This is a genomic window from Murimonas intestini (assembly GCF_024622195.1).
Taxonomy (GTDB): Bacteria; Bacillota; Clostridia; order Lachnospirales; family Lachnospiraceae; genus Murimonas; species Murimonas intestini.
The window spans coordinates 57,672-113,900 of sequence record NZ_JANKBI010000015.1 but is presented as its reverse complement, the minus strand read 5'-3'; the positions used below and the strand labels follow the sequence as shown (position 1 = coordinate 113,900).

67 protein-coding genes, 6 tRNA genes and 1 pseudogene (2 of these 74 running past the window's edge) are annotated in these 56,229 nt (G+C 43.8%); 6 read left to right on the top strand and 68 right to left on the bottom strand.

The annotated features are described in order from the left end of the window. The 12 genes from NSB28_RS18745 to NSB28_RS18690 form a co-directional block, all read right to left on the bottom strand. Positions 1 to 933, bottom strand: the 5' portion of a protein-coding gene (locus NSB28_RS18745) for an ABC transporter substrate-binding protein (protein ID WP_109748127.1). Its footprint begins 99 nt before the window's first position; only the first 933 of its 1,032 coding nucleotides appear in the window; its start codon is at positions 931 to 933; the stop codon falls past the left edge of the window. Between the two features lie 6 nt (positions 934 to 939). Then, entirely contained in the window at positions 940 to 2,340 is a 1,401-nt protein-coding gene (locus NSB28_RS18740; protein WP_109748126.1) for a uracil-xanthine permease family protein, read from the bottom strand. Positions 2,341 to 2,425: 85 nt separating this feature from the next. Further along, complete coding sequence (locus tag NSB28_RS18735; RefSeq protein ID WP_109748125.1) at positions 2,426 to 3,835, bottom strand: L,D-transpeptidase family protein; 1,410 nt, start codon at positions 3,833 to 3,835, stop codon at positions 2,426 to 2,428. A 222-nt stretch (positions 3,836 to 4,057) separates the two neighbouring features. Beyond that, on the bottom strand, positions 4,058 to 5,098 hold the full coding sequence (locus NSB28_RS18730) for a galactose ABC transporter substrate-binding protein (RefSeq protein WP_109748124.1): 1,041 nt from the start codon (positions 5,096 to 5,098) through the stop codon (positions 4,058 to 4,060). 36 nt (positions 5,099 to 5,134) lie between these two features. Further along, positions 5,135 to 6,109 (bottom strand): substrate-binding domain-containing protein, encoded by a 975-nt coding sequence (locus tag NSB28_RS18725; RefSeq protein WP_109748123.1) that lies wholly within the window; start codon positions 6,107 to 6,109, stop codon positions 5,135 to 5,137. A gap of 44 nt (positions 6,110 to 6,153) precedes the next feature. Next, positions 6,154 to 8,001, bottom strand: a complete 1,848-nt coding sequence (locus tag NSB28_RS18720) for a cache domain-containing protein (protein ID WP_109748122.1) — start codon at positions 7,999 to 8,001, stop codon at positions 6,154 to 6,156. Continuing rightward, positions 7,991 to 9,601: a response regulator gene (locus NSB28_RS18715; RefSeq protein WP_109748121.1), complete on the bottom strand. Its 1,611-nt coding sequence runs from the start codon at positions 9,599 to 9,601 to the stop codon at positions 7,991 to 7,993. The genes NSB28_RS18720 and NSB28_RS18715 overlap by 11 nt, the downstream gene beginning before the upstream one ends. Before the next feature lie 190 nt (positions 9,602 to 9,791). Next, complete coding sequence (locus NSB28_RS18710) at positions 9,792 to 11,447, bottom strand: galactose/methyl galactoside ABC transporter permease MglC (RefSeq protein WP_109748161.1); 1,656 nt, start codon at positions 11,445 to 11,447, stop codon at positions 9,792 to 9,794. 18 nt (positions 11,448 to 11,465) lie between these two features. Then, positions 11,466 to 12,974, bottom strand: coding sequence for a sugar ABC transporter ATP-binding protein (locus tag NSB28_RS18705; RefSeq protein WP_109748120.1), 1,509 nt, complete (start codon positions 12,972 to 12,974; stop codon positions 11,466 to 11,468). A gap of 152 nt (positions 12,975 to 13,126) precedes the next feature. Then, entirely contained in the window at positions 13,127 to 14,425 is a 1,299-nt protein-coding gene (locus NSB28_RS18700; RefSeq protein ID WP_109748119.1) for a substrate-binding domain-containing protein, read from the bottom strand. 468 nt (positions 14,426 to 14,893) lie between these two features. Continuing rightward, positions 14,894 to 15,148, bottom strand: a complete 255-nt coding sequence (locus NSB28_RS18695) for a hypothetical protein (protein ID WP_109748118.1) — start codon at positions 15,146 to 15,148, stop codon at positions 14,894 to 14,896. Between the two features lie 45 nt (positions 15,149 to 15,193). After that, positions 15,194 to 15,664 (bottom strand): hypothetical protein, encoded by a 471-nt coding sequence (locus tag NSB28_RS18690; RefSeq protein WP_109748117.1) that lies wholly within the window; start codon positions 15,662 to 15,664, stop codon positions 15,194 to 15,196. Between the two features lie 177 nt (positions 15,665 to 15,841). On the opposite strand from NSB28_RS18690, the gene NSB28_RS18685 reads away from it, so the two are divergent. From NSB28_RS18685 to NSB28_RS18675, 3 genes are all read left to right on the top strand, one after another. After that, positions 15,842 to 16,021, top strand: a complete 180-nt coding sequence (locus NSB28_RS18685) for an AbrB/MazE/SpoVT family DNA-binding domain-containing protein (protein WP_109748116.1) — start codon at positions 15,842 to 15,844, stop codon at positions 16,019 to 16,021. A gap of 87 nt (positions 16,022 to 16,108) precedes the next feature. Then, positions 16,109 to 16,258 (top strand): hypothetical protein, encoded by a 150-nt coding sequence (locus NSB28_RS18680; protein ID WP_257497862.1) that lies wholly within the window; start codon positions 16,109 to 16,111, stop codon positions 16,256 to 16,258. A 97-nt stretch (positions 16,259 to 16,355) separates the two neighbouring features. Beyond that, on the top strand, positions 16,356 to 16,874 hold the full coding sequence (locus NSB28_RS18675) for a hypothetical protein (protein WP_109748115.1): 519 nt from the start codon (positions 16,356 to 16,358) through the stop codon (positions 16,872 to 16,874). A 319-nt stretch (positions 16,875 to 17,193) separates the two neighbouring features. Here NSB28_RS18675 and NSB28_RS18670 read toward each other — a convergent pair whose 3' ends face one another. The 48 genes from NSB28_RS18670 to NSB28_RS18435 all read right to left on the bottom strand — a co-directional run bounded on the left by NSB28_RS18670 (position 17,194) and on the right by NSB28_RS18435 (position 50,270). After that, positions 17,194 to 18,189 (bottom strand): N-acetylmuramoyl-L-alanine amidase, encoded by a 996-nt coding sequence (locus NSB28_RS18670; RefSeq protein WP_257497863.1) that lies wholly within the window; start codon positions 18,187 to 18,189, stop codon positions 17,194 to 17,196. After that, on the bottom strand, positions 18,190 to 18,402 hold the full coding sequence (locus tag NSB28_RS18665; protein WP_109748114.1) for a holin: 213 nt from the start codon (positions 18,400 to 18,402) through the stop codon (positions 18,190 to 18,192). 18 nt (positions 18,403 to 18,420) lie between these two features. Continuing rightward, entirely contained in the window at positions 18,421 to 18,735 is a 315-nt protein-coding gene (locus NSB28_RS18660; protein ID WP_109748160.1) for a hypothetical protein, read from the bottom strand. 719 nt (positions 18,736 to 19,454) lie between these two features. Next, the gene (locus tag NSB28_RS18655; RefSeq protein WP_109748113.1) at positions 19,455 to 20,798 is read right to left on the bottom strand and encodes a hypothetical protein; all 1,344 of its coding nucleotides are present in this window, start codon (positions 20,796 to 20,798) and stop codon (positions 19,455 to 19,457) included. A gap of 10 nt (positions 20,799 to 20,808) precedes the next feature. Next, complete coding sequence (locus tag NSB28_RS18650) at positions 20,809 to 21,006, bottom strand: hypothetical protein (RefSeq protein ID WP_257497865.1); 198 nt, start codon at positions 21,004 to 21,006, stop codon at positions 20,809 to 20,811. Beyond that, complete coding sequence (locus NSB28_RS18645) at positions 20,963 to 23,710, bottom strand: phage tail spike protein (RefSeq protein ID WP_109748112.1); 2,748 nt, start codon at positions 23,708 to 23,710, stop codon at positions 20,963 to 20,965. The genes NSB28_RS18650 and NSB28_RS18645 overlap by 44 nt, the downstream gene beginning before the upstream one ends. After that, on the bottom strand, positions 23,707 to 24,402 hold the full coding sequence (locus NSB28_RS18640) for a distal tail protein Dit (RefSeq protein ID WP_109748111.1): 696 nt from the start codon (positions 24,400 to 24,402) through the stop codon (positions 23,707 to 23,709). The genes NSB28_RS18645 and NSB28_RS18640 overlap by 4 nt, the downstream gene beginning before the upstream one ends. Then, positions 24,383 to 28,420 (bottom strand): phage tail tape measure protein, encoded by a 4,038-nt coding sequence (locus NSB28_RS18635; protein WP_109748110.1) that lies wholly within the window; start codon positions 28,418 to 28,420, stop codon positions 24,383 to 24,385. Before NSB28_RS18635 ends, NSB28_RS18640 begins: the two co-directional genes overlap by 20 nt. 95 nt (positions 28,421 to 28,515) lie before the next feature. Continuing rightward, on the bottom strand, positions 28,516 to 28,722 hold the full coding sequence (locus NSB28_RS18630) for a hypothetical protein (protein ID WP_109748109.1): 207 nt from the start codon (positions 28,720 to 28,722) through the stop codon (positions 28,516 to 28,518). A 258-nt stretch (positions 28,723 to 28,980) separates the two neighbouring features. After that, a complete protein-coding gene (locus NSB28_RS18625; protein WP_109748108.1) occupies positions 28,981 to 29,400 on the bottom strand; it encodes a hypothetical protein in 420 nt (139 codons plus the stop codon). Positions 29,401 to 29,412: 12 nt separating this feature from the next. Further along, complete coding sequence (locus NSB28_RS18620; protein ID WP_109748107.1) at positions 29,413 to 29,982, bottom strand: major tail protein; 570 nt, start codon at positions 29,980 to 29,982, stop codon at positions 29,413 to 29,415. Between the two features lie 15 nt (positions 29,983 to 29,997). Beyond that, positions 29,998 to 30,504, bottom strand: coding sequence for an HK97-gp10 family putative phage morphogenesis protein (locus tag NSB28_RS18615; protein ID WP_257497866.1), 507 nt, complete (start codon positions 30,502 to 30,504; stop codon positions 29,998 to 30,000). A 1-nt stretch (position 30,505) separates the two neighbouring features. Beyond that, entirely contained in the window at positions 30,506 to 30,823 is a 318-nt protein-coding gene (locus tag NSB28_RS18610; protein ID WP_109748105.1) for a hypothetical protein, read from the bottom strand. Continuing rightward, positions 30,798 to 31,148 (bottom strand): head-tail adaptor protein, encoded by a 351-nt coding sequence (locus NSB28_RS18605; RefSeq protein ID WP_109748104.1) that lies wholly within the window; start codon positions 31,146 to 31,148, stop codon positions 30,798 to 30,800. Before NSB28_RS18605 ends, NSB28_RS18610 begins: the two co-directional genes overlap by 26 nt. Beyond that, positions 31,145 to 31,420, bottom strand: a complete 276-nt coding sequence (locus NSB28_RS18600; RefSeq protein WP_109748103.1) for a hypothetical protein — start codon at positions 31,418 to 31,420, stop codon at positions 31,145 to 31,147. The genes NSB28_RS18605 and NSB28_RS18600 overlap by 4 nt, the downstream gene beginning before the upstream one ends. Positions 31,421 to 31,431: 11 nt before the next feature. Beyond that, complete coding sequence (locus NSB28_RS18595; protein WP_257497867.1) at positions 31,432 to 32,838, bottom strand: phage major capsid protein; 1,407 nt, start codon at positions 32,836 to 32,838, stop codon at positions 31,432 to 31,434. Further along, on the bottom strand, positions 32,828 to 33,415 hold the full coding sequence (locus NSB28_RS18590; protein WP_109748101.1) for an HK97 family phage prohead protease: 588 nt from the start codon (positions 33,413 to 33,415) through the stop codon (positions 32,828 to 32,830). The genes NSB28_RS18595 and NSB28_RS18590 overlap by 11 nt, the downstream gene beginning before the upstream one ends. Then, complete coding sequence (locus NSB28_RS18585; protein WP_109748100.1) at positions 33,415 to 34,602, bottom strand: phage portal protein; 1,188 nt, start codon at positions 34,600 to 34,602, stop codon at positions 33,415 to 33,417. The genes NSB28_RS18590 and NSB28_RS18585 overlap by 1 nt, the downstream gene beginning before the upstream one ends. An 8-nt stretch (positions 34,603 to 34,610) precedes the next feature. Beyond that, positions 34,611 to 36,353, bottom strand: a complete 1,743-nt coding sequence (locus NSB28_RS18580; RefSeq protein WP_330665402.1) for a terminase large subunit — start codon at positions 36,351 to 36,353, stop codon at positions 34,611 to 34,613. After that, positions 36,343 to 36,753: a P27 family phage terminase small subunit gene (locus NSB28_RS18575; RefSeq protein ID WP_109748099.1), complete on the bottom strand. Its 411-nt coding sequence runs from the start codon at positions 36,751 to 36,753 to the stop codon at positions 36,343 to 36,345. The genes NSB28_RS18580 and NSB28_RS18575 overlap by 11 nt, the downstream gene beginning before the upstream one ends. Before the next feature lie 74 nt (positions 36,754 to 36,827). Further along, positions 36,828 to 37,139, bottom strand: a complete 312-nt coding sequence (locus tag NSB28_RS18570; RefSeq protein WP_109748098.1) for an HNH endonuclease — start codon at positions 37,137 to 37,139, stop codon at positions 36,828 to 36,830. Positions 37,140 to 37,246: 107 nt separating this feature from the next. Continuing rightward, positions 37,247 to 37,675, bottom strand: coding sequence for a hypothetical protein (locus NSB28_RS18565; protein ID WP_257497868.1), 429 nt, complete (start codon positions 37,673 to 37,675; stop codon positions 37,247 to 37,249). A gap of 53 nt (positions 37,676 to 37,728) precedes the next feature. Beyond that, positions 37,729 to 38,730, bottom strand: coding sequence for a tyrosine-type recombinase/integrase (locus tag NSB28_RS18560; RefSeq protein ID WP_257497869.1), 1,002 nt, complete (start codon positions 38,728 to 38,730; stop codon positions 37,729 to 37,731). Between the two features lie 139 nt (positions 38,731 to 38,869). Continuing rightward, entirely contained in the window at positions 38,870 to 39,115 is a 246-nt protein-coding gene (locus tag NSB28_RS18555) for a hypothetical protein (protein WP_257497870.1), read from the bottom strand. Continuing rightward, positions 39,072 to 39,257: a hypothetical protein gene (locus NSB28_RS18550; protein ID WP_109748095.1), complete on the bottom strand. Its 186-nt coding sequence runs from the start codon at positions 39,255 to 39,257 to the stop codon at positions 39,072 to 39,074. Before NSB28_RS18550 ends, NSB28_RS18555 begins: the two co-directional genes overlap by 44 nt. Positions 39,258 to 39,306: 49 nt before the next feature. After that, complete coding sequence (locus tag NSB28_RS18545) at positions 39,307 to 39,474, bottom strand: ribbon-helix-helix protein, CopG family (RefSeq protein ID WP_257497871.1); 168 nt, start codon at positions 39,472 to 39,474, stop codon at positions 39,307 to 39,309. 62 nt (positions 39,475 to 39,536) lie between these two features. Beyond that, entirely contained in the window at positions 39,537 to 40,904 is a 1,368-nt protein-coding gene (locus NSB28_RS18540; RefSeq protein ID WP_109748094.1) for a DNA cytosine methyltransferase, read from the bottom strand. A gap of 55 nt (positions 40,905 to 40,959) precedes the next feature. Further along, the gene (locus NSB28_RS18535) at positions 40,960 to 41,145 is read right to left on the bottom strand and encodes a hypothetical protein (RefSeq protein ID WP_109748093.1); all 186 of its coding nucleotides are present in this window, start codon (positions 41,143 to 41,145) and stop codon (positions 40,960 to 40,962) included. Positions 41,146 to 41,170: 25 nt separating this feature from the next. Then, positions 41,171 to 41,371: a hypothetical protein gene (locus NSB28_RS18530; protein ID WP_109748092.1), complete on the bottom strand. Its 201-nt coding sequence runs from the start codon at positions 41,369 to 41,371 to the stop codon at positions 41,171 to 41,173. A gap of 250 nt (positions 41,372 to 41,621) precedes the next feature. Further along, positions 41,622 to 41,804, bottom strand: coding sequence for a hypothetical protein (locus NSB28_RS18525; protein WP_109748090.1), 183 nt, complete (start codon positions 41,802 to 41,804; stop codon positions 41,622 to 41,624). A gap of 31 nt (positions 41,805 to 41,835) precedes the next feature. Beyond that, entirely contained in the window at positions 41,836 to 42,072 is a 237-nt protein-coding gene (locus tag NSB28_RS18520; protein WP_109748089.1) for a toxin PIN, read from the bottom strand. 14 nt (positions 42,073 to 42,086) lie between these two features. Beyond that, the gene (locus NSB28_RS18515; RefSeq protein ID WP_257497872.1) at positions 42,087 to 42,257 is read right to left on the bottom strand and encodes a hypothetical protein; all 171 of its coding nucleotides are present in this window, start codon (positions 42,255 to 42,257) and stop codon (positions 42,087 to 42,089) included. A gap of 26 nt (positions 42,258 to 42,283) precedes the next feature. Further along, positions 42,284 to 42,496: a hypothetical protein gene (locus tag NSB28_RS18510; protein WP_257497873.1), complete on the bottom strand. Its 213-nt coding sequence runs from the start codon at positions 42,494 to 42,496 to the stop codon at positions 42,284 to 42,286. Between the two features lie 298 nt (positions 42,497 to 42,794). Further along, a complete protein-coding gene (locus NSB28_RS18505; RefSeq protein ID WP_257497874.1) occupies positions 42,795 to 42,950 on the bottom strand; it encodes a hypothetical protein in 156 nt (51 codons plus the stop codon). Between the two features lie 38 nt (positions 42,951 to 42,988). Continuing rightward, a complete protein-coding gene (locus tag NSB28_RS18500) occupies positions 42,989 to 43,912 on the bottom strand; it encodes a radical SAM protein (RefSeq protein ID WP_109748157.1) in 924 nt (307 codons plus the stop codon). Between the two features lie 303 nt (positions 43,913 to 44,215). After that, complete coding sequence (locus NSB28_RS18495) at positions 44,216 to 44,512, bottom strand: hypothetical protein (RefSeq protein WP_257497876.1); 297 nt, start codon at positions 44,510 to 44,512, stop codon at positions 44,216 to 44,218. Between the two features lie 143 nt (positions 44,513 to 44,655). Then, positions 44,656 to 44,991 (bottom strand): hypothetical protein, encoded by a 336-nt coding sequence (locus NSB28_RS18490; RefSeq protein ID WP_109748086.1) that lies wholly within the window; start codon positions 44,989 to 44,991, stop codon positions 44,656 to 44,658. 24 nt (positions 44,992 to 45,015) lie between these two features. Beyond that, positions 45,016 to 45,489, bottom strand: coding sequence for a hypothetical protein (locus NSB28_RS18485; protein ID WP_109748085.1), 474 nt, complete (start codon positions 45,487 to 45,489; stop codon positions 45,016 to 45,018). 134 nt (positions 45,490 to 45,623) lie between these two features. Next, positions 45,624 to 45,848 carry a hypothetical protein gene (locus NSB28_RS18480; RefSeq protein ID WP_257497877.1) on the bottom strand — a complete coding sequence of 75 codons (225 nt, stop codon included), beginning with the start codon at positions 45,846 to 45,848 and terminating at the stop codon, positions 45,624 to 45,626. Between the two features lie 39 nt (positions 45,849 to 45,887). Then, a complete protein-coding gene (locus tag NSB28_RS18475; protein WP_109748083.1) occupies positions 45,888 to 46,112 on the bottom strand; it encodes a hypothetical protein in 225 nt (74 codons plus the stop codon). After that, positions 46,093 to 46,566, bottom strand: coding sequence for an RNase H family protein (locus NSB28_RS18470; protein WP_257497878.1), 474 nt, complete (start codon positions 46,564 to 46,566; stop codon positions 46,093 to 46,095). The genes NSB28_RS18475 and NSB28_RS18470 overlap by 20 nt, the downstream gene beginning before the upstream one ends. A gap of 26 nt (positions 46,567 to 46,592) precedes the next feature. After that, on the bottom strand, positions 46,593 to 47,444 hold the full coding sequence (locus tag NSB28_RS18465) for a rolling circle replication-associated protein (RefSeq protein ID WP_109748081.1): 852 nt from the start codon (positions 47,442 to 47,444) through the stop codon (positions 46,593 to 46,595). A gap of 175 nt (positions 47,445 to 47,619) precedes the next feature. After that, the gene (locus NSB28_RS18460) at positions 47,620 to 48,066 is read right to left on the bottom strand and encodes a hypothetical protein (protein WP_109748080.1); all 447 of its coding nucleotides are present in this window, start codon (positions 48,064 to 48,066) and stop codon (positions 47,620 to 47,622) included. Beyond that, positions 48,063 to 48,245 carry a hypothetical protein gene (locus tag NSB28_RS18455; RefSeq protein ID WP_257497879.1) on the bottom strand — a complete coding sequence of 61 codons (183 nt, stop codon included), beginning with the start codon at positions 48,243 to 48,245 and terminating at the stop codon, positions 48,063 to 48,065. The genes NSB28_RS18460 and NSB28_RS18455 overlap by 4 nt, the downstream gene beginning before the upstream one ends. 628 nt (positions 48,246 to 48,873) lie before the next feature. Beyond that, a complete protein-coding gene (locus NSB28_RS18450) occupies positions 48,874 to 49,047 on the bottom strand; it encodes a hypothetical protein (protein ID WP_257497880.1) in 174 nt (57 codons plus the stop codon). Between the two features lie 278 nt (positions 49,048 to 49,325). Further along, complete coding sequence (locus tag NSB28_RS18445; protein ID WP_257497881.1) at positions 49,326 to 49,448, bottom strand: hypothetical protein; 123 nt, start codon at positions 49,446 to 49,448, stop codon at positions 49,326 to 49,328. A 307-nt stretch (positions 49,449 to 49,755) separates the two neighbouring features. Continuing rightward, a complete protein-coding gene (locus NSB28_RS18440; RefSeq protein ID WP_109748077.1) occupies positions 49,756 to 49,983 on the bottom strand; it encodes a hypothetical protein in 228 nt (75 codons plus the stop codon). A gap of 71 nt (positions 49,984 to 50,054) precedes the next feature. Next, on the bottom strand, positions 50,055 to 50,270 hold the full coding sequence (locus NSB28_RS18435; RefSeq protein ID WP_109748076.1) for a helix-turn-helix domain-containing protein: 216 nt from the start codon (positions 50,268 to 50,270) through the stop codon (positions 50,055 to 50,057). A gap of 169 nt (positions 50,271 to 50,439) precedes the next feature. Between NSB28_RS18435 and NSB28_RS18430 the strand changes: the two genes are divergently transcribed. From NSB28_RS18430 to NSB28_RS25160, 3 genes and pseudogenes are all read left to right on the top strand, one after another. Continuing rightward, entirely contained in the window at positions 50,440 to 50,790 is a 351-nt protein-coding gene (locus NSB28_RS18430; RefSeq protein WP_257497882.1) for a helix-turn-helix transcriptional regulator, read from the top strand. 141 nt (positions 50,791 to 50,931) lie between these two features. Next, positions 50,932 to 51,324 carry a hypothetical protein gene (locus NSB28_RS18425; protein WP_257497883.1) on the top strand — a complete coding sequence of 131 codons (393 nt, stop codon included), beginning with the start codon at positions 50,932 to 50,934 and terminating at the stop codon, positions 51,322 to 51,324. Positions 51,325 to 51,478: 154 nt separating this feature from the next. Beyond that, positions 51,479 to 52,459, top strand: a pseudogene (locus tag NSB28_RS25160) (recombinase family protein); the annotation flags it as partial. A gap of 526 nt (positions 52,460 to 52,985) precedes the next feature. Here the strand turns inward: NSB28_RS25160 and NSB28_RS18420 are convergent. The 8 genes from NSB28_RS18420 to NSB28_RS18385 all read right to left on the bottom strand — a co-directional run. Further along, positions 52,986 to 53,071: transfer RNA gene (locus NSB28_RS18420), tRNA-Leu, on the bottom strand. Between the two features lie 23 nt (positions 53,072 to 53,094). Beyond that, positions 53,095 to 53,167: transfer RNA gene (locus NSB28_RS18415), tRNA-Val, on the bottom strand. Between the two features lie 41 nt (positions 53,168 to 53,208). Further along, positions 53,209 to 53,282 (bottom strand) — tRNA-Asp (locus NSB28_RS18410). Positions 53,283 to 53,304: 22 nt separating this feature from the next. Continuing rightward, a tRNA-Ile gene (locus NSB28_RS18405) sits at positions 53,305 to 53,378 on the bottom strand. A gap of 5 nt (positions 53,379 to 53,383) precedes the next feature. Then, positions 53,384 to 53,456 (bottom strand) — tRNA-Thr (locus NSB28_RS18400). Positions 53,457 to 53,482: 26 nt separating this feature from the next. Continuing rightward, positions 53,483 to 53,554: transfer RNA gene (locus NSB28_RS18395), tRNA-Glu, on the bottom strand. 101 nt (positions 53,555 to 53,655) lie between these two features. Then, positions 53,656 to 54,825, bottom strand: a complete 1,170-nt coding sequence (locus NSB28_RS18390) for a GGDEF domain-containing protein (protein ID WP_109748073.1) — start codon at positions 54,823 to 54,825, stop codon at positions 53,656 to 53,658. Between the two features lie 169 nt (positions 54,826 to 54,994). Then, positions 54,995 to 56,229 carry the final stretch of a GEVED domain-containing protein gene (locus NSB28_RS18385; protein WP_109748072.1) on the bottom strand. It continues 6,340 nt past the right edge of the window, so 1,235 of the gene's 7,575 nt are visible here — the last part of the coding sequence; its start codon lies off the right edge, out of view — the gene reads right to left on this strand; it ends in the stop codon at positions 54,995 to 54,997.

The window sequence follows — 56,229 nt, the reverse complement described above, 5'->3', positions numbered from 1 at the left end:
ATGGAGCTGGTATGTCAGCCACAAAACTCCCAGCACTGACGAAGGTGTGGGGTAATCCCAGGCTTCGATCTCAGACGGGAAGGTAAAGACTTTTCCGTCCTTTATAGCCTGCACTTCAGCCAGAGCCGTGTCTTTCTCAATGTCTTCAAGTGAATATTCGGCATAATTGACAGCAAAGATATATTCCGGATTCCAGGCGAGCACCTGTTCAGGTGATACCTCTTTCCAATATCCATCCTGAAGCTCCGCTGATACATTCCTGCCTCCGGCCGCCTCTATCATGTCATTCTGATACATCTTAGATGTACATGTTCTCAGATATCCCGAACCGGATGCCAGATATACTGACGGCCTCTCAAGGCCTTCTGTCAGTTTCCCGGCCTCTTCCATCTTGTCGTGATAATATGCCAGCAGCTGGTTCCCTCTCTCCTTATTGCCCGTCACTTCTGCCAGCAGAGCCACACAAGCCTCAAAATCCTCCTGTGTCTCAGGATCTACAATAAGGACGGGAATATCCAGCTCTTCAAACACTGCAGCGCTCTCCTGCAGCCTGGACGGCAGTATGACAAGATCCGGGTCAAGGGCCGCTGTCTCTTCCACGTTGATCCCCTTGCCTGACCCCACAGCCGGAAGGTCCAGCAGCTGAGGAGCCGCCAGCTTATAAAGCTCTCTTGTATCAGCCTTCATCTCTATTCCCTTCAGATCATCCTCACAGCCAAGGGCTATCAGAATAGCTGTAGAAATATAGTATGAGGAAACAAGGCGGCCGGCCGGAGCCTGAAGCGTCACTTCTCTTCCTGCCTGGTCTGTTACAGTTATGCCATTTTCTGGTGCTTCCGGCATTTTTACTGCGGCAGCTGCCTGCCCTGACATCATTGTTGTCAGGAGCACAGCTGCAATAAATAAACTGATTGCTTTTTTTAAATTCTTCATTCTCTCTTATGCCTCTTCTTTGTCTTTAGGCAGCACAATGTTCAGGACAATAGCAACGAGCGCTGCCGGAACAATGCCGGAGCCGCCGAATATCAGCTGGATGCTGTCAGGAAGCTGTGCCAGGACGCCCCCGTTAGATCCGATACCATATCCCAGGCCAAGGGCAACAGATACGATAGTTATGCTCCTTGCTGTCATAGGTTTCTTAGTTATCAGCTGGATACCGCTGACCACGATAGAGGAGAACATCATGACAGCCGCCCCGCCAAGAACACTCTGGGGCATGATGGATATCAATGCTGCCAGCTTCGGAAACAGTCCGCATAAGATAAGGAACACAGCCCCTGTAGCCAGTGCAAAACGGTTCACGATCTTTGTCATGGTTACAAGACCTACATTCTGGCTGAAGGAAGTATTAGGAAGTACGCCAAACACAGCTGCAAAGCTGGACCCGATACCGTCACAGACAACGCCGCCCGAGAGCTCCTTGTCTGTAGCTTCGCGTCCCATTCCACCTTCCATTACGCCTGATATGTCTCCCACAGTTTCTACAGCTGTCACGATGAACATGATCAGGACAGGAAGGACCGCCCTCAGATCAAAGACAGGCTTCACAGGAAGGATCTGCGGCAGCGAGAACCAGCTGGCCTGTGATACCTTGTCCCAGTTAAGGACCCATGCCTTTGTGTATTCAGCTCCCTGTGCATCCACTCCTGTTGTAGGCAGTATCAGCCCCATGACAGCCGCTGCCACATAGCCCACTATAATGCCGATCAGGATGGAGGATGCACTTGTCATCCCCTTAGTTCCGTGCTTCAGTATAACGATGACCAGCAGTACAATCCCGCCCAGTATAAGGTTTTCCACAGATCCGAAATCCTTCGCCGTATTTCCTCCGCCAAAGGAATTGACACCTACCGCGATCAGGGAAAGACCGATTGAAAGCACTACTGTTCCTGTAACGACTGCAGGGAAAAACTTTCTGAGAGGCTTGAGCAGGAATCCCAGAACCCCTTCAAAGATACCGCCGATCATAGAAGCGCACATAATGGCGCCATATGCCAGCACGCCTCCGCCCATAACCTGGGCCACGCTGTTGAACACACCGATAAAACCTGAGCTGGTTCCCATAATGATAGGCACCTTACCGCCGACAGGTCCTATGGCAAACAGCTGTACTAATGTGACAACACCTGCTATCCACATTGCATTCTGCAGAAGGGCTACCTGCATATCTGCAAATTCACTGCCCACGCCCATTCCGCAGGCCCCCGTAATAATAAGCAGCGGTGTCAGGTTGCCCACAAACATGGCAAGCACATGCTGCAGCCCCAGCGGGATAGCTTTTTTCAGGGGCAGCTTCCCATAAAAATCATACTCTGCTCCTTTGTTCTCTTGTTGATTCACTTTTCTCTCTCCTTTACGTTTTTTACGTAAAGAGTATACCTTATCTTAATGTTTTTGTACAGAAGGTCTTTACAAAATCCGACAATTATTCATATACCACCACAGGGTAACCCTTGTCTACATTGCGGAAGATAATTTCCGCCTGATCTGTGGGCGTATTGATGCAGCCGTGGGACCCATTCGTCAGATAGATATTCCCTCCGAAATAAGACCTGAAATGGCTGGCGTCATGGATACCCACATTTCCATTGAAGGGCAGCCAGTATGCAACAGGCTGTGCATAATCCTGTCCTCTTAGTATCTGTCCGTTTATTTTGGCGTCTATGGCCCAAACGCCTCCGGCAGGAGTGGCATTCCCTTTATTGGGGTCACCTGTCACTACAGGTGTATCCACCAGCTCCACGCCGTCCTTGTAGAACCACATGCGCTGCTGTGAAATGCACACCTCCACATAAGTCCCTCCGATATCATCAGCAGAACGGTCCATGGCAGTATACACGTAAGAGGGCTGAAGACTTCCGTTCATCCCCGCCGAGACAGCAGATATAAGCTCCTCCGTTGTCTTCTCCCTGTCTATGCACCAGCCGTAATCACCGCCCTCCAGGCGGATGGTGCTCCCGTCATGTGCGGTAAAATCTCTTGGCAGCCCAAAGGTATCTGTATCATATGCCATCTGTTTTACCCATTCCGCCGCTTTATCTTTATCCAGAAAATAATTCCCGTACAGATCCTTAGAGAGCATCTGCCTGATGATCCCCCTGTTCACCACCTTCTGCCTGTCTGTAAAATCATATGTGATCCTGGCCCTTGTAAGCTCATTGAGCTGGCGCACTTCCGACTGAAGCTGCTCATCGCTGCCAAGCACCGAAGGCGCCTCATACAGTCCCTCCTTATCCAGGTCCAGGACCGTCTCACCATGTCTGATGGCTGCTGCAGCAGCCTCCTTCAGCCTTTCAAATCTGACCATGTTTCCCTGTTCCTCCGGCCGTATCACAAAACCTGAATCAGTTTCCTCTATAGCAGCATCAGCCGGAGGTGTAACAAGCTTCCCGTCCATAAAAGGCATCCCTTCCAGCAGGGAATCCAGAATCCCCTCATTATAGTCCACAGGAAATGCAATGTGGTAATTCCTGTCCCCCATCATGGCAAATATCCAGGCCCAGGGCTTCTGATCCCACAGCACTTCCTCCGCCTGACTCATATCTATGTACGAGAGCGCCAGCTGATTGCCTGTTATCTGCCCCTCAATCCCGCCTCTGCCCCTTATGGTAAGCTTATAATTCAGCAGATTATTCATAAGTCCGCGCTCTGCCTCCTCAGCCGTCTTGTTTGAACAGCTGACTCCGTTTATGAAAGTCCCTATATAGAATCTCCCGCTGTAATAATACCCCACTCCGGCATATCCGCCGGCAAGTATACAGACACATCCCGCCACAGCACCGGCAATCACTGCCTTTCTGTTCCTACCCCGGAATCTCTCCCAAAATCTGCCCATATGCACTTTCACCTCATGCCTGAAACAACCTTATCCTTATGTACAGCATATGAGGCCATGCCCATTTTCTTTACTTTTTTAGATTTTATCTCCATATACAGAGAGAGGGGACCGGATGTGCGGATCCGGCCCCCAGTGAGAAAAAAGTGTATTACTACACCCTTCTTAATATTATCACTCATAAATGTATATTTCTATTGGTAAAATTTGTCAAAAACACAATTATTTTTCTTCATTAACATAGCTGCTTACATTATCACTCGTAATTTTAAAATAAGACATGTAAATATATTTATCATCTTCGAACTCGATATCTTCCATTCCCTCACCGGAAACAAGGGCAACCGCCAGCTTTGCCATAGCCCCCGCTTGTCCTTCCTTGTCATTATAGACAGTTCCGGCCAGTTCCGAGTCCATGACAGCCTTCAGTCCCACGTCTGTGCCGTCGATCCCGAAAAAAACAGGGAAATTTGCCTCCGTATACCCCAGCTTCTTATAGGCATCAATTGCACCCAGAGCCATATCATCGTTATTTGCCAGGACAAGTTCAATTTTATTCTTATACTGGCCGATCATCTGCTCCATCCTGTTCTGCGCCTGAGCCCGGTTCCAGTTTGCAATCCCATAACTCAGTTTTTCAAGTTCTATGCCATTATTTTTCAGAGTATCAACCGCACTTTCTGTACGTACTATGGCGTCCTGATGGCCTGGTTCTCCTTCCAGTACCACGTATTGTATCTTTCCGTCCTTGTTGCGGTCTATCTGGCTGTTCTCCCGTATCAGGTCTGCAGCCATCTCCCCCTGCATCACACCCGGCTGTTTTGTATAAGCCCCCACATAATAAAATTTATCCCACTGTCTTAAGTCCTCTGCGACAGGCTCCCTGTTAAAGAATATAATGGGAATATCATTTTCCCTTGCAAGGTCGATGATCTCCGAAGTATTTGTCCTGTCTACAAGATTCACGCAGAGGACATTGCAGCCCGCATTGATCAGTTCTTCCACCTGATCATTCTGAGTGCGCTGTGAACCGGCCGCGTCCCTGATGAGCACTCTCGTCTCCAGGTCTTCTCTTTCATAACCGTTTAGCTGTTCTCTGAAGCTTGTAATCAATTCGCTGATGAATGTATCATTCTGGTTATAGCACGCCACCCCCACATGAACCTTGTCTGACGCGGACATCTGCTGTTTTCCGCAGGCACATAAGAGATTCACGCCCATGCAGCACAAAACCCCTGCCGCCAGGATTTTTTTCATTTTCATAATATTCCTCCGGGTTTCTTATCAAAAGCAAATTCGTTACTGACTCATTGTAAAAAGTATCTCCTGGTTTTCTTTTAAAAACAGGGTGTCTCTGCGGAGAACTGTATGGGAAACTGTTATATCCTGCAGACTGCTGAAATAATGCCCCAGTTTTTCCCATATTTCTGTCAGGCTTTGATAGCCCACATTAAATTCATCAGGCACCACCAGGCATTCTGCAAATCCCATATCCAGATAGTAGACTGCCTCCGTAGAATTTCCAATTCCATACACCAGGGCTCCATGCAGATTATTAGCCGCCGAGTAACTTCCGGCTGTTGTCAGGCTGTTATCATCGAGGGCGATCACAAAATCTACCTTCGGCTGATTCCCGGGAGAGTCCTCTTCGTTTCCATCAAAGACACCGGAAACAGACCAGCTGATTTCAACTCCTGTATCTTTCAGGGTATCTGTAAATCCCTTCTCCCTGCTTACTGCTGCCGGGGAATCAGTTGTCTCCGTCAGGATACCCAGGGTCTTTCCCTTAATGTTTCCATTGTAATCTTTCAGCAGTTCCTCCGCCAAAGCTGCTCCCATGGCATAATTATCCGGCCCTGTGGCAGGCAGCCTTGAGGCGTCCTTATTTCCGGATGCCGTATATCCCACCAGCATAACAGGAACCTTATTCTCTATTTTTTTCAGCATTTCCTCTGCATCAGGAGACGGCACCGGCTGTACGATGACAGCGTCAGCCCCATTGTCGATTTCCCACTCTATGGCACTCTTCTCTTCCTCAACAGTCAGCGCACCTCCTGTACTGACGACAAACATTTCTATTCCCTTATCTTCTGCAGCCATTCTGAGCCCGTATTTGAACGCAGCCCACTGATTGTCATCAGAATTCTGAATAATCACCGAAACTTTATAACGGTCTTTCCCGTTCTTCCCCCAGAGCATAATTAAAACCGCAGCAATTACCAGCACCGCCAAAAATGCTTCCAGCAGAATAAACAATTTTCTGTTCTTCTTCATCTCTATTTACCCTGAACCCCCGTAATTATCCAGCACAACCGCAATTACAGCTGCTTCTTGTCAATCATCTCTTCCTTGCTGAATATATGTCCCTTCTCAAGAATCTTTCTGTTTTCCTCATTATACGGAACTGCCGGAATACAGATTGAGACAGAGGTACCCTTATCCGGCTCACTTTCAATAATTAAGCCGTACTCTTTCCCAAAAAGTATCTGAATGCGGTTATTCACATTAATAAGGCCGACTCCTGACCCATGTTTCTGGACTCTGCTGCTGTCTGTCAGTATAAGGCTCACCTCTTCTTCAGACATCCCTATTCCATTATCCGTCACTGAAAGGATAATATTATCAGCCTTCAGCCTTCCTGTAACCTTTATCTCTCCGCAGTCATCCATGCTGCTGACTCCATAATTTATGGCATTTTCCAGGATTGGCTGCAGGATCAGCTTCACCGTACAGTATGAGTACACACACTGGTCCACATCATACTCAACTGAAAATGTATTCTTATACCTGATCTTCTGGATATTCATATAGCTCTGTGCGTGCTGCAGCTCATCCTTAACGCTGATTATAGTGCGCCCCTTTGAAAGGCTGATCCTGAATAGCTTCGCCAGCTGTGAGATCATGAATGAAGCCTCATCATTTCTCTCCCCCTCAACCATCCATGTGATAGATTCCAGCGTATTATACAAAAAATGCGGATTGATCTGGCTTTGCAGGGCATCAAGCTCACTTTTTCTTCTTTCATTCTGCTCCAGAACGATTTTTCTCATAAGCGTGTCTATCTGTTCATAGGAGCTTTGTATAGAATGGGCAAGGTGCCTGATTTCCAGCGTCCCGCCGATATATATCTCCGGCTTTTCCCCGGCCTCATATTTCATAACCGAATTATTCAGCTTCATAATAGGGCTGGAGACCCTGACTGAAACTATACGGTTAATGACGACAAGCATCAACACCATCAGAAGCACAAGCGCCACAATAGAATACCTGATATTGATCATTCCATGGGTAAATGCAGAATAGGGGATCACTCCAACCAGCTTCCAGCCGGTATAACTGATCGTATCCACGATAACCTTCCTCTGTTCCCCTTCAAAGGTCTCATCATAAATACCATCCTTATAATTTGCTGCTATCCCGCTGTTTTCATTGCAGATCCCTTTGCTGATCTGTATCTGCTGCCTGTGATAGATGATTTCCCCGTTGCTGTCACACAGATAATAATACTGTCCGTTATTTAAGGCATTGATCTGTTTCATCATCCGCGAGATGCTTGTATAATCCATATCTACGAGAAGTACGCCCAGATGCGTATCGCCATTGTCAGTCAGCTCCACAACACGGCTCAGTGAAATCACCCAGTAATAGCGCTGTGTGGAATCATTAAACAGATTCTGGATATGGGGCGTGGAAAAATGCATATTCTCCATCTCATCCATGGCCTGCTTATACCAGTCCTGCCTTGTGACATTAGGATCCTCCTTCTGGGACGCCACCGGTTCTGCCGCCATCAGGCTTCCGTAATTATTATAAATGGCAATGCTGCGCAGATTATCCCGGTTTGCTTCATACAGCAGGTTCATCCCTCTCTGGATATTCTGATCCTGGCTGGACAGATCATTTTCTTTTATTACATTGTAATATACAGCATCCGATATCTGCCGCATACTGACCAGATAATTTTCCAGACTCTCTCCTGCCTGTTCCATCAGCTTCTGCGTACTCTGTATTATCTCCTGTCTTGATATGGCAGAAAACCTGAAATACAGCACGCTGCCCAGAAGTAATATAATGGAGATAGATATCACGGAAAATGCAAACATAATGGTAGACTGTATCCCTCTCGGCTTTAATCTCTTCAGCCGGCTGAAGTACTTATTTTTCAACTTCTGTATGCTCCGTTCTGTATTTTGAAGGTGAAACGCCAAACCGTCTCTTAAACACATAGCTGAAATAGTTCGGATCATTGTATCCCACATTCTTTGCTATAATATAGCTTTTTTCATTTGTCTCGATCAGCTGGCGGGATGCCTGATCCATACGGTAATCCGTTAAATACCCGATAAACGAATTCCCTGTTTCTTTCTTAAAAATGGTGGAAAAATAAGAATTCGATACGCCCAGAACTTCACAGATACTGTCAAGTGAAAGTTCCTCATCCTGATAATTATTATGCACATATTCTTTTGCCCTGAATACGAAGGATTTCGTCGACATGCTCCTGGCGCTGATCAATTTTTCACGAAAAAAAAGACTGATATCGATTAGCCATTTCTTCAGCGCATCAGGCTCCTTATCAAGAAGGCTGCTGTACAGTTTCCTCACATCTCCTGTAAAATCTTTGATGACAATATCATTATTCATTGCAAACCTGTATAACGCCCCCACCAGCTCCATAATATCAATATGATGCTGCTGCAGGGATTTATCCGGAAAAGATATATGGTCCAGATATTTATCGACTGCTTCCACAACATCTTCCGCAGGATTTAAACGGATCATTTTAAACAGATTCGCCAATTCCATATCATTTCCTTCGCCCGATTTACTCATCTCCTGGGGAGCGATCTCTTTAATATTGATTGCCCTGAAAGCTCCGTAGATGGCCCTGTAAGATACAGCTTCCCTTGCGCTGCTGTAGGACTGGGGCAATTCCAGAATACTCCTGCAGACCTGTCCTATCCCTACTGAAACAACAGCTCCCATGATCCTGTGGGCATATCTGCAGAATCTGTCGCATTCATCTGTCAGTTCCGGGACCTCATTTTCACTTTTCAGCTGTGTGATCAAAACAGTGTTCCCCAGATATGTTAAGCTTTTCGCCTCCCACTTTTCTCCCAGCCGCTCTTCCGCCTGTTTCTGTACAAAGGTGGACAAAAGCAGAGGATTCGCGCCCTCAGGCACCCTGCTGGACGATGTATGAATGACAACACAGCAGAAAAACGGCCCCGAAAAAGATATTTGATAATCAGAGAGATACTTTGGAATCTCCTCTTCATGGATCCTGCCTTCAATCAAAGAGGAATAAAAGTTAGCCTGCAGAAGGGGCAGCGACTCCATATAGTATTTCTGTAATGTCTCCACGCTCCGCTTTTCGCTTATTTCCTGGTCCAGCTTTATCTTCAGCTGAGTAAACACATTAATAAGCTCTACAGAATTGACCGGCTTCAGAATATATTCTTCCGCTTCCAGATGAATAGCCTCCTTCGCATAATCAAATTCATCAAACCCTGTAAAGAACAATATCTTGGTCGTAGGATATTCCGCCTTAATATGATTCGCCAGTTCCATACCATCCATGTAAGGCATTTTGATATCAGTCATAACAACATCCGGCTGAAATTCCTCCACCATCTCGAGAGCCTTGACACCATTATTGGCATATCCTATTACAGAAAATCCCAGCCCCTCCCAATTGATCTTTCTCATTATGACCTGTATTACTTCTTCTTCATCATCCACTAAAAGAACTGTATATGTATCCATGCCTTTTTCTCCATGTGTGTATTTTTCGTTACAGTTTACGTTATTATAACAAATGCATACGCGAATGTAAATGTAAACGCTGAGCCGGGCAAACGCGGGACATTGACGTATGAATAGTAATACTAAAAGAGCCAAAACTAAGTCTGGCTCTTTTAGCAGCAACTGAATATTTTAATAATTACAATATATATTACTTCTTCTGAACATATTTCAGACAGTCAAGTGTGACTGCTGCCAGAATGATGATACCTTCAAAAACAAACTGAAGGTTTGTGTCAATGCCAAGGATCGTAAGAGAATAAGTAAGTGCGGTAAAAATCATTACACCGACAACTACTCCGGAAATCTTACCAATACCGCCTGTAAATGATACTCCTCCTACTACGCAGGCTGCGATCGCATCCATCTCCCAGCCCTGCCCGTAAGCAGCTGATCCTGAACCAACCATTCTTGCACACTCCAGCCATGAGCCAAATCCATAAAGGATACCTGCCAGAATAAACGCCCCCACTGTTACACGGAATACTGAAATTCCTGAAACTGCTGCCGCTTCCGGATTTCCGCCCACAGCATACAGATTTTTACCAAAGGTTGTTTTATTCCAGATAAACCATATGACAATGATTGCAGCCAGTGCCCAAAGAATAATAGTCGGGAATCCATTCACTTTCGGAATGATCATGCCCGGGATGGACAGCTCAATAGCGCCGAAGGACACACCTTTTGTTGCATATGTTACAAGACCAAAGATCACAAGCATGTTTGCCATTGTTGAAATAAAGGGATGCATCTTGAATTTGGCTGTAAAAAATCCCGCTATTGCAGTAAAGCACGTACATAAAAGCACACACATCACCAGCGCCAGGATAACTCTTCCAACAATGGGTATCCCTGTAAAATCAAATACATGCCCGAAGACAGAACCTGTATTAATACCCTGATGCATAACAATAGTCGCTGTAGTCATACCCATACCAATCATTCGGCCAATCGAGAGGTCCGTACCGGTAAGGAGGATCAGTCCGGCAACGCCCAGGGCAAGGAACATTCTCGGAGAAGCCTGCTGAAGGATATTCAGGACATTGTTATACGTAAGCAGCGGTGTATTTTTAATGATAGGAGTGATAATACACAGCACAATAAAAATCAGGACAATCGCAATATACAGACCGTTCCTCAAAAGGAAGGTCCTTCTGTTGAACGTATATTTATAATTTTCCCATTTCTGTTCTCTTGACTCCATAAAGGTGAATTTCGACATACGCAGCATATCTATCAGATGATATTTATATGTATAAGCAGCATGCCTTCTGTCTTTTATCTGCTGAAGCTCCTTCTCAAGCTGCATTTTTGCATCAAACAGCCTGTTCTTATAGACATAATTCTCATCCTTCACTTCCTGATGGTCAGAGAGTTTTGAGACGATTTTCTGATGTTCGCTTTTCAGTTCTTCAGTCTTTTTGCTGTATCTGGCCTTTGCCTGTGCTTTCTCCTGGTCACAGCTCTGTTTAACCAGCTGGTAATAATCCCTGTCAAAGTGTGTCTTCAGATAGGATTCCGCATCAGCAATCAGTTTTGTAACTTCATCTTTATTTTTCGCTTCAATTGATTTTGCCTTTTCCAGTTCACTTCTATATTTTGCGATCTCTTTTTCTTTTTCATCCTTTGTAAGCGCACGGTCTCTTTTTATACTGTCAATAATATTCTGAAAAGAAATAACCTTGTCTGTACCGTCCACTCTGAGGCTATCGATCTGTTTCTGAATTTTACCTACATAATCCTCGATTGGCTGACGCAGCTTCTTCTCCTGTTCAACCGTAAGAATCTTACTATTTCCATTAGCCATATCCATCAATCTCCCTCATTATAGGTATTTTGCACTGAGCCTTAAAAGCTCCTCCTGATTTGTCTCATTTGTATTGACAATTCCAGAAAGGCGTCCATTTGACATAACACCAATACGGTTCGTAATACCCAGGATCTCGGGCATTTCAGATGAAACAACAATAACCGTCTTTCCCTGCTTCGCCATATTGATAATCAACTCATATATCTCATATTTCGCTCCAACATCAATTCCTCTCGTAGGTTCATCCATCATAAATACCTGCGGCCCGCGCTCCAGCCACTTTCCAAAAATGACTTTCTGCTGATTGCCGCCGGAGAGGCTTGAAATCATGTCTTCAGGTCCCATGCACTTCGTATGCATGATTTTTATCTCTTTTGAAGTAGCTTTTACCATCTTGGAATCGGAAAGTGCAAATCCCGACTTATACTGTTCCAGATTTGCAATCGTGGTATTGAAAATAAGATCGCCCTTCAAAAAAAGCCCGTTGGCCTTTCGTTCCTCAGTAATCATGGCAAACCCATGGTCCATGGCTTCTTTTGCACTGCTGAAGTTCATAAGTTTTTTATTAAAGTAAACACGTCCTGCTGCTCTTGTACGGACGCCGAAAATCGTTTCCAGAAGCTCTGTACGCCCTGCACCCACAAGCCCGTACAGTCCGAATATCTCCCCTTCTCTCACATCAAATGAAATATCCTGCAGATGGGGTTCGAACTTTGTAGAGAGATTCTGAACAGAAAAAATCACATCCTTCGGTGTATTGTCCACCGGCGGGAAACGATTATCAAGTGAACGGCCGACCATGGCTGCGATCAGCTCATTCATATCAGTATCCTCAGTCTTCTTTGTCATAACCAGGTTTCCGTCACGAAGCACTGAGATCTCGTCACAGATCTCAAATATTTCATCCATCTTATGAGATATATAGATCAGGGAGATTCCCTGCTCCTTCAGCATTCTCATCATTTCAAAAAGCTTGCTGACTTCCTGCACTGTCAGAGAGGAGGTCGGTTCGTCAAGAACGATCACCCTTGAGTTATAGGATATCGCTTTTGCTATTTCACACATCTGCCTCTGTGATACAGACATATTCCGCATCGGCTGAGTGACATTTACTGTCATGCCCAGTTTTCTGAAGAGATCAGAGGCTTCCTTTTTCATCCTGCCTTCATCGACTACACCCATGGAATTGACAGGATAGCGGCCAAGGAATAAATTATCAATCACGTTTCTTTCCAGGCACTGGTTCAGTTCCTGATGAACCATGGCAATACCGTTTTCAAGAGCATCTTTTGGTCCCGAAAAACTTACTTCCTTGCCTTCAAGGAAGATATTGCCCTCATCTTTCTGGTATGTGCCGAAAAGACACTTCATCATTGTTGACTTACCGGCGCCATTTTCTCCCATAAGCCCCATAACAGTTCCGCGCTTCACATCCAAGCTGATACGGTCCAGAACTCTGTTTCTGCCAAAGGACTTGCTCATGCCGCGTATCGATAAGACAATATCATCTTTCTTATCTTCCATTATTTTACCCCTGTATATGTATTTTTAGTTGATTGACCCTAAATTCAAGAACGCTCCGGCGTTCTTGCTGTAGCGGCCCGTCAGCTCTGATAACATCATAGATCTGAACCGCTCTGCAATCCGCCGGAGCATCCTCCATGTTTCGATAAATATTACTGATTAAGTAAAGATGTGTAAGAAGCGGCATTATCTGTCTTAACCATGTTGATTGCAAATGCATCATACTGGCTTGGATTTCCAAGACGGTTTGTAATGTTAGACTCAGTCTGTCCATCTCCGCCTATATAATCAACATCCAGATTAAGAAGATCATCATATTTCTGCAGCAGCGGCTGGTATGTTGAGCTCAGGAAGTTATCTGCAGCATTATAGATATCAAGCCAAACCTTCTTTACAGCATGTGTGCTTTCATCAAGCTGTTTTGATACCGGCTCATAAACCATTGTGGAATCTGTGAAATCCTGATAGTTATCAGCTGTAACTGCAACATTTAATGCATAGTAGGAACGCTCTTCTTCTCTGTATACATATACATCGTCAGACAGAACATTTCCGGCTTCGTCAGCTGTGCCGATACCTGTATCGATATCTACTCCGTCAAGAGCATTACGAAGAACACGAAGTGTCAGGTATGCCTGTACATCTGCATGCTGGCTGATCGTTCCGCCGTAGCCTTCTGCGATAGCTGCCACTGCATCACTGTTTGCATCGTATCCAAATGTAGGAACCTTATTGTCATTTGACCATGCATTGAACATTGACATGCCCATTCCGTCATTATTAGATACAACAACATCGATCTCATCGCCAAAAGATGAAGACCATGTGCCGATCGTATTGCCTGCTGTAGCTGCATCCCATGTAGCACCTGCGGAGTTCTTCATTTCCTGAGAAGCAAGCTCCCTGACTACATATGTCTTTCCGTTGACTTCAATTGATCCGTCCTGTACTGCGGATGCTGAACCGTCTGAGTTTGTTCCGATTGGTTCACTGTTGATGTCTCCGTCTTTCTCAACGCCTGTGCCAAGTGCCTTACGTACACCTCTTGTACGGGCGATAGAGTCATTATGTCCGATATCTCCGATTGCCAGAACATATCCGATTACGCCGTCACCGTTACGGTCGATGGTGTCAATGTTTTTCTCGATATACTCTTTAACCATTGTACCCTGAAGCTCAGCGCCCTGGTTTGCATCGAATCCTACATAATATGTATCTTTATTATAGTTCAGAGCTGTCATATCAAGCTCGCCTGTAGAACTGTTGGATGGCTGGCGGTTAAACCATACTAAAGGTTTATCCTTGTTTTCCACCTCTGCTGATTTTGTTAATGTCACATCTGCTGGAACCTTTGCTGCTGTGTCTGCCTTTTGGGAATCACCGGCACCATATGCGGTAACTGAAAGTCCGAGCACTGCTGCCATAGTCGCTAAAGCAATTTGTTTCTTCATATACAATTTCTCCCTTCACTTTGACACTCTTTTTTCGTGTTCTTTGTTGATATTGACAGTATAACTGATGTTTATCCGATAAAACATAGAATATTTTTCTACTTTCATTGAAATTTTTAAGGTTTCTTCAGTTATATTTAATAATTTTTAATGTGTTTTCTGGTCATAACGGGCAATCCTCACAAACAAAAAAAATAAACCCTTGAATAATCAAGGGTTTATCAATGCCGACGACCGGAATACATCCGAATCAATGTGTCTATATTTCTACGACATTTTTTATTTACCTTGCGGATTTACATGTCGACTAATGTCGTAACTTGCGACCGACAATAATTGACATCCGCTGTAAAATGTCTTATTATAATGATGTTTTCATAACTCGTGCCGGATTCCTTACCGGCACTCCTGTAACCCCAGGTACTCCCTACCCGGGGTTTTTATATACAAAAAAATTTACGATACAAATTATATGCGTTTTATAATGTGTTTTGCAGGTTTCCCCTGCTGGACACCCCAATATGTGCCCTGCTTATCCCCAACTGCAAAAACAAGAACCTCTGCGTAGCCTCGGTGCTTATACACATAGGTTGTCGGGATCGTGTTGTTACTATTCGATGGAGACATCGGGTTAATATAATATTGCTGTCCATAAAGCTTTTCTGCCGCCTCTTGATAATTTGCGGCGTGCACCGTATTATTTCCATCTGTATATTTGTTCATGAAGTTTCCCCTCTCTGCCCTCGTAACCTCCGGGACGGGTGATAATCATCCTACGAATGCATATTCTACTTTTCCGCTTGAGTAAGTAATTCGGCTATAAAAGCCATCATTACAATTTACAAGCTTATTATCTACTATTTCACCGTTGTCCACAACATATTTTTTATAATATGCTGCGTTTTCTGTAATTTCTTTTTTGAGCGCTTCCGGATCTGTGATCCAGCATTTTGTCGCTCCATCCCATATAGCTTTAAAGTTACTTTTAATAAATTCCTTTGCTGTATATGTTTTCCCGGAAATGACACCTGTTAAAGTGTTAACTGTAAAGCTGTCATGTCTTGCTACTTTCATCTCGATCACTGATGCATCAATTATTCTTGCAATTTCTTTCGCTTCTTTCCATGCCCTCTTAAGACATTCTGAGAAGCTTAATCTATACTGTGCTACACATTTCTGTGTCTCTCTATAAATTTTCCATGCTTCTTTCATGATTTTTGATAAGTTATATTTTTTCATTTTTTTATTTCCTCCGTTCTTTATCTTGATTACATTATATACTATTCGTACGAATAATTCAATATGCATTCTGCCTAAATCGTACGAATGATTTTTGTGCAATTCGTACGAATATACATATTCTATTGTTTTATTTGTACGAATGATATATAATACAAAAGAAAAGGAGGTGATAAAGTGGAGCCTATAAAAAGAAAGATACTCTTTAATAAGCCTGGCGGAACTGCAAGTAAAAGTTCTATCATGGCAAGGTTAACCCTTCCAAATGACTTTATAAAAGCCCTTAATATTACTCCCGAAGACAAAGATGTAATTATCTCACTTGAGGGAGATAGAATAATCATTAAAAAAGCTTGACTATTCGTACGAATGGTAATATAATAAAGATAGTTAAAGGAGACATCCTTTAACGAATGACCGGGCAAGCGGAGAAAGGAGGAACAAATGGAAAGTATGACCAAAGAAGAAATGCAAAGATTTTTAATCAAAGAAGCGCAGAGAGGCAGCACAGAAATAGAAGCTTACAGAAATTTAATGGAAATCCTAGGAATTGAGTTTCCAAACGAACCAAAAAAACAAAAGCCTGCAGAATAGGCTTTGAGAGAAAGCAAAGGGAGGGCGGACTTGCCACCGCTCCCCCGCAAAAATATTATAACATATAATTAAGACAAAGTGCAAGGGAGATTAGAGTATGAAGACCTTTAAACATTACGGAATCGATGTAACACGTCAGATTATAGAAACAGAATTTTACAAGACTCTTGTAAAAAACAATATCCCATATACAGAGCCAGCTTGTAGCCCTGATTTAAATTTGTATGTATATAGCGTTGATGGCGTAAATAAATACGCTGTTGTAAAGCCTCTCAGTATACCTGATGATTATGCGGAGGTTGTGTACATAACAACATCCATTCCAGAGGATTTAGATTTTAACATGCTGGTGCAGGATGTTGAATCTCAAAATAATGGAGAAGAACCAATGCAGCCTAAGACAAAATTAAAACTTGTCTTAGATACTATTTTATTTCAAATTGATAATGAGGTTAAGGCCTTCGCGGCTAAAGCAGATCTACTCCCCGATGAAGAGATCATATCACAAACAGTTATCGCATTATCTGCCTATGGATATGACAGACATAAACTCATGCACAGCGCTCACAGTGATATCAACGCTGATTTTTATGCTAAATTATTAGATGCAATTTAACAAATACCCTGTAAACCAACTGCCCTGTACAAGGGCAGTTTAATTTCTTTATTTGCACAAAAAAAGAGCAACCCGAAAGTTACTCTTTTTTTGTGTGTCGCTATTTACAACTTTATTATTTCAATCCACTGCCCTTTACAGGGCAGACACCCGTTATATAACGGAAAAAACATAAATAAAATTATTAATATTTCAATCCGCTGTCCCTGACGGGGCAGACACCGTTTTGCAACGGCAAAGCTATAAATAAAACTATTATTTCAATCCGCAAGGACATTCCCTTGACATATTTATATACTAGCACACACGCTTATTTTTGTCAACTATTTCTCGTATAATCCAGGCAAATCCAGCCTGCGCCGCTCTTGAGCTTGCCCCAATTGCCTGAAGTCTCTACGATCGTATATGTACCCCGGTCAGTAATCTGCCCCGACAGTGTATAACTCGTTCCGGGGCCAGTCCTTATATTGAGCACGTCTGTCGTCACTTTTACAGTTTTTTCTTTTGCCTCCACGGTATCACCTCCCGTGACAAAACCCCCATAGCCATATGACTGTAATTTTTTCAGCATAGAGTCAGCATTAGCTTTCATGGAAAAGGCCCCTATCTGAACCTTATATAAACTCTCAGTCTGTTTAATACAGGTTTCAAACCCCTGACTCTTGAGCGTGGCTGCAAAGCTGTCAGCAAGTTTCTTGTCTTTGAAAGCCCCTGTCTGTACTCTGTAGATGATCCCGGCCTCATCTGGTTTTGACGGCTGCGGAGCTGGTTCAGTACTCGCCCCCGCAAGTGCTGCCTTGAAAGCTGCCCATGTATGTTTTGTGTGATTGTAAACATATGGATTAGGGCATGTCTTACCATTGACGTCATAATGCCTGATTACACGATCTGCGGGTATACCATATTTACTCATGAGGTACTTTGTAAGCTCAACAGCTGACTTGACTGTGGCATCTTCAAAATACCAGTCTCTGTCTGTGGCGTTCATTGTGTTGTGGTTTCTCTTATGTACGCACATCTCTATGCTGAGTGAATTATAATTAGTACACTGCCCATAATAAGCACCGCCCTCGCTGCTCTGACGCCCACCTCCTACACTCCATGCACCGTTAGCATCCTCAACGCTCTGCCATATCTCCCCGGAAAAGCCCACATAATAATGTGCGCTGGCCCCTACATCACCGCTGGCATAATACTGGCAGTTTTCTTTCGCCCCTCCCAGGGCCCCTACATAATGGATGACAATGTACTTTATCCCCTGGCCTCCACGGCCATTGTAATGATTGTACGGCGTAATTAATTTATTTATCTGCATTTACTTTCCCTCCCCTGTTAATTCAGGAAGCCCCGCCACACTGGTAAGTAAGGATAATACCCCAGCCAGCACGGCTGCGCTGCCTACCATAGCCCAGTTGACATCCCCCAGTACTGCTGCAGTACCGATGGTAGCAATTGCTGTCTGTGCTACTGTCTTGATTGCTCTGACTCCTGCTGCTTTTAACCACTGCTTTATGTTTTCTTTCTTCATAAAGGATTCCTCTCTTTCTTATAAAAACGGCCCAACGGCCATTATTAATGCTGCTGCCAATGCCCCTGCTACAGTGGAGATTATGGATGTGAATATAGTCTTTTTGATGCTACTCCACTGTTTTTTAGGCTCCTCTTCTAAAACCTTCAGCCGTTCCCCTTGCTGCCGTTGCTCTTCCAGCATGTTTTCCATGTTTAGTGCCAGCTTTTCAACTGACACAACCAGGGACTGTATGGCTTTAGCCTGATCTTCCTGTGCTCTCATCCGATGCTTGAGAGACCCTATTTCATGTTCGTGTCCCTCAAGCTTTACAGCAATTTCTTCATCATTCATTTTAAGTCTCCTTCCTTCGGGTATTAAAAAAGGACCCTGAGGGTCCGGTGCTCTTATCATCATATTCTTTTTCCTTTCTTCCGTATTTTCACTGCTGCACTAAACAGCAATATAACATACCACCACGTAACAAATACAAGCGTTGAGGCTCTTATAGCACAAGCACGGACTGATGGGCTGACTGTATTTTGGGGACAAAATATAAGTGGTATAGATGGTATTGTACCCAATGATAATGACGTAATTATCGAGATATATAGATATCCAGTCACAGAGTACGCTTCCTGCCGGGTCATTGTACGCGATTTTCGTAGCACGGCGATTAAAACAATTTCTCAGATAAATGGAGTCTTTTCAGGATGGAATGACAGCAATTTACGAATTGAATATAAAAGCTATACGATTTTAGCTAATAATGGTACGCCAACAGTTACCGAAGTGCCAATCGAATACCTGGGGACACAGCTAAAAGTCAATAATCAATCTTTTAGCTACAAAATTTGCTGCCGCACAGTGGGAACAAGCGGAAATGCCTACTCCGAATACAGTGTGTACGACAGTAAAATTGCAACTATCTTTTCGATTGGAAATACTTTGCCTACATTTCCGTCTTTACGTATTGATAGCTATGGAAATCTTAAACTGTATTTGCCTAATATCACACAAAAATATGTTGTAGCTACTTCGATAGAGCGATTAGGGGGCTAAGAAACTATAGTTTATTGCAAAATTATATCTATGGTACCTTTAATGATTAACCCGACATAAAAAGACTTTAGTGGCCATGCACCCATTTTGCCATCATTGGTATAAAATCTACCAAAGTTCATTACATTATAAGTACTATTGTATACAGCATATGCTCCATATGATGTCTTTTCGATGTCTATGATACCTGTAGATTTTTTATAGTAGATGCATTCATTTCTAGAACAGGATTTAATCACATCATTTGGGAAAAAAGATGTCTTCATTGGATTTAAATTCATTCCAAAATCGAAATATGTATTTGCTGCGTCATTCCCCGCGGCTGTATTTGCTTCCACCGTTAGCATATAATTGATATGCAGATATTTTCCCGTCCGGACAGCATATGCCGTGCAGGGACAAACCACAGCGGTATGCTCAACAGGTAGTGTAGTATAATTTTTAAATAGATTTGGGTAAAATGTACAGCCAACAAAATTGCTGTTTAGTGCAGTAATGGATGTCTCAGCTGTGCCCATTCTGGTTACTAAATTTTTCACTTTTCCGACAAGCCAGCCGGATATCAAAGACAGCTTACTACCGGATGCAGGAGCTGTCGCCGCCGTACTTTCGGTATAAGTCACCGTCTTGCCCGAAATATCACCTGCCGCTGCTGCTTCTGCCCTTGCTGTAGCTTCCTGCGCGTCTGCTTTTAGAGTTGCAAACTCTGTGACCCTGGCTGTCTCCGCATTCACCCTCCCTGTTTCCTGACTCTTTCTGGTGTTTTCCGCGTTCACTCTGGCTGACTCTGCGGTACCTCTTGCTGTCTCCTGGCTTTTGCGTGTATTTTCAGCAGATACACGGGATGTCTCTGCATTGACCCTGGCTGTCTCCTGATTCTTTCTGGTATTCTCTGCAGATATTCTGGCATTTTCCGCAGTCTTTCTGGCTGCTTCCGTTGTTTCGGCTTCCTGCGTGATCCGCTTTGCATCCGATATTGCCTGATCCAAAACGCCTAACTCCATATTCCCTTCTATTGCTCCGTCATTTCTCACTGACTTTTCTATTTTTAGTTGAAATGATACTGTTGTCAGCTTTTCTTCACCTTTTACAATTTCAAGCTGACAGATACGCTCCCCTGCGGTATCCAGCATCACTTTTGACAATGGTGCCAGAATCTTATTTCCCTCAACCTCACAATTATTCCAGATAGTTTCACTTGCTATCGATACCACTGCACCGGATGGTATTTCGAATCCTGTCCCATCTTTTATAATTTCAGCCCTTATGTATCTCCCTGTGTCATTCTGTTTTGCATTAACGGTTACAAAATGATTATCATAAAAATCCAGATAGATATCTTTTATAATCTGCATCATTTGCCTCCTATTCTGGAAGTTTACCATTGATAAAATCTGTTATATCTGCAAGCTTCTGACTTATCGTTTTATCTAAGACAATGATAGATCCTTTTATATTGTCTTTAGACGATGTCCCATCATCATTGATTTCTGAATATGTAAAGGTCAATCTCTCACCCTCACCTGTAGTATGATGCATAAAACTCGTCACTCTCTTTATCATATTCTAATTCCTCCTTATAGCACAAAATTGGCTCTATTTCTTTTTCCCTGTCACCTGCGTACAGGCTTTCTATCCTGTCTATACTTTCTTTTTCCGGTACATCGCTTTCTAACCTAAGGCCACCAAATCCTTTCTGTTTTCCTAAAATCTCCCAGGCGAACTTGAGATTACGTTCTCCTTTCACAACAAAATAACCTGAGTTAATTTCTGAAACATACAATTCTCCTTTCCCGTATTTTGTAAGTTTCACAATAGGCTCTTGCTCAATCGTCTCCTCAAAAACAGGGTCTATACTTATATAGCAATCTCCATTTTCATCTGTACATCCAGTCCCGCAATCCCCAAACATAGGGCTTGCCATCTCATAGCAATATAATTTCTTTTGACTGAAATTTTTTGTATCTGCAATCCTGGATTTTGTACCAAAACAAGATATATTTCCAAATGAATATATATCACCTGCCGCTGATATCTTAAGAGGCCTTATTGAGGGCATCCATACATCTTCACCATCTTGAGAGCCTAACCATAAATTGTCGCCTAAGTACCATGCATAGTATTTATAATCTGCATCCTCAATTGACGAAAACATATTCTTTGCAAGTTGCATTCCAAGAACAAATTTAGGTGCAAACGCATAAACTATCCCACCATTTGTAACTTTAAAATTGCTTCCTACACTCATTTCACCGCCTTTTATATTAGCGTATTTTGTTTCCATGCTGCCGTCTTCCAAAATTTTAAAATTTTGGTTGGCGGTAACCGCCCCGTTGAGGTTAATCTTATCTGCTTTTATGGATACAGCTTCAGCAGACTGGTTAATGGTCGAGATTATCTGCGTACCATTTACTTTTTTTGCCACTTCTGAATTTATATTATCTGCGGTAACTTTGATGGAAGACTTTAGGGATTCTTCAGCGCCCTTCGCCCTATTAACTTCAGTAGTTACAGCATCCGAAGTTACTTTTATAGAGGATTTTAAAGTTTCCTCGGCTCCTTTTGCTCTACTGACTTCTGCCGTGACTGCATCTGAAGTTACTTTAAGTGACGACCTTAAAGTTTCTTCACTTCCTTTCGCCCTGGTGACCTCCGCGCTGATCGCATCAGTATTAACTTTAAACTGAGACTGCAGCTTGCCTTTATATGCTTCACTGATTGCATCCTCTTCCACGGATCCTATTTTAATATTCACTCCGTTTGTATCTGCTGACATGACAATATTCCCTTTTTTATCAAGGACCTTGAATACGCCATTTACATTATTGGCGCCTCCTAATGTCAGTGTTCCGCCTCTGATCCGGTCTGCCAGCATATAGCCCGTGGCTATGATGTCTGCTACTGCCCCCTTTGCAGTGATTGCTGTTGTCCAGTCCCATTCTCGGCCGTCTGTCGTCCTCTTGTCCGCAATCTGCAGCCCCAGGCTCCCTATACACAAAGCACCATAATTGTCACTTTCTGTGTCTGTATCCTCAAATAAGATGGCTCTTACATCCTGCTTCTGAGCCACGTTTTTTTGGTACTTTAATTGTGCGTTGAAGAGATTAAGTACTCCTTTAACCTTGTCCGCCATAAGTGTACCGTTCCCAGTATCTATGGTTCCGGTGACAGCCTTATAAATCTCTGTCAGGCTGTCAGAAACATCCCATACAGCATCACCCAGTTTCAATTCCAGAATCCTCTCTGAGACGCAATCATATCTAATTCCTACACACCTGGTCTGTGTAGTGATACCCAGTCTCTTATTGGTGCAGGCCACTGTATCACCCAGGGATATCTCCACCAGGTCTTTGATGTCCTTATACTCTTCTGTCTGGGCTATATCCGCAATTGTGACCTTATAGGCTACCTGCGGCACGTCTATCCCTTTTTTAAACTCTTCTGCCGCCAATTCCCTCAGTTTTGCCTGAAGCTCTGGCAAAGTATTAAATACAAGATCATCCTCATCAGGTTCACCCTGCATATCTTCTTTGAGCTTGATGTGTTCATATTTTACAATACGGTGATGGATATAAGGATAATTGTGAATTTTAGGCGAGTCCACATAATAAGGATTACTGCACATCCTCCCGTTGTAGGCAACAGGCACGATCCTTGTTATGACGTCCTCTTTATCTGCCCTTTCTTCCACTCCGGTCAAATTATAGCCAAATGCTGCCCTGGCTCCATAATCCCCTCCAATGTGGTTGTTAATTATGATCTGATAATTATTGTATAAAATCTCACCGCCCCAGCGTTTCAGGAATGCGTTGTCATCATCACCGCTTATAGCCTCTATCAGGTTTTTGTTGATGTAGTAAGCAGTACTTACGGTACCTATATCTGTCTTTCCACTATACCTGCTGCCGCTGCACATGATATCCAGTGCCTGCTGCCCATTTTTATCTGTTGGCCTGGAATCAGGTATAAAACAATCCTGTGCCGCATCCAGGAATACCGGTCTTGCATAAGCGTGGATGGTGTAGAAATCTTTTGCGGTGTTGTAAACCCTGAAGAGCTGCTCCTGCTCAATCCCTCTTATCCCGGCCGGTGCCTTGATTACCGAATCTATCATTAGCAGCCTTATGACATCCTCAGTTATCACATGCTCTAGCTCTAGCTCCCACTCTGCATTGATTTTGCATGTAAACTCACATAATATTGGCTGAAGGACATAATCTCCGTTCCGGCTGTAATCTGTATTACCCGCTTTATATATCTGTATCATAAGCGCCTCCACATCGGCTGTACCGTTACTTTAAATCCGCTGGTAGCTGTTACGGTATTCTCTCCCTGGATCAGCCACAACCCCTCATAATCTCCCGTCACGTCTGCATTATGAATGGTACCGTCCTCCCGGTAAGCTACCATCCTATCAGTATCAATGGTCAGAATCTGACCAACATTGCATACCATAGTATTTTTATTGACCGTCAACGTACATTGGCCCTCTCCAGATATATGATAGACCGGATGTGCTGCTGCATACTCATTCACCAAGGTTCCTATTGGTATATCTATGTCTCCCGAATCAAGATACACGTATGGCTCGCATACAAATGTAGCTGCGAAAGTCCCAAACTTTCCAAGCTGCCGCTCACATTCCTTTGCTTTTACATATTTAACCTTATAATAATAGCCAGGGTCATCCGCAAACTTTAATCTGCCCTGTCCCTGGCTATGCAGCCACTTTTTTACTTCCCTTAGGCGTTCCGCCCAAAGGCTTCTTTTTTCGTAAAATCCCATCAGGATTTCTATTTCTATATCTTTGTATTTACCGGTCCTCACAGTTAAACTGCCGTCCCTGCCCTCCACGCTGTACGTTTCTATTTTTTCTTCGGGTATGGGAATATTCGGGCGCTGTGTTATCCGTACTCCCATACTCCGGCCTGTCCGCTCATTATACTGCATATCGTACATTTTGGATTCCTCCTTTTATGGCAAGTTTCCTGCCCTGCGCTCTGGACAGTCCTTCCATTGCTATCTCTGCAATTTCAGTCCTGTCATAGATCCCGTTGTTATATATCGGCATCTCAATGATAATCCTTTCAGCCCCCATAGAGGCACCTGCTGCCGTTCCGGATCCTGTCCCTGGCTTCAGGCGGCTGTAATCCATTGTCTTCTTTATCATGCCGTTGACATCTGCTATTTTATCTTCATAACCTACTCCAAAGCCTTCCGCAGTATACTCGCCTATTTCCGCAAAAACCCCGGAAGGAGAATGTATTTTCAGGCTCGATCTGGCCTGATTGACTGCCGATGCACACATATTCGCCACAGCACTGACCACAGCAGATCTGCCTGCACTTATACCATTCGCAAGGCCATACGCTACGTTTAGGCCATCGCTATACAAGCTCGGTACCCTGACATTATTGTAGGCAGTTATTCCTAAATTCTTTGCTGCTGTGGCAACCGTTGTCCTTCCTCTGTTCATTCCTGTCACAAGGCCGGAAGGTACCTGCATACCATATACGGCATACCTAAGTGGATTCATACCTGTACTTGCTGCGGTCTGTGTCTGAGTAGCCAGAATCTGCATAGCTGATGTCACATTGCTTCTCCCGGCATTAATACCTTGTGCCATACCCAGAGTTACATTACGTCCGCTGCTTGCAAAATTCGATGCCCTGAGTCCAGATGATGCACTCCTTATGATCTCATTCAGGATCTGCTGTACAGTATTGGATACGTTTCCTTTTGACTGCTTAAGGCCGTTCACAAGACCTTCATTCATGTTCCGGCCTATTTCTTCTGTCTTCCATGAAGGGGAATGTGTTCCTGCCCCGGTCTTTGCCCCATCTACAGCTGCTTGTCCTACATCATCGCCAGCTGCTTTTACCTCTACCTGTCCGCCCTGAAGTTTCTCAGTCAATCCTGCAATGGTATTTACACCTACCTCCTGCATTGCAGCTTTAACTTTATCCTTACCGCCTGAAATAGCTGTTGTAACCCCGTCCATCATACCGCTGATGTTTTCTTGTACACCGTCTTTGATGTCCAGGGATTCCTCCCACATGGATGATGCCTTTTGCAGCTCATCATCTGACATGCGCGCGAAAGCCGCTACATAATTAGCCCCTTCCGGTCCCATCTCTGCCAGATGCTGTAATAGTCCTTCATTGATGCCTCTTTGTGATAATACATTCAGGTTATCTGCCCAGTTTGTTACCCCGTCGATCTGGCTCTGCATGTTATGCAGGAGGTCATAGGTGGATATCTCAGTGCCTGCGCTGAATTCCTCAAACATGTTCATCTGGGATTCCAGCGCTCCGGTGACGCTCTCCTTTAGGGAAGTGTAAGTCTCTGCTATCTGGCTTGCACTCTCCATGAGGGTTGTATTATTCTTCCCCTGTGCCTCTGTATTGGCATCCGTTGCCGTGGTATTGGCATTGACCTGTCCGGTCACTTCATCCCAAGATACCCCTGCCTCTTCCAGATATTTCTTGACCGCCGCTTCCTCTGCTGCCAGTTCCTTTTTAGCATCCTCGTTTGCTTTTACCGCATCCGTATTATCTTCTTGCTGTTCTGTCAGCAGCTTATACTCCTCACGTTCATCCTTTTTCCCTGATATCAATGCCGTGATACCTGTTACATCTTTCAGCATCAGGTCATTCTCTTCTTCCAAAAGAGTGTTTCTACGTTCTGATATATCTGCACCGCTGTTCTGTAACTTTATCGACTCTATTTCAAGTTCTGTTTTTTTCTTGATCAACTGTATGGCATATTCCTGCGCCGCCTGCTGTGCAATCTGCTTCTGGCTGGCCTCGATGTTCTTGTACATCTCTTCTGTGGTCATATTGAGCTTTCCGGCCTGTTCGTCATAAGCCAGGCTTAAGCCCGGCACAATACTGTTTAGCTCGGCTATGTAACCATACATAACGTCCATTTCTGAACTGCTCAGTTGTGTCTTCCCGGCTAACCCTGATATCCTCTCAGCAAGGATACCCGCATACTGCCCTTGAGCTTCCATTTGTGCCGTACTGTCAGAGTAAGAAGCGATCGTCTTATCTACAGACTCTGTGACTTCGTTTGCTGATGCTACTACTCTTTTATTTTCCTCCACCAGCATTTCAACTTCTGCCGATGCTTCCCCGGCATTATTTGCATAGGTGATGATGGCCGCTCCTGCAGCTATCACGGCAGTTACAATCTTGATCACAGGGTTTGCCCCTAATACGGCATTAAATATCGTTTGTGCTGTTGTTGCTCCCTCTGTGGCAGCTGAGAATGCGGTCACTGTAGCCGTTATGGTCTTATAGGCCACAAAAGCCGTGCCTACTCCTGTCACTGCCGGTATAAGGAGGTCTATATTATCAATCACAGTTGATATACCATCGACTACCTTTGGCAGTACATTCTCCACGATCGGCTCTGATATCTCAGACTTAAATTTCCTTCCCAGTTCTTCCAGGGAGTTTGTTACAGAATCATACTTAATACTTTTCAGGCGGTCCATTGCGTTGTAGGAAGAGGATATCCCTCCCTCAACACTGGTAAGCGCACGGATCCCTTTCTCTCCCAGGTCTTCCCACATGGTACCAAAAAGATCTACTCCTGCCTGATTTCTCTTTACATCATCATCCAGGCTGAATAATGACTTTACGATGATCTCGGTCGCCTGCCTTGCGCTTTCCCCGCCTGCCGCAAACTGTGCACGCATCTTGTCCGCATTCAGGCCCAGGAGCTGATAGCCTTCCGTTGTAGTAGTTGCTGTATCTTTTGCCCGGATCGTAAACTCTTTGTAGGCATCTCCCAGCTTATCTACTGAGAATGTCCCTGCTTCTGCCCCATTTTTCAGACTGTTAAAGAAATCATCTGCACTTCTTCCGGCGCCGGCGTAATAGGAGCTATATTCGTTTATAGTGTCCAACAGGTCATCATTTTTATTAAGGCCCTGCTGTGCACCCTGGACAATCAGGTTATAAGCCTGCTTTGAGTCTATCCCAAAATTCTGCATCAGCGATTTTACAGCGCGCAGCTGTTCCTGATAATCCATGTCAAATGTATCCCGCAGAGCGATCGCGCTTTCCGTTATTTCCTGCAGGTTGGATGCATCCATATCCCCCAGTGTCTGCCTGATCCGCTCCATCACATCAGCAACATCATCATAAGATTCCCCATAATTGTTGTTATAGGCATCCTTTAAGACGCTGTTCATTTTCTGCATTTCCGCTGCTCCAGCTCCCGTGCTGGCTTTCAGTTGGTTTGATGCATCCTGAAGCTCTAATGTTGAGCTTACTGCTCCTGTCAATGAATCCTTTAAGATATCTGCCGCGCTGCTTATCGCTTTATCTCTTAATACCTCTGTCCATTTCCTTGAGACTTCTGTCGCTTCCTGGGTGGCTTTTCCAAACTTATCTATGCTTGTGGCACATTTATCCGTGGCATTCTCTGCCTCTTCCATATAGGCAGCATTCTCATTCAGCGCCTTTGTTGCTTTTACAGTCTGTGCCTGTGCTGTGTTCAGCTTCGCCTGCCAGTCTTTCACCCGGTTCCCCGCGGTCTGGTAATTCTTCTCCCCCTTTTCTATTTCCCGGTTAAGTTCTTCTACCGCCTTCTCCTGCTTTGCAATATCCACAGGTGCCGAACTGCTGCTCTGCCTCATCTGGTCAAGCTCTGCTGTTGCAGCTGTTAATTTCTGTTTTAAGGCATCCAGACCATTTCCAACATTTTTGTAAGCCTGTTCCGCATTGTCCAGCCCTTTTCTTACTTCTTTTTCTTTGTTGTTCTGTTCTTCCAGGATCTTTGTAAGTACAGAATGTTTTTTCTGCAGGCTTTCCAGCGAATTCGCCTGTCCTTCTGTCTGGGCCTTCACAAGGCCCATCTCCGTCTTTAATGCCGTCAGTGATTTATTACAGGCGGTCACCCCCGCCTTAAAATCTTTTTCCCCGTCCAGTTCTATGGTTGCCCCAATGCTTTCAGCTATCGTTATCACCTGCCCAATAAAAAAGGCACCCTTCACGGGTGCCTAAAGAAAAAGAGATGTGCCCACAAGCACATCTCCATTTACATTTCTAATTTTAATTTTAACTATCTTCGTCTCCGGCTCCATCTGTCAGCGCCTTTACAGGTTCCGATAAAGACAGACCAGCCGATCACTGCCACTCCTGTCAGTACCATATATGACTTGATTACACCCGGTACCCAGATCAGTATACAGATAAATATAAGCAGCCATACAGACAGCAGCTTATTCCTTTTGATGAAATTTATTATAAACCATAAAGCCTTCTTCATGCTATCACATCCTTTGCCTATAATATACCATTATTTCCAGGGTTTTTCAATGGTTTTAGAGGTCCATCAATGAATCATTCTGCGGCTGCTGCCTTTTATATATCCCCTTCGACATAATAAAATTATGATGCTCCTTATATGCTTCATAAAGTTCTGCCCACTTTTTAAATGACATGTGAGCGATTTCCATTTCTTTATATCCGATCTGCATCCCAATAAACACAAGCCACGCAAAGTCTATTGTCTGGTCTGTTTCTTCTAATTCGTCCCCTGCGTGGCCTTCCCGTTTTTTCCCTCAAAGCATTCTGCAAATGCTTCATGTACGATCTTTGAAATTTCTGTATAACTTTTATCTACCTTCCGCAGCAGTCCTTCTCTGGACAGTGTTTTCCCATCTGCTGCCCCTCCCTTTATCTCAAGGCCTTCCCTGACCATAAGGTAAAGTCCTTTATTGATTGCTTTGGTATCTGGTATCCCAATATTTGCTTTCCTTTTTCCCTCCTTGTCACGTATGTATTCCCCCTCTGCATCCTTCAAATACTCGATACCCAGCAGCTTATTTTCAAAATCTGCCACACTGCCGAATTCTTCCTGCAGCTGTTCCAGCACCAGAAGGTCACACTTTATGGGATACTTCTCCCCTGACAGTTCTATTTCTTTCAGTTCTTCAAATATCATCTCACGTCCTCCTTACTCACCTGTTGGTGCCGGTGTTGTCATTCCCGCCTTTTCTTTCAGCCATTCGTTAGCCTCTGTTGGAGTTTCAAATAATTTACGTTCCTGCCAGTCATCCAGATCTGTTGTGACAGCTTTCCCTGCCAGTGATGGTGTCTGGTATTCAATGTTGTCGCCTTTCGTTTTAAATGTCTCCGCATTCTCAGAGAATTTAACTTTATGCATCCAGATCGCTACATATTTCCTTTCCCCGTCCACAACCTCCGTCACGTAAAACCCCATCCCCACAAACGGAGCGGCGTCCTTCCCTTTGTACCCTACCTGCTTTTTGTCTTCCGAGACCGTATGGCCGAACAGAAGAGTATGTGCTTCCACTGGGAGGGTGGATGTATTTAAAGTGACATCCGCATATTTGAACTCCTTGTCCGTCTCTGCCATCATGTCATCTGCGTAAAGGGAACCTTCCGCGTACTGTGGTGATATTTCAATCTGTATCGCCTTTCCGCATACAAATCCTCCTGAATAAGTGTTATCTGCTACATTTAAGCTTGCAATCGTTGGTTTTGCTAATCCGATAAATGCCATATGTCTTTATTCCTCCTATTTCATTATCTTTCTGATATCTTCACTACATTGTTTTTCCATTGCCGCCAGTGCCGGACCCTTTATCGCATTCACTGCCGGCCTGACTGTCGGGTGCTTCCTCCTGAAGGAAGATCCGCTTTCCACTGACCTCATAAGCATACTGTTCGGCACCCCTTTGGGGTATTTTCTAGTTGGCACTGACCCATACCCGTCCCACCCAATTTTTGTTGATGTGACCCCTTTCATGAATTCCTGTATGGGGGCTATACCCATGCTGTCTATTAAATCACCTTTCTGTTTCCTTGAGACGCCCGTGAGTGGTGCATTCTCAGTGCCAACAGGCGGAAGCCCGTTCTCTCCCTCCTGCACCGGCAGCATCTTTAAAGCATCCTTTATGGCATCGGCCACAACTTCAGCTCCTTTATAGACCGTCCGGTTTGTGATCTCCTGTGAATTTGCTGCCAGATCATTCAATTTCTTGATCATGGCATCCAGCCCTGGTGACGCCTTTATCTTCGCCATATCATACCTCCCATACCCACTCATGATGGATCAGGCCCGTTTCATCTTCGTATTGGGAGGAATTGAACCGGTACGGGATCCCGTACTCTGTTAACGCCTTCTGTATCCGGTCAAAAACCGGGTCGAAGTCATCCGGTGTATAATAATCCACTGTCCCGGTTATAACCTGTTCAACCTTCCGGTCATCTGCATGGATGCTGTCCCCTTCCCCGTCTTCGGCCCAGATAATGTACCTGTCTGCTTCCCCTGTCTTTGTATAATGGTAGGTTTCCTTCGTGACCGTCAGCAGCGCATCACGTATGGCCTTCAATTTCTCCATATACCTCACCTATCCTTTCCAGCGACAGGATACTAATTCTTATCCCGTTCTCATCCTCTCCATGCTGTACAAAAGTGATCCGGCACTGCATCCCATCTTCCATGACTGCGACATCCTTTGCACGGATGCTGCGGTCCTGCTGTATATGGATGACCTCATCCACTTTTTCTTTTACTGCTGCCGCATTGTAGTGCCTGGTCAATCCAATTTTCTCATATCCAAAATAATATGATTCTTTATAAGCAAGCTTGTCTTTTGGTTTGTTCCCAGGCTCTGCTGCATTTTCTACCCCGTATATTTTCACGATACCGTCATCAAATGTCATGCTCCACCTGCTTTCTGCGAGAAGAGGATATTATTTAATTCATAGCGCAGGAATCGCGGCATACCTGTGTCTTTTCCTGCCCGCTTCCGGTACAGGTAGGCCGCATAATGGATGACAGACATCTGTACATCAATATCTGGTGTGATCTCTATCCCTTCCCTCCTGATCAGCTGTTCTGACAGTTTCAGCAGCTGTCTCAGGTAATCGTCATTGCTGCTGGTCAACATCTGTAGGTCCTTCTTCAATATAGACAGCCTTGTCTCCTCATCCATTTTCCTACCCCTTATTCTGTTGGTGCCTCAGGTGCCTTCTGTCCCGCGAATGTGATCCCTGATGTTGTGGGTGCCTTTGATGCATTATATAACGCAAACCCCTCCGGGATTGCCGGTATCCCGTCGTAACGTGCCGTCCCTTTGAATAATGTCTGGTCCTCTATGAATCTTGCATGCTCAGACTGTGAAATATGTGTCCCGGCCCTTTCCACCAGAAGGTATAATCCCATGTATCCAAATACGATGTCCCCTTCCGGGATGAAGTTAAGCTCTACGATGTCCCCTCCAACGACCGGCATGGTATTGTTCATCCCTGCCACGATTGCGGCATTCATGTTGGCCCCGATACTCTCTGCCAGCAGGTGCATATGGGTCTTTTTTGACATCAGCCATACCACACTTTCATTCGCATAGTCAGTGTCGATAGCCCCTGTCTTCTCCACGATCTCTTTAAACAGTTTTGCACCTGCCGGGTTCGTCCCGGTTATGATATTAGTCCCTGCCAGGTCCTTCCAGTCCCGCCCTGTGGCCGGGTAATTATCCGGCTTCGCTGCCTGCGCCAACCTTGTCACAATCCCAAGCGGCATCTTGTTGCCGGTGCCGTATACGATCGCTTTATCAAGGGCCTTTGCGATTGCTGTCCCAAGCGCGTTAAGGATCTCGCTCGTCAGGTTGACATCATTATCCTCAATGATAGCATTGCAGACAGCAAAATACCCACCTACTTTATAGCCGTCCACTTCCAGGCTGTTGAAACCCAAGTCCAGTTCATTCAGAGCGGCACACATCTCAGTCCATACCGCTTCAGGGATGCTCCCCATGATGACCTGCCTGGCTGTGCCGGCTACCGGCCTGTGGCTGACATATTTAAGCAGTTTTGAGCTTCTCTCCACGATCTCCTTTAACAGCTCCAGCATGACTTCTGGTATGATCAAACCGCTATTCGTCAGCGCCCTCTTTTCCTTGATGCATGTTCTGACCTCACCCAGGAAGTTCTTCACATCCTCGCGCTGGAAGAACGCATCCCTCTCCTGTATTCCCATACCAAAGAATTTCTTTCTTGTCTCCATTTTGTTTCCTCCATTCCTTTCATTTGTCTCTGTTGATGGTCCTGCTGCCGGTGCCGGTTTCGGCTTCTCTCTCTCTTCCTCTTCTTTGATCTCTGCTTCAATGCCTTCGATCTCTTTTTCCAGGTTCTTTTTATCCTGTTCAAACTGATCCTTTTCTTGTGCGAACTCCTCCACCTGGTCCTCAATCTCTTTCCGGTCCTCCGATGGTGTGTCCTCTGTCATCTCTGCGATCGCGTCTTCAAATTCCTTTTCCCTTCTCTGGTATTCGGCATCCTTTCCCCTTAAGGTCTCCAAGGTCCTTTTCTTTGTATCTAACTTGCTTCTGAGCAATAATGTTTTAAGAGCCATTCCCTTCATCTCCTAACTTTCTAAGTATTTTTGATTTCCATGCTTCATGTTCTCTCTGCTTCATTGTCTGCAGCTGCTGTTTTCTTGCTGTTACCCCAGTCTCTTCATATGCCGGGAATGTCACCACGGACACTTCATACAGTTTCACCTTCTTGATCGTCCAGTGTACCTCTGCCCCGCGGTCCTCGAATTCTTCATCCAGGATGTCGAATCCAAAGCTGCACTGGTCTACATCCCCACGTTTCACCCGTTCATACAGATTCACCGCGTCCTGGTCATTGGGGTTGATCTTTACTTCCCCCCATAGCCCCCGGCTGTCTGTCTTAAGCGTCAGCGTCCCTGCTTTGTTCCGTCCCAGCACAAGCCTGGTCTCGTGATCGATCAGGCACCGGATATCGTCCGAAAGCGCCCCGTCAAATGCTGAATCCGCAACGCTTTCCGTTGCCCCCGGCCATATTTCATAATTGGAATTAAAGACAGAAAAATATCCGCTGATATAAAGATCACCGGATTCTTCTGCCCTGGTCTCAAATTTTGAGGATATGCTCCGTAACTGCCGGATGTTCCTGTCTGCCATTAATCTTCACCCCCTTTGTCCAATTTTTTCTGATCCCCGATCATCCCACGCGGGATATAGTTTTCCAGGATTATAAGGTCATCCAGTCCCTCCATCGGTGAAAGCCCTATCCAGTCCCTGACCTCATTCCCGGTCATGATACCGCGGATATACTGGTCATCCCCTACTTGCGCCAGTTCCTTGATGTCATAGGCATATAAGGACCGGACATTAAACCGGAAATACCAATCAGGGCTTAACAGGAGTTTCCTGGTGAGTTCCTGCTCTATGGCGTTGCATATGGTCCCGATCCTGGTCTTGATGAAATTATTCCATTCATCTTTATCGAATTCACCCGCCCCTACCACAAAAGCCGGCACCCCCAGGATCGCAGCCACTGTCTTTTTATCCAGCGTCACCGACTCAGACAGGGCAATATCCTGCAGTGACAGCGGCCTGACCTCCTGCACCTCAAACTGGTCTGCCGGGATCATCCAGGGTTCCCCTGCTTCGCTTGTCTCTATGTACTGCTTAAGCAGCTTCCCTCTGCCTTCCTTACTCGCAAACTCTTCGGTCAGCCCGTCAACCTTGACAATGATAGACGGCTTCCATTTGCTTTCCATAAAACCTTTTTCCGTGGCCGCTGCCTGCTTCAGATTGTGTGCAACGTCTTTTAATGTGGTCTTGTACCCTGTTCCCTTCCACGGATAATCTGGATCCGGGTTGATGACAAAATGGAGAAGGTTATCCGGGTTTAAATACTTCCCTTCATATCCGATCAGGTACCCGTAACCGTCTTCCAGATAGGATACCGCCCCCATCCGCAGCGGGATCATGTTCATCAGCAGGCCGTTCTGCGTCTCCGGGTATACGACCGCATTCCCGTCACCTTCCAGGAGCAGGTTCCGTACCACTGCTGAAATGAATGTCTTTCTTGTCATCCATTTGTTTGGTGTGATGTCCACTTTTTTGGATAGCTCATTTCTGATCCTGACATCTCCCTTATCCGTGTTTGACATGAGGTGGATGGTCATACTTGAGATCAGATCTGCGATCTTCCCGACTGCCGCCTGTATCTCCGGATTTTGTGACAGTCTCGTATATCCTGAACAGCATAGTGTTTCATAGGCGTCCATCGTACACAGGAACTTTTCAGGCTCCGCCCTTGTCTTGATGCTCCTGGCTACGTCTTTCTTCTTTTTACTCATGCTTCCTCCTAACCCAGCCAGTCTGATGCATTCTGGCTCTTTTCTATATCAATCAGCATCTGTTTTGCCGCAATGATATCCGCGTCAAACAAATCTATCCTGTAATTTGGCTGCACCTTCTCAAACCGCACGAAATCGTCCGAATCTTCGATCGCCTTTACATTGCTGATGCAGTACTCATATGCTTTGTTATGCAGATAATAAAACTTCCCTTCTGTGAATTTATTCTCCACTTCCCGGAACGCCTCTGTCTTTTCCACATACCGCTGTGACTGGTCCCGCATCTTGAAGCCCGCCTTCTTCATCTTCATAACGAACTCCCTTGAATACCTGCGGTCATATCCGACCCACTTAATCTTAAACCCCATCTTCTTCATGGCTATGTACCATTTGACAGGCTCCTCATACTCGATCACTGCTGAGTTGCACATGGTCAGCCAGCCCATCTCCTCCCACCAGAATACCGGTATGTTATCTTCATCCGCCTTTTGGTGGGCAACCGCGATCGGGATAAATGCATGTGTGATTGCAATATCTACATCCTTATACCTGCCATGCAGCGCCGTCCCTGTGAGGTCCCCCATCTTCGATAGATCGGCTCCCCCGTACCATTTGATTGGCAGCTTTGCCAGTTCCTCAATCGTCCAGTTATATTTTTCATCCGATGCCTGCACCACTGCCATGTCAAAATAAGTGTTCATCGCGCTCATGAAGACATTTAGTGATTTAGCAAGGAAGTCTTTGCGCTGCTGTGGGTCATTCTGTGCCTGTATAGAATCGTTCAGTATTTCTTCTGGCCTTATGGACTCCCCGTATGCTGGGTTAGCCATTTCATGGGTAGCCGGGTTCGTGTAATCGATCTGCTCGCTCCCGTCTTCTGCCTTTACAGGATCGGCTTCCCGGATGAATATAAAGTACTGTTCATCCTCGATTTCCCCATCCAATACCCTCTTGCAGTACTTCACCTTCTGTGCAAGGAACCCATTCGGGTCATCCCCGGCAGTTGATATCCCTATCATCAATTTGTTTGTATAGGCTTTCATGGCATCCTTAAAGAGGGTATACTGCTTTGGTTTCTTAAACGCGTGTATCTCATCTGCTATGGCAATGTTGCAGTTAAAGGAGTCCTGCACATCCGGGTTTGCTGCCAACGCATTAATTTCCATCATTCCCCCGCTTATCTCCGCTTTTATGGAATGTTCATTATTATTGTCAATGATATGGAAATGTCCGCCTTCCTCATCCTCTTCCCCCATATTTCGGATGTTGTATTTCAGAAAGTCGAATGTCTCCATTGTCTGCTTAAGTGCTGCCGCCACCACATAGATCTTTGACCCTGACATCCGGTAAAGCAGTCCCAGTGCATAGGCCAGCGCCCCGGCAAATGACGTCTTTACATTTTTTCTGGGTATAAAGATCAGGCATTCATGGAACCTGTTTATTTTCGTTCCTTTTAGCTTAAATCCTAAAAGGTTATAGATAATGAACTTATGGAAGGACATTAAAAAGAACGGGGTCCCTCTTAAGCTTTCCCCGTCCCGTGTCTCACCCTGCTGGTGACATATGGTATTTTCTATGATAGATATAACAAAGTCTGCATCTCCTGGAATGAATTCATATTTTGGGTTTTCTAAATCTTTCAAGAACCTTTTACATGCTTTTATGCAGTACTCATTCGCAAGCTTCTCCCCGGCTATAATGTCAGAGACATACTGCATGACATCCTCTGCATATTTCCCTTTAAGTTCCACTCATCTTTGCCAGCGCTTCATCAAGAGCGCTCCCTTTCTTTCCGTCAAGTCCTTTTGCCTTAATGGCCTTAAGCCCCTTTGGTGTAAGCCCCAATATATTTTCCAGGTCTGCCAGTTCTTTGCGTAAAGTTTCCAGGGCCAGATACAGCGCGGTCTTCCTTACATTAGTAGCCCCTGCTTTGTTTGTATACTCCTCTGTTATGATGCATCCATCCTCAACAAACTGCTTATTCAGGATTTCAAACTGTACCCTCAGTTCTGCATATCTCTGTACCGTTGGGTCAAATTCCTGCCTGAAAACTCCCAGTTCCTTCATGCTTTTTACTGTAGTGTCATATACCTTTTTCTTTTTCCCTGTATAGGTTTTCGCTGCTATATCCTCACCCTCTTTCTGCTGCATCCCCCTTTTTTATTTTTTAGCCGGAGTTGGAAACACCTACCCTGGCCAGTAGAAAATTTTTAGAAATGTTTTTTTCAACCCAGGGGGGCTTTCCGTCTCCCTCTCCAGTCCACTCCCGGCTTTGTCCTCTGCTGCAGCTGCCTCCCCAGTCCTGTCAGCTCTCCTGTAGCCCTGTTCTCAAGCTTGTTATGTCCAGCCAGGCTTACAGATATGAGGTTCCAGTCACACCATGCATACTCTGGATAAATATCCGCAGGATAGATATGATGGACGGTGTTTGCCTCCTCCGCTTTCCCATACATCTTTGCCACCTGGCATTTGTATCCATCAAGCTTTAAGATATGCTCACGTTTCCTTTTCCATTTTCCTCCATAATAGTTAAACATGCATATCCCTCCACGCAAAAAGCGCCTGGTTTCCCAGACGCTTTCCTTTTATTCTACTGCTCATTATAAGTATATCAAAAATATAATGTGCACTTCCATGCACTCTTTTAGAAATTGAAATTTTTTAGCGCCCTTCCGTGTACTTTATGAATGCCACGCCAGCTGTAATCCATTCTTAAAGCTATCTCCTCCCACTTAAGCAAGTGTATGTACCTGTATCTAAGGACCAGCTTTTCTGTCTCATCCCCCATTTCTTCAATCTTATGTACTATCTCCCTGCGTAAATCTATACGCTGGTTCATCTGCTGCCGGAGTTCCTCCATCATTTCATCTACCTTTGCTGCATATCCTGACAGATCGCTGCACCCAGTACCATGCGGCATGCCATCCTGTGTAACACTGGGACACATCTTGTCCAGTCTCAACTGCTGTATTTCCTCTTCAATGGCCTTTTCTGCCCTGATGGCGTCACGATATCCATTCAGATATTCTTTCTTCTTTTCGTTTTCTTTTCTCATATCCTCTTTTTCTATCATTTCCGCCTCAGGCAGCTTTCCATCTGCTGCCGTACTCCTTTCCTTTTATGCTGTTATGCTGCCCTATTGTGCCGGATCCTCATGTCTTCCAGATCCTCACACAGGTAATATTCAATGGTTATTGCCGTGCTGGCGTGCCCCAGAAGCTTAGATACAAGCACGATATCCTTTGTTTTAAGATACAGACGGCTGGCAAAGGTCTTGCGGAACACATGCACTGTTGTTTTTAGATGTGCTCCCGCTCTTACTCCGATAGCCTTACAAATGTTCTCCATGCTGCCTTTTTTAACCCTTTTATATGGTGCACGTACCGAAACAAAGAGAGCCGTATCATTGCCTTTCCTAACCTCCAGATACCGGGCCAGTGATTTTTTTGCCCGAACATCCAGAAAGCCGGTCCTGTATGTGCAAGTCTTTTCGGCGTAAATTGAGACTGTACCCTCCTGAAGTTTGATGTCATTGACATTAAGCCCAACCAACTCGCTCACCCTCATGCCTGTGCTCAACAACAAATCTATGATAGCCCGCTCACGCTCATCTTTGCAGGCATCCCGCATGTCCTCCACCTCCATGTCAGTTAGCCGGTCCTTTTGCTTTTTATGGACTTTGACATACTCCAAATCTCTTGTTATATCTTCCGTAACATGACGCTTTTTATAAGCCCATTTATAGAAGCTGCAGAAGCCTCTCATAAGCGTGGACTTGTAGTTGTGCGCGATATGATCCCGGTACTGCCTGATAGCCAAGTAATCAATGATGTCCTGCGCTGTAATGGTATCATAGGTCTTCCCGGTCTCACGCAGCAGCATCCGTATCGAATCAGAATACTGCTTAATCGTGCTCTCCTTACGCCCCATAGCAAGGTAATCTATTGCAAACCGTTTAAGTATCCAATCGTTGTCTCGGACCTCTGTTGATGGCAAATACACGCTCTCAACGATATCGTAGTTATGCAGCTTAACAAGTAGTACCACTTTAAGCTGCTCTATCTGTGGCTGATCCAGTACTGGTTGCATCGCTGCAATAATATTATTAATAACGTCATCTTTCGTCATATCCTCACCCTCCATATTGCTTAAGGAGGATAATTATGTTATAATCCTCTTAAGCAGCAGCAGTGGAGTGTCCCGCCAAAGTACCTCCGCTGCTTTTTCTTTTTTTCATGGTTGCTCTCTCCCCGTTCTCTTTACTTTTTTATTTTCTGCTGCCATATCTTTTATGCATGTAATCAAGCTGGTCTATGATATCCTGCGGCAGTTTTTTCTTTGTTTCTACCGGTTCCTCTGGCAGAAATATTTTTTCTTCTGCCATTATCCTCTGTACTGTCCTGTATGATGTCTCGCATTCAGCGATTATTTCTTTTACACTCTTGTTTAACTTCAGCATAGAAATTATTTTATTCCTTTTCCCTGCATCCATCCTTTGACACATTCCTGCCATGTTGTTCCTCCTCTCTCGGTGTAAATTCTAAGCTTATAAAGGTTATTTCCCCTGACGTGTTACTGCTCACTTTCATTTCTGTTATGTCCATCTCTGACAGTATTTCTTCAAGCTTTTTCATCCTGAATATGTTTAAATCCATATATATCCTCCTTGCTTAGTCAGCTATATTTCAGTTTCAGTGTGTATCGTTACGCACTATTACGCAATAAATAATCATTCAATGCCTGTCTTACGACCCAGGAAATGGGCCTGTCCTCTCTCTGACAATAATCAATCACCCGCTTTAATTGCTCTGGCTCCATGCTTATATTTTGCCGGATATACTTCTCTTCTTTATCCTTTTTCGGTCTGGCCATACCTCATTCCCCCTTCCGGTGTGTAACGATACACAAAATTTTATTTATTTCAGTTTAGCATATTATCCAAACGCCACTTGCCCATTCCGTTGTATATAGACCTTTGGTGATGGTTCCCGTTTTCCAGCCTTCAGATAGCCACAGTTTGCATTCACCAGTGCTTCCGCCATGATCGGCACCACACTGTTTCCGATACGTTTCACCTGTTCAGATTTCGGGTATGGCTTCCAGGCATAATCTCGATCAATAATATAATCCGTTGGGAATCCCTGCATCAATTTTAACTCCTCTGGCTTCAGCATCCGAAGAAAAATGTCTTTGAGCATATACTTTTCCCCATTAATCTCCGTCACCACATTAACAAGTCCGAACCGGTCTTTTGTGGTGATTGTCCCAATTGGAGAACTTGGTGTCTGCCCGCATCCTGTCCCATAGTATTTGATCAGGAAGGCGGATATCAGGCCAAAGTGTCCCGGTGATGTAGTTATGGTATGCAACGGTTCATCGCACCCTTGTCCGATTCCTGTTTTATAAAACTTTGTAACGAACGCGGTGACGAGACCATACCTGTTACTGGTATCTATGGTCTTTATCGGCTCTGTGAGGAGCTGTCCCCTGGAATCCCCTTCCTTCTGCTCGCCGTGATACTGAATTAAAAACCCAACTTCCGACTTGTTGTTGACCATATACGGATGAGGATTGTTCACAACGTATTTCACATATCCGTTTGCTATCCTCTTCATAGTCGCATCAGCCAGCGGTTTCGGACGGTCGAATATGGATTTACCAATGTCTGACCAATCAATATAATCTCCGCATTCTTTCCATTGCTTCGGAACTCCATTTTTACTGTACGTTGGCTCTGGCCAGACAATCGCCTTACCGTCACGCCGGAAGATAGCATACCAACGTTTACGGGTAGTCGGCGCTCCATAATCTGCCGCAACCAACTCCTGGCTGTCGAAATCATATCCCAGTGATTTCATTGCCGCCACAAACTTTCGATAATCCTCGCCCTTCCTCTCCGGTATCGGCCGGCCGTTTTTGTCCAGCGGCCCCCACTGTTGAATTTCCTCCACATTTTCCATAATTATTACATCTGGAAGAATAGATTTTGCATGTTTGTATACTGCCCATGGAAGGATACGCAGTCCTGACTTTCTCGGCTGTCCTCCCTTGGCCTTACTATGGCTGGTGCAGTCCGGTGATGCCCACATAAGCGCCACGTGCCGGCCTGCTACATATTTCTGCAAATCAACCTTAAAGATATCCTCTGTCAAATGCAGCGTACTCGGATGATTGGTCTTGTGCATCCTGATAGCCTGCTCATCATGGTTGATTGCTATATCTACCTGACGTCCCAACGCCATTTCTATTCCCACACTGGCTCCACCTCCGCCAGCAAAACAGTCAATAATTAAGTCTTTCATTTTTTCAAAAGGAAGCTGTGTACACTGTCCGGCCGGAGCTTCCGCCTCCTTTCTTTTATTCAGCTAAATACTTATTTACTTTTCTAATTTTTATATCTCGTATGTAGTCACCAAAACTATCAAAGTATTCGCAAGCACCTTTTAGCCATATTAAATATTTTGCTTTGCTTGCTGTTTCGGCATCAATGAAATTCCCTTGCATATACTCTATTGACTTAGATTCATAATAGTAAGTGCTCATAATAACACCTCAATCAAATGTTAAATTAACGGTTCAAAGAACCTCTTATCTGCTCTGAAAGCGAAGTTTCCCGACCATAGATGTTCTCAATTTCTTCTACCGCCTGTTCAAGTAAACTGTTTGCGTGGTCAATATAATCAGAAAGTATTTTGGCAGATTTAGCTGCAACAGATTGGTAGTTCTGATTTTTAGACCATTCATAGGCTTGTTTTTCTTCTTCATTCATTCTCTCTGTCCTCCTAATCATTAAATTATTTAAGGATGAATCCATCCTCGCTTATATGTTCCGCGCAATCGGCTACACATTCTGTGCAGTCAGAATGGTATGAGCACTCCATAATACAATGTGTTTCCGTGCATTCTACAGTGCAATCTCCATTCTCATTAAGATAATTGCACTTAAAATTTTTACATCTTATTTCCGCGTCTCTCATCTTCTTCCTCCTCTAAATGCCGATATAGTTCAAAATCTTAATTTATTTGTAACCGACAGTGATATTGCTCCTATTTGTAGCAAACCTCCAACATTTTAAACATGTTCCACATCCCATACAATCTATAAGTTCTTCCAGGAGCATTGCTGATGGGCATGTTTCAGCATTTGCCATACTTTGTATAAATTTCTCCTTTTCATCTTCGCTATCAAAAATAATTTTCATGGTCATATCCTTTCTGGTCTTTATTTGAATTCTAATTCTGGTATTCTGGGAATCCAGAAAGTAATATTGTCATGGCTTCAATGGCTGTATCAAAATGTTTCCCGAGTTCTTTCGCATCCTCTTCGCCCTGCCTCACGTTTCTTCCGTTCCCAGCAAAAACCTGTTTTTGAAGAATTGGTTTTAATTGCTGCAATCCTGTAATGCTTTCTTCTAATTCCTCTTGCTTCACACCGATTTTTACAAATCCTTGCCCTATATTTTCAATCACTTCTATTCCTCCTCTTAATTTGTTAACTCTCTGTCATACATCCGCAACTCACGAGCAAAATCTTCGCAGGCTTGAATATATCCTTTTTGCTCTGCCGTTACCTCCGCAATCTGTTTGCTGTATTTTACAGTGGCTTCATGCTGCAATCTATCTGCAATCTCATTGGCTTTATTGCTCAGATTCATTCCGTTCTCCTTCCGAAAATGTTAATTTAGCAAGCCAATGTTTTTTTATCTTTTAATACAGGCATTGCTATTTTTCTATGACATCTCGGACAACCCACCGGAATAAGTTTTCCCCCTTCAAATTGATATCCAACGCCTACAGTAAAATAAAAATTACAATCGGGGCATTTTGTAACTACACTTGCCCCATTCATCCAAAAATATTTCTCACATTTTTCTCTTTTTGATAATTTGCTCATTTTCAGATCCCCCGTTAAATTTTTAATTGAGATAATCTCTCATTACATCTTCTACGCCTTCTCTGTCTCTTTATTATTTAAGGATGAATCCATCCTCACTAATATGTTCCGCGCAATCTGCTACACATTCTGTGCAGTCAGAATGGTATGAGCACTCCATAATACAATGTGTTTCCGCACATTCTACAGTGCAATCTCCATTCTCATTAAGATAATTGCACTTAAAATTTTTACATCTTATTTCCGCGTCTCTCATCTTCTTCCTCCTCTAAATGCCGTTATAGTTCAAAATCTTAAGTTACCAGCCATAATTTACCAGCTCTTCGATTTTATCTTCCATTACTTCTATTGCTGTTTCTATGGCTTCATAAACTTCTGGTTTTGCTTCTGTGAAACATGCCATCTCTTTCTTGAGTACTTCTTTTGCTTTAGTGATTTCATTTAAATGCGCCATATTCAACCTTCTTTCAATAAAACTTAAATCTTAATTTATTATGCTATATAATCCTCAAATCTCTTGCACGATCTCCATATGATCCGATTATTAACCCATCGTTGCATATCACGATAAATCTGTGCAGCATGCTTTTTGTCATATATCATCACATATGGGTCAAACCGTAGATCACGCAGTGTGTAAATCCTATATAGGTCCTGCTCTATTGTACTGTTAAAATTAACCAGTACATATACTACCTTTCTTGTCTCTGATTTTCTGCTATAACATTCCGAGAATCTTTTAAAATCCTCTGTCAAATCCTGATCAGGCTGATCCCATGCCAGATGCATCCTCCTGATCCGCATCCGGTTTAGCATTTCGATCCGTTCCGGTGTCGCCAACCTGACATCTATACCTTGCGTAAAGTCTATAATTGCCCTGGATTCTATAAGCTGCCCCAGAATATCCTCCCAGTCCCGGCACGCAAACGTATTCGGATCACACAGCATTATTTTCCCCTGTCCGTCCCAAAACTCACGGAGATTAGCTACCTTGTTACTGCATCTCCCCTCTTTCGCCGCTACATGGCAGAATTCACATCCACGCGGACAACCTCTTGTCAAAAATCCAAAAGCAGTATCAATAGTCAACTCTGGGTATAGACTGTAGTCTGGATAAATATGCTCAATCTCTGCTGGCAATAAGCTGTCTCGCTTTGCATAATAGATTTCTTTCCCATCTACCAGATCTATACAATATCCAGAACCACATTTAATTATTTCATCAGCATTTATACAATCCGTATAATCTGTGGTAAAAGAAAATACTTTGCTCATGTATACGCGATCCATGTGACCGGAAAACATTGGCTGATACCACTCAACTGTATCTCCTTGCCGCTTATGCCATGCTGACAATTTCATCAACGGCAAGTTGGGGAAGTGGTGTCCATCTATGTCTATTAATCCTATTTTCATATTTTTCAAAAGGTTCCGCATATGCTTTCCCGGCCGGGGAACGGCTCCTTTCTTTGATCGTTAAATCACAATTTTTGTAAACTGGGCATATTTAATTTCAAATTTCATATATTCCTCCCGGTCATGGATTCATCTAATCTAATATCCTGATCCTGAATGAAATCCAATAACCTCCTTAATTCGTTCTCTCCTAGCTGATATCCTTCATCCTGACATTCTGCCATAATCATTTTATTTAAGGTATCAGATATCTCGCATTCCGGTTTATTGTACAACCTCATATAATTTTTCCACATTTTATCCCTACTTGTTTATTTTCTTTGCCCTGATTCTACATTCTCTATATAGATCCTTCCACTCTACTTTATTTAATTTTCTTTTATAGCATAAATATCTTAAGAACTTTTTCTTAAAATTTTGCAAATCATTTTCAGCTTTTTCTCCCTTGTACCCAAGTGTTACCGCTACCCATAATGATGGGCTTATGGTTCCCATCCATCTATGCAGCCTGTTTTTGCATACGCAGTATGGTAATCGGGGTTTTGTTTTTTCCATATACTCTGCATAAAAAACTTTTTTGTTTCTTTTTTTAAGCTTCATCGATTGCACCCCCATTTAGCATTCTTCTTCTGATTTCGTTTCCAAGTCCTTTCCGGGCGCACGTGCGGGTGTGCGCCCTTATAACTGGCTTACAATAGTTACAACGTGATATATTTGCATCCCTGTGGGTAGGTGCCTATTGTTTATGAAATCAGGCTATCCCAAAAGTTTTGTACCGTATCCTCGTAAAAATCAGATACGTCATCCTCGCTATATCCCTCTTTACGCAAGTAGGATATTCCATCACTTGTGTGATGCTCAATCTTTTCAGCCAGATCATAATTAATCTTTGATACTGGCTCGTTATGCATCGGCACAACAACAAGATGATCGTTACCATTACTATCCGTAAACCGATTAACTATCTTGCAGACATACAGTTCCCCTTTTTCGTATTTTTCTGCATCCCTAACGATGCAGAATCCGCATTTTACTTCATACCCGCCTTTGGTGTTTATGACTTTGGCAATTGTTAACATAGTTCTTTCCTCCTCTTTTTTCCCTTACCATTCATTGACGCAAGGGTATAATTGTTTGTCAGTTTCGATATTGTTATTTTTGCATGTGTCTGTATAATGAACATGCTTTTTTAAATAATCGTTTGTTGTCCTCATACACAATGTTGCTATGTATGATTTTTTCTTTTTCCAAGGCATGGACATCCATATGCCTGATTTATAGTACGCATTGATACAGCACTCCTGCGCTATATCATCTATAAAATCAGATGGGCGCATTCTCCATTTTTTTACCTGGTATGCGACCATATTGCGTATATGGCGTGTAATCATCGGCTGTGTAAGCTCTGTCCATGCATCTGAGGCTATGTTAATAGCCTTTACATGATACCCCGGGCATATATGGTCAACTCTTCCAGAAAGTAACCTCCACGCTGACACATGGGACACATGGTAGTTACCCATTATATAATCATAGTTCCGGCATCCCTGCGGGATGTCTAAAAGTGTCAGCCTCATCTTATGTCCCTCCTTATTTGTCAAATAAATTCGTTAAGACAGTGTTTTAAATAGTTACAAATAGTTACGTCCGATCAGCTCCATGAACTCTTCTCTTGTATGCGTCTTTTCAAATTCTTTCTGGCAGATTGCCTTTAATCTGTCAGATACTTCTGCATTAACATGCACGGCCTCCTGGCCGTATTGATGATGTCTATCAATGCATAAATTGGCTTTAAATCCATATGCTTCACTGATTTGGCGCTCTCCCGGCCCGAAGAAGATGTGATGGTTATGTACTCGTTTATAGCTGTAATCCCCCTCCAGCATGCATAAAAAACATTGTTTTTCAGTTTGATCCTGAATAATACTTTTTCCATGCTTTTTTATCTTCTTTTTTCGTTCTGGCTTTGGGAACATCAACCCGCTCGTTTCCATCTTTTTTTCTTCCTCTCTTTGGCAGCCTTCTCCTGCTGCCGGTCATAATCTGTCTCGTAATAGTACTCCTCGCTGTTTGTGTCATAATAAAAGTGGTATGTATTTCCGTCCTTTTCCATGCTCCCTACGTATATCCCGAGTGGAGGCTCCCCCGGCCTTACTGATCTGGCAGAGTTCCATGCCTCCTTAAGCACATCCGTTTTCATTAGATAGCGCCTTCTTCCTATCCTGTATTTCCTTCTGCATCCATAGCTTATATGGATGACATTTTGTATACTCAACGTGTACCAAGTGCGGTTGCATCTTCTCATTAACCTTCTGCCACAAATAACTGTTCTTTACCTGTTTCCCTGCTGTATTCCTCCATCCATTTGCCTGCCATCTTTGCGGCCATCCCTCATGAAGACTGTTCGAAATATGTATATTGTCCGTAAAGACTGTTATATCACTCGGTTTCTGAAAACGCTCCAAGGCCATCCATAGGGCTTCCAGAATCATTTGATTAGCCGTCCTGCCTTTCAAAAAACAGAATCCCTCTTTTGTTTTATCAATTACTTCTCCACCCCTTACCACCTGGGCTTCAATGACATATCCACACCAACCGTCTATTGGCCGTGTACTTTTCACATTTGACTCAAGATATATTTTTACTTTCTTCACAAAGACACCTCCTGTCCCATTTGTTATCATCGTTTCTTGCGTTTTCTCTTCTTTTTCGCGGACAATAGTGCAAGTTTGTCCGCCGTTTGCTGGTATAAATCATCCTCTATCTCAATACCTTCATGGTCTGACGCTGTCCGCAGCCTTATCATTGTGTAATACCGGTATGGTTTACCGCTGACTTTATTCTCCCCTTCCACAACGCTGTCCTTGTCTATGTAATATCCCGGTAATGCTTCCGGTTCATTTTTAAACTCATGTTTATACATGTCTTCTTCTATCGGCTCCGGTACTTCCAGATTTCTGCTCCTGGTATAGCGCAGCTTATTGGGGTTACCCTCTTTTTTAAAGGTCTTGCTTGTCTCCTTTATCAAGTACTCTGCCAAGTCTTTGTATTCCCCGGTGTCATCCATCGGAACAAACTTTGGTCTCCCATATTCCCAGTTCTTTTTTACCAGTTTGGCCGTTGTTGTCTGGCCTACTATGATATTCTGGATCACTATATGGTGGTGGATCGCTTTATTTTCATACTCCGTCACCATTATGTATTTTAATTCGTATCCCAGTTTCTTGAAGTCCCGGCGCATGGCTGCCAGGAATCTTTTTACTGCCTTCCTCGCCGCCTCTACTACCAGGCGCTTGTCCTTTTCATATGTCAGGACCATGTGCCAGTCATCAGGGCCGAAGTTATTATTTATCAGCCTCCTCAAGTTCTTCTCAGCATTCCACTGGTTTTGTCGTTCTATGTCTTCCTGGGTAGCCTTTTTCTTGTCTTTCCTTTTCTGGCCCTTTGCACCATAGTTGCCTTTATGGTTCTCCTCTACCTCTATACTGTTTCTGAGAGGAAAGTATTTTCTCCTGTATTTATAATTTGCCATCCTCTATACCTGCCTATGTTTAATATCCTTATCAAGTCTTAAAAGGGCCGAAAGCCCTTGTTTTTATTGACTTTCAGCCCTCAGGATGGTATACTGATTATGGTGTTAATTCCGAGGGCTTTAAGCCTTGCCTGCATACTTCCCGGTATGCAGGCTTTTATTTTCCCATGTTTATTCATTCCGTCCAAAGCTCCAGTTTTTTCAAGCAGTATGTACACCACATCACTGCCTCCATGTAATCCTGTGCCTCCATCTCTGCAATTTCTCTCTTCAGATCCTGGACCCGCTTCTGACTGACCAGCAGCATGTCTGCTTCATTTCCCTGCTGCCGGTGTACCCCTGCATATGTCTTTCCATCCTTCCTCTTTCCCTGCATCAGCCTGTCCAAATGCGCTGTGCATTTTTTGTAGGCCTTTTTGTTTTCATTCTCTGCCCATACATCCATGTCACCTACAAAATTATAGTGTCCATCATACCTGCGCGCAGCATCAAAACCCTGATCCATAACATATACATTAACCAGACCGCCATGGTTGCTTATGTCTATGTCTGCGTAGGCGCTTGTCTGCTCCTGTACATCCAGCACCATATCAACCAGGCTGTGTATCTGCTCCCTTGTCATCTCCGCTTCCTCCTCTCTCTTATCAAATCCATGATTTCGATCAGCAGCACATAGCCGCTCAGATACATCACCTCCGCCCCGATCAGGCACGTAACAAGCGACTCTCCGCTGTTGTAGACGATGGCCAGCGATATGGCCATGGCGGCTGTACTGCATAAAAATTTCTTCCACAGCTTCATTTTTTCCTTTTTCCGGGCTATTTTGCTGCCCCTGCACATTTACGGTTATTTACTGGTTCCATTTTCCGTCCTGCTTCCCACTTTTCAAAGCTTTCCATGTTTTCCGGCTTTGAAAAAAAATCCTTCATGCTTGCAAGTAGGCCACGTACCATGGAGTTTATATGCTCTTCCGGTACCTTGTTGATGTCTATCTTTATGTCATTTATGTCCAGCACCCCCTTTAACAGTTCACGTCATTAATGTGTATTTGATAATGTAAATTATTATTGATACAATGGTGATTCCCCACCCCATTACCCCTCCCAAAATCCAACTGAATAATTTGGGGTTGTTTCGTTTGATTTCTTCTATTTTCTTTTTTATCTCACTCATGTATTTTTAAACCCCTTTCTATTCTGGTTCCTTAATTGATTTTTTCTATTTTCTCCTTTATACTATTCTTACAGGTGCTACAACACCTAGTAAAATAATAAAGGAGGATTTAGTTATGAATCGTTATAAATTTTCTTATGATTTAGCATTAATTTGTACAAAACAGTGTCTAAATTTTGTTGAACCAAGTTCTGCTGATGATGCTGTTGACCTTGCATTAAAAGTGTTTGAAAACTGCTACAATAAAATACTAAGTTCAGGCAGTCCAGTCCTTGAATTCGTTGAATCCGCTGGGATTGATTGATGTATATTCAATTATTCCTTTTGCAAATTCAATTATTTCTTTAGCTTCTTTTACATTTACTCCTTGCTCTGATAGGATTACTGCTATCTTTTTAGCAAGGAGTATTTTTTCCTCTCTTTTCTTCACTTACTTATATGCTCCTTTCTTTTCCGGTTATCGCAATAATAGTGTCTGCAATAATGGAGTTAACAAAAAGACATTTATCGGTCTTATCAAGCGTCTGCATAGTATCATTTTCATGTAACCTCTCTTTTTTAATAACCTTCTTCCCATTTGCGTATAGGTCCTCATTACCTTCTGGTATATCTGTAAGTCCACACTTCCTTCTTATTTCATTAATTGTAGATTTTCCTCTTCGAATATCTTCATCCCACGATGCAAAATCTGATGTCCTGTAAAGCTTTTTATCTTCCCCACCCCCAAAAAAGGCTTCGATTTCTTTTGGCCCCCTTTGGCTCCGTGACTTTCCTAATGGCCTGAAGTTCTTTTCTGATCAGAACCAGTTCCTGGTATATCTTTTTCAGCATTTCTATTTCATCTCCTTATCTTGCTTTCTTCTCACTATGGTCTGGATCCTTCATTATCTGCGCTCCTATGAGGATTCCTTTTATCTGCAGTTCCCTCGGTTGATTTTTTCCATTTTTCCCCTTATACTGTATTTACAGGTGCTGCAACGCCAAGTAAATACGAAAGGAGCTTGCCATGAATACTCAAATTTTAAAATGTTTAGTACAATTGACTAACTATCAAGTTGATACTGTAATTCCCAAAGACTTATATGAGAAATTCCCGAATTCTCCAAAGACCAGAGAAGAACTTGACTTACTAAGTAGGCTAGGTTATATCACTATCCTTTATGGCGATAATGGTATTGACGATATTGGCGTTAACAAAAAAGCTATTGATTATTTCAAGTAAACCAAGTACCGCAATGGCAAGAAGAATTAATCTATTAGTTTTTCTTGCTATTTTTAAGTTATGAGACATAATCGTTCCTGTCTTTTCGTCTATACATTCTTTTGTCATTTTAAAGTAAAATTTTTCTCTGTTTTTTGTTTCCATTGTTTCCTCCTTTCTATGCTGATTCTCTACTTGATTCATCTGTCAGCCCCAGCAAATAATTTTTCCGCTTTTCAGGCACTTGCCTTTCCATCTTCCATTTTTTCGAAGTCTGTTAAATCCAACGACAGCAATGTGCATATTTTTACAAATTCATCCGCTTTCAGTGTTCTTTTTCCGTCCAATGACCTCCGCAACAGCTCTCTGCTCATTCCTGTCTCATCTGCAATAAAGCTCGGTTTAATTCCTTTTTTTTCAATGTGATTTTTAATTACTTCATGTGCTTTCATAGTTTCCTCCTTTCAGTCTATGTTTTTTAGACCATCCTTAGTATAGTCTATCTTTTTTAGATTGTCAATATGTTTCATTGTTTTTTGTCTATGTTTTATAGATTTTTATTGACAATGTCTGCTTTATGCTTTATCATTGGATTAAATAGCACGAATGAAAGGGGTTCTTATGGTACGAGAAGAGCTAGCTAAGCGTTTAAAATATTATAGAGAATTGAATAATATGACCGTTTATGAGGTTGGCAATGCGGTCGGAAAAAGTGGAAAGACAATTAGTGCATGGGAAACTGGACGTGGGCAGCCTGATGCTGATATGCTCATTGTCTTATGTCGCTTGTATCATATCCATAGTGTAGCCGATCTATATGGTGAGGAAGCCCCTCTACTTTCTGTAGACGAAAAACACCTTGTTGATACATTCCGCTCTTTGAATAATGATGGGCGTAACAAACTTCTTGAGCGCGCATCTGAGCTTTTAGAACTTGGGTATGTAAAAGGGGAATCCGAAAAAATGGCATAAATTCCCAAATGGATTCTAATAAAATAATACATATTAATTTTAGAAGGGAAGAAACATGAGAGGAAAATGTATCTACTAAATAGAGAAATGATAAGATACGTTACATATCTTATTTACCAAATTACAATGGAGGCAATTAAAATGAAAAAGAATCTCATAATTTCTGGTATTTTATTATGTGCGGTCACAATATGTGGTTGCAATTCATCTACTGCTAGTAGCAGTAACCTATCTAAAGTGCAAGACGCTATATCCAGTTATGAAAATGTTTCTGTGTCTGAAGGAATTGTAAAAGATTGCAACATCTTGTATGTCACACTTGGGGAGAATGTTAAATCAGAAGACCTTACTGTATCTGTTACTAAACTTGCAACAGAAGATTGGTTTAATTATTCCTATGTTATGTATAACTCATGTTCAGAAGGTGTTTTATCTCATACAATGGTTCTAAAATCCGATGATATAAAAAGTGGGGCTGCTCAGATTGGTGGACATGTTTGGGTAGATGAAAACAACAATTTGATTCAAGAATAATTTTTATAACGCAAAAGCCGTCCCCATGCTAATGAGGACGGCCATGTAATCGCTCTACCGGTGTTGAGAACCGATATAACAACCTCGCAAATTGATTATATCAAATTTCCCGGCACCTGTATAGGTGTATTTTTTATACCCAATTTTAAGGAGGATGGATATGAATGGAGTAATCTATGCAAGGTACAGTGCCGGCCCCGGGCAGACAGACCAGTCTATTGACGGCCAGCTGCGTGACTGCCGTGAATATGCTGCCAAAAACGATATTACAATTATTGATACCTATATTGACCGGCATATATCCGGTACTGACTTCAAAAATAGGACGGAATTCAATCGACTCATGAACGACTGCAAGAAGCACCAGTTCAGCGCCGTTATAGTGTGGAAAATAGACCGTTTTGGACGCAACCGTGAAGAATTAGCCATGAACAAGGTAAAACTCAAAAAACAGGGCGTTAAACTCCTCTACGCGAAGGAACATATACCTGATGGACCAGAAGGTATCATTCTGGAGTCCCTCCTGGAGGGGATGGCAGAGTACTACTCCGCCGAGCTTGCACAGAAGGTCAGCCGCGGGTTGCTTGAGTCTGTAGAAAAAGGACATGTGTTAGGCGCAAATCCCTTATTTGGATATGACTTACATGATAAACGGTATTTCATTAATCCAACAACAATGCCCATTGTTGTTGAAGTATTTGAACGTTATGCATCCGGTGATACTGCTAAAGTTATAATGGATGATTTAAACCGCAGGGGTTACCGTACCATGAAAGGTAATAATTTTAATGAGAACGCTGTTTACTATATGCTCCGCAATAGGAAGTATATAGGTGAATACCTGTATAAAGGCAAAGTGTACCCTAACGTACCTCAAATTGTAAGCAGCGACCTGTTTGAGCGCGTGCAGGATATACTCGGCCTTAACAGCCGGAATAAGTCGCGTACCAGGTGCACGGCCCCGGTTGAATTCCTTTTGACCGGGAAGGTATTCTGCGGCTACTGCAAAAATACGGTCATCGGAGATTCCGGCACCGGAAGGAGCGAAACATATTATTACTATAAATGCTCTGGCCGTAAGAACAAAAACGCCTGCTGCCAGCTGAAAACTTACCGGAAAGAGTTTTTGGAGAAGTATGTGGCACGGTATACCATAAATAACGTGCTTAAGCCTGACCTTATTGAATTTCTCGCGCGCAAAATTGTTGAGCTGCAGAATGCTGATGACGAAACTATCCTGCTGCGCAACCTGAATAAAAGGAGGAAGGAGATCCAGAAGGGACTTGACAATATTATGAAAGCCATTGAGATGGGGATCATCACGGATACCACCAAAGACAGGCTGGTAGAATTAGAGAGCCAGCGCTCTGACCTTGATGCTGAGATCGCAAAGGCAGAAATAAAAAAGCCTGACATTACAGCTGATCAGGCACGCTACTGGCTATACAATTTTAAAAACGGGGATATAGATGATGTTGAGTTTTGTACAAAGCTCATAAACACCTTCGTCAACTCATTATATCTATACGATGACTATATCGTGATTGTATATAATTTTTGTGACCGCGAAGGATCACCTGAAGAGGTCAATGCTGCCCTGGAAGAAATAAAAATTGACCATGAACTTTCGAACCTCAATGGTTCGGCTGTTCATGGTCAAGTGCCGGCGACCGGAATCGAACCGGTACGGGAGATTAGTCCCGCAGGATTTTAAGTCCTGTGCGTCTGCCAGTTCCGCCACGCCGGCATTCTGCCACGCAATGTGGCAAGTGGGACCTATAGGGCTCGAACCTATGACCCTCTGCTTGTAAGGCAGATGCTCTCCCAGCTGAGCTAAGATCCCATGGGATATGAAATTGCCGCCACATGAATGTTTCATGTGAACGACCCAGATCGGACTCGAACCGACGACCTTCGCCGTGACAGGGCGACGCTCTAACCAACTGAGCCACTGGGCCTTATCTTAAGTTTAACAACAAATGGACCTTCGGGGACTCGAACCCAGGACCGACCGGTTATGAGCCGGTTGCTCTAACCAACTGAGCTAAAGGTCCAAAAGAGCCGATGATCGGACTCGAACCGATAACCTGCTGATTACAAATCAGCTGCTCTGCCAATTGAGCCACATCGGCATTTTTGTGCCGTTGCTAAACTTAAATGACTCCTACGGGAATCGAACCCGTGTTACCGCCGTGAAAGGGCGATGTCTTAACCGCTTGACCAAGGAGCCTTATTTTGTTGTCATCACCTTCAGCAGTGACCGAAAATTATATTATCATAAGTCTTTGCTAAATGCAATACTTTTTTTCGATTTTTTTAATTTTTTTCTTTTCACCTCCTGCTCATTACAACTTTATTCTTCCCAGTTCTCTTTGCCTGATACAATGAATCGTCTGCTTTTGTAATATAGCTGAACCACTCTTCTTCCTTCTCACAGCTTCCCGGGATAGCTGCGTAAATACCGATACTGACGGTTACAGCTGAGATTTCGTCTGATTTAAAAGGGATATCCATTGCCTCTATAGCTGCCCTCATTTCCTGGGCCATGGCAAACGCTTTCCCCTCATCTCTTACCGCACCGACATACATGAATTCCTCCCCGCCGTAGCGTATCAGATGTTCTTCTTCATTTATAATAAATCTTTTAAGCTCCTGTGCCGTCATCTGCAGACACTTATCACCTGCCTGATGTCCAAAGGTGTCATTATATCTCTTAAAATCATCCACATCTATCATCATCACTGCCAGGACTTCACCTTTTGCCATGCACTCTCTGTACAGTTCTTCCATTTTCCCGTCCAGGAATCCCCTGTTCTGCAGTCCAGTAAGGGGATCTGTATTCGCCTTCTCATTTAACAGCCTGTTCTGCTCCATGATCTTCTGCCTGTCCTCGTAGAAGCGCCGTTCATTGTAGTATCTGTAGAAACATATGAATACTACCATAATGATCATAATAGAGGCATTGACATAACTCCCATAATTGCTGGTCCCTTCAGGCTGGTAAAACGGAAGGCAGATATACATGATCAGCTGGGCGCTGCCATACATCATGCATGCCTGACGCGGAGTCAGATAGGAGAGCATAGAAATACTCAGAGCCGAGATCAGGTATGTGCTTATATTCTCAGAAACTCTCTGATCGTATAAAGTGATTCCAAGAGCCCAGGCCAGCATGATCACGCAATACCAAACCTGGAGCCTGATGATAAGCCCGGCCTTCTGCGGCATTATCTTTTTGAAATATGGCCAGCCTGCCAGCCCTGCTGCAGACACTGCTAAAAGAATAGCGTAGAAAAATATATACACTCTGCTTGACTGGGTATGTATCTTCCATCCTGTGTAGGCAAGTGTAAACAGCAGATTGTAGATTTGTATTCCTATTACTATCAGTAAGATAATCCAGAAGTACTTTAGAATACGTTCCGCCACAGCAGTCCTGTACCCTGTCTCCATCTTCTCTGGCCATTGCCTGTGTATCCTGTGCCCTGCATTTTTATCCATAAAGCGTACCACTCTTTCAGTATCGGTATTATCTCATTAATATCACAGGAGTGTACAAATTACAAGTATTTTTTTGAGGCTTATTATACTGGGCATATTTATAAAATGGGACGCTGCAAAATACAGCGCCCCCGCAATTATATCTTCATGGTATATATTCTCCAGGCATTTATTTTCTGCAGACACAAAATTCAGCCACCGCCTGATTATTCAGGGGATCAGGGTCATAAGTGGAGCTTGCGGCTGAGGCCTGGTTCAGTATGGTACCTGAAGCACAGCGGTCTACATATCCGCTGATCAGTATGACGGCTGATGCTCCATTTGCCAGACTTCCCAGACTGATCTGGCCATGCCACGGGAACCAGCTGCTGCCTTCATTCAGTGAGTAGTGGGCATTTTGTATGACAGACGGCAGAAAATCTGTCATCTTCACGTCCTGGGCCGTATCCGGTCCTCTGTTAGATACTATGATCCTGAATACTACAGGACGGCATGGACAGACAGTTCCTGAACTGACTGTTTTAGAGACAGCCAGATCGGCGCTTGGCCCGGTACCTACGTCAACGCTGCTGTGGTCAATATTATTTGTATAGTCAGGATCGGGGGTGTCACTTGTCACATAGGCAGTATTTGTAATAACACCAGACGCTAATGTTACTGTTCCCCTGATGAGGATGACTCTGGTCTCCTGATCCTCCATATCTCCCAGAGGATACGGGCTGATCCAGGGTGACCAGCTGTCACCTCCGTCCGTTGAAAATTCCACGCCGCTCAGTCCGTCAGGACCGTCGTCCCTCAGTCTGACATTCCGGGCCCTTACACTCCCCAGATGCCGTATGACTATCTGATACGTCACCACGTCCCCAGGCCTGGCGCTGGACTTATCCGCCGTCTTCTGCAGGCTCAGGTCCGCCGTCTGGGCCACAGGCGTCCCGACAGTTGCCGTATTATTATCCGGATCAGGGTCAGGCGTCGCCGAAGATACACTCACTGTATTTATGATATATCCTGAAGCGCCGGACTGTACACGTGTACGAATCAATATCCTCCTGACTTCTCCGGCAGCCACTGTGCCAATCTGGTGAGTTCCTGTCCATGCCTGCCAGGTTATTCCTTCATCCAGTGAATATTCAGCATCCGGGACTATATCTGACAGATTTACATCCCGGGCATCAGATGGCCCCGCATTTGATACCAGGACTATATACGTCAGATACTGGCCTGGTCTTGCCGGCACAGGATGGGCCAGCTTAGAGACAGATATATCTGCAGATTCCTGTATTTTTGTGATATCCGTGGCCGTATTATTTTCCGGATGCGGGTCAGGGGTGGATGATGTCACAGCCGCAGTATTTGTTATTGTACCTGACGAGGACAGTTTCAGGTCCCCTCTGATCTTTATTG

Excerpts from the sequence above, each read along its gene's own strand:
- NSB28_RS18735 (WP_109748125.1), bottom strand. The coding sequence starts at position 3,835 with ATGGGCAGATTTTGGGAGAGATTCCGGGGTAGGAACAGAAAGGCAGTG.
- NSB28_RS18730 (WP_109748124.1), bottom strand. The coding sequence starts at position 5,098 with ATGAAAATGAAAAAAATCCTGGCGGCAGGGGTTTTGTGCTGCATGGGC.
- NSB28_RS18725 (WP_109748123.1), bottom strand. The coding sequence starts at position 6,109 with ATGAAGAAGAACAGAAAATTGTTTATTCTGCTGGAAGCATTTTTGGCG.
- NSB28_RS18715 (WP_109748121.1), bottom strand. The coding sequence starts at position 9,601 with ATGGATACATATACAGTTCTTTTAGTGGATGATGAAGAAGAAGTAATA.
- NSB28_RS18710 (WP_109748161.1), bottom strand. The coding sequence starts at position 11,447 with ATGGCTAATGGAAATAGTAAGATTCTTACGGTTGAACAGGAGAAGAAG.
- NSB28_RS18705 (WP_109748120.1), bottom strand. The coding sequence starts at position 12,974 with ATGGAAGATAAGAAAGATGATATTGTCTTATCGATACGCGGCATGAGC.
- NSB28_RS18700 (WP_109748119.1), bottom strand. The coding sequence starts at position 14,425 with ATGAAGAAACAAATTGCTTTAGCGACTATGGCAGCAGTGCTCGGACTT.
- NSB28_RS18695 (WP_109748118.1), bottom strand. The coding sequence starts at position 15,148 with ATGAACAAATATACAGATGGAAATAATACGGTGCACGCCGCAAATTAT.
- NSB28_RS18690 (WP_109748117.1), bottom strand. The coding sequence starts at position 15,664 with ATGAAAAAATATAACTTATCAAAAATCATGAAAGAAGCATGGAAAATT.
- NSB28_RS18680 (WP_257497862.1), top strand. The coding sequence starts at position 16,109 with ATGGAAAGTATGACCAAAGAAGAAATGCAAAGATTTTTAATCAAAGAA.
- NSB28_RS18675 (WP_109748115.1), top strand. The coding sequence starts at position 16,356 with ATGAAGACCTTTAAACATTACGGAATCGATGTAACACGTCAGATTATA.
- NSB28_RS18670 (WP_257497863.1), bottom strand. The coding sequence starts at position 18,189 with ATGCAGATAAATAAATTAATTACGCCGTACAATCATTACAATGGCCGT.
- NSB28_RS18665 (WP_109748114.1), bottom strand. The coding sequence starts at position 18,402 with ATGAAGAAAGAAAACATAAAGCAGTGGTTAAAAGCAGCAGGAGTCAGA.
- NSB28_RS18660 (WP_109748160.1), bottom strand. The coding sequence starts at position 18,735 with ATGAATGATGAAGAAATTGCTGTAAAGCTTGAGGGACACGAACATGAA.
- NSB28_RS18655 (WP_109748113.1), bottom strand. The coding sequence starts at position 20,798 with ATGCAGATTATAAAAGATATCTATCTGGATTTTTATGATAATCATTTT.
- NSB28_RS18650 (WP_257497865.1), bottom strand. The coding sequence starts at position 21,006 with ATGATAAAGAGAGTGACGAGTTTTATGCATCATACTACAGGTGAGGGT.
- NSB28_RS18645 (WP_109748112.1), bottom strand. The coding sequence starts at position 23,710 with ATGATACAGATATATAAAGCGGGTAATACAGATTACAGCCGGAACGGA.
- NSB28_RS18640 (WP_109748111.1), bottom strand. The coding sequence starts at position 24,402 with ATGTACGATATGCAGTATAATGAGCGGACAGGCCGGAGTATGGGAGTA.
- NSB28_RS18630 (WP_109748109.1), bottom strand. The coding sequence starts at position 28,722 with ATGAAGAAGGCTTTATGGTTTATAATAAATTTCATCAAAAGGAATAAG.
- NSB28_RS18625 (WP_109748108.1), bottom strand. The coding sequence starts at position 29,400 with ATGATATTTGAAGAACTGAAAGAAATAGAACTGTCAGGGGAGAAGTAT.
- NSB28_RS18620 (WP_109748107.1), bottom strand. The coding sequence starts at position 29,982 with ATGGCATTTATCGGATTAGCAAAACCAACGATTGCAAGCTTAAATGTA.
- NSB28_RS18615 (WP_257497866.1), bottom strand. The coding sequence starts at position 30,504 with ATGGCGAAGATAAAGGCGTCACCAGGGCTGGATGCCATGATCAAGAAA.
- NSB28_RS18610 (WP_109748105.1), bottom strand. The coding sequence starts at position 30,823 with ATGGAGAAATTGAAGGCCATACGTGATGCGCTGCTGACGGTCACGAAG.
- NSB28_RS18605 (WP_109748104.1), bottom strand. The coding sequence starts at position 31,148 with ATGACATTTGATGACGGTATCGTGAAAATATACGGGGTAGAAAATGCA.
- NSB28_RS18600 (WP_109748103.1), bottom strand. The coding sequence starts at position 31,420 with ATGGATGAGGAGACAAGGCTGTCTATATTGAAGAAGGACCTACAGATG.
- NSB28_RS18595 (WP_257497867.1), bottom strand. The coding sequence starts at position 32,838 with ATGGCTCTTAAAACATTATTGCTCAGAAGCAAGTTAGATACAAAGAAA.
- NSB28_RS18590 (WP_109748101.1), bottom strand. The coding sequence starts at position 33,415 with ATGGCAGACAGGAACATCCGGCAGTTACGGAGCATATCCTCAAAATTT.
- NSB28_RS18585 (WP_109748100.1), bottom strand. The coding sequence starts at position 34,602 with ATGAGTAAAAAGAAGAAAGACGTAGCCAGGAGCATCAAGACAAGGGCG.
- NSB28_RS18575 (WP_109748099.1), bottom strand. The coding sequence starts at position 36,753 with ATGCAGCAGAAAGAGGGTGAGGATATAGCAGCGAAAACCTATACAGGG.
- NSB28_RS18570 (WP_109748098.1), bottom strand. The coding sequence starts at position 37,139 with ATGTTTAACTATTATGGAGGAAAATGGAAAAGGAAACGTGAGCATATC.
- NSB28_RS18565 (WP_257497868.1), bottom strand. The coding sequence starts at position 37,675 with ATGATAGAAAAAGAGGATATGAGAAAAGAAAACGAAAAGAAGAAAGAA.
- NSB28_RS18560 (WP_257497869.1), bottom strand. The coding sequence starts at position 38,730 with ATGACGAAAGATGACGTTATTAATAATATTATTGCAGCGATGCAACCA.
- NSB28_RS18555 (WP_257497870.1), bottom strand. The coding sequence starts at position 39,115 with ATGGCAGGAATGTGTCAAAGGATGGATGCAGGGAAAAGGAATAAAATA.
- NSB28_RS18550 (WP_109748095.1), bottom strand. The coding sequence starts at position 39,257 with ATGGATTTAAACATATTCAGGATGAAAAAGCTTGAAGAAATACTGTCA.
- NSB28_RS18545 (WP_257497871.1), bottom strand. The coding sequence starts at position 39,474 with ATGGCCAGACCGAAAAAGGATAAAGAAGAGAAGTATATCCGGCAAAAT.
- NSB28_RS18540 (WP_109748094.1), bottom strand. The coding sequence starts at position 40,904 with ATGAAAGACTTAATTATTGACTGTTTTGCTGGCGGAGGTGGAGCCAGT.
- NSB28_RS18535 (WP_109748093.1), bottom strand. The coding sequence starts at position 41,145 with ATGAGCACTTACTATTATGAATCTAAGTCAATAGAGTATATGCAAGGG.
- NSB28_RS18530 (WP_109748092.1), bottom strand. The coding sequence starts at position 41,371 with ATGAATGAAGAAGAAAAACAAGCCTATGAATGGTCTAAAAATCAGAAC.
- NSB28_RS18525 (WP_109748090.1), bottom strand. The coding sequence starts at position 41,804 with ATGAAAATTATTTTTGATAGCGAAGATGAAAAGGAGAAATTTATACAA.
- NSB28_RS18515 (WP_257497872.1), bottom strand. The coding sequence starts at position 42,257 with ATGAATCTGAGCAATAAAGCCAATGAGATTGCAGATAGATTGCAGCAT.
- NSB28_RS18510 (WP_257497873.1), bottom strand. The coding sequence starts at position 42,496 with ATGAGCAAATTATCAAAAAGAGAAAAATGTGAGAAATATTTTTGGATG.
- NSB28_RS18505 (WP_257497874.1), bottom strand. The coding sequence starts at position 42,950 with ATGGCGCATTTAAATGAAATCACTAAAGCAAAAGAAGTACTCAAGAAA.
- NSB28_RS18500 (WP_109748157.1), bottom strand. The coding sequence starts at position 43,912 with ATGAAAATAGGATTAATAGACATAGATGGACACCACTTCCCCAACTTG.
- NSB28_RS18495 (WP_257497876.1), bottom strand. The coding sequence starts at position 44,512 with ATGAAGCTTAAAAAAAGAAACAAAAAAGTTTTTTATGCAGAGTATATG.
- NSB28_RS18490 (WP_109748086.1), bottom strand. The coding sequence starts at position 44,991 with ATGTTAACAATTGCCAAAGTCATAAACACCAAAGGCGGGTATGAAGTA.
- NSB28_RS18485 (WP_109748085.1), bottom strand. The coding sequence starts at position 45,489 with ATGAGGCTGACACTTTTAGACATCCCGCAGGGATGCCGGAACTATGAT.
- NSB28_RS18480 (WP_257497877.1), bottom strand. The coding sequence starts at position 45,848 with ATGGAAAAAGTATTATTCAGGATCAAACTGAAAAACAATGTTTTTTAT.
- NSB28_RS18475 (WP_109748083.1), bottom strand. The coding sequence starts at position 46,112 with ATGAAAACGGATGTGCTTAAGGAGGCATGGAACTCTGCCAGATCAGTA.
- NSB28_RS18465 (WP_109748081.1), bottom strand. The coding sequence starts at position 47,444 with ATGGCAAATTATAAATACAGGAGAAAATACTTTCCTCTCAGAAACAGT.
- NSB28_RS18460 (WP_109748080.1), bottom strand. The coding sequence starts at position 48,066 with ATGACAAGGGAGCAGATACACAGCCTGGTTGATATGGTGCTGGATGTA.
- NSB28_RS18455 (WP_257497879.1), bottom strand. The coding sequence starts at position 48,245 with ATGAAGCTGTGGAAGAAATTTTTATGCAGTACAGCCGCCATGGCCATA.
- NSB28_RS18445 (WP_257497881.1), bottom strand. The coding sequence starts at position 49,448 with ATGCTGAAAAAGATATACCAGGAACTGGTTCTGATCAGAAAAGAACTT.
- NSB28_RS18440 (WP_109748077.1), bottom strand. The coding sequence starts at position 49,983 with ATGGAAACAAAAAACAGAGAAAAATTTTACTTTAAAATGACAAAAGAA.
- NSB28_RS18435 (WP_109748076.1), bottom strand. The coding sequence starts at position 50,270 with ATGAAAGCACATGAAGTAATTAAAAATCACATTGAAAAAAAAGGAATT.
- NSB28_RS18430 (WP_257497882.1), top strand. The coding sequence starts at position 50,440 with ATGGTACGAGAAGAGCTAGCTAAGCGTTTAAAATATTATAGAGAATTG.
- NSB28_RS18425 (WP_257497883.1), top strand. The coding sequence starts at position 50,932 with ATGAAAAAGAATCTCATAATTTCTGGTATTTTATTATGTGCGGTCACA.
- NSB28_RS18390 (WP_109748073.1), bottom strand. The coding sequence starts at position 54,825 with ATGGATAAAAATGCAGGGCACAGGATACACAGGCAATGGCCAGAGAAG.